The sequence below is a fragment of the Methylopila sp. Yamaguchi genome (genome assembly GCF_002897035.1).
GTDB lineage: Bacteria > Pseudomonadota > Alphaproteobacteria > Rhizobiales > Methylopilaceae > Methylopila.
Genome location: NZ_BAUX01000014.1, coordinates 55,893 through 111,821, shown reverse-complemented (window position 1 = coordinate 111,821; position 55,929 = coordinate 55,893). Strand labels below are relative to the sequence as shown.

The following is a 55,929-nucleotide window of genomic DNA, read 5'->3' as shown; positions in this document are numbered from 1 at the left end:
CCTGCACGATCTTCGCCTTCGACGGATAGAAATTGCGGTAGGGGAAGTCGCTGCCCAGCATCAGCAGCGTGTCGCAGTCCAGCATGGCATGGAAGCCGGACGAGAAGCCGATCAGGCCGGTCATCCCGACGTCGAACGGGTTGTCCCATTCGACGTGCTCCTTGCCCCGCAGCGCATGCACGATCGGCGCGCCAAGGGCGTCCGCGAGCCGGACCACCTCGTCATGGGCGCCTGCGCAGCCCGCGCCGCACAGCAGCGTTACCTTCGCCGAACCGTTGAGGAGCCCGGCCAGCGCGTCGATGTCCGCGGGGTTCGGCAGCAACCGGGGCTCCAATAGGGGCGGCCAGTCCCCGCGCGCGCCGTCCGGCGCCGGCTTCAGGGCGATGTCGCCCGGGATCACCAGCACCGCGACGCCTTTTCGGCCGATCGCCGTGCGCAGCGCCCGATGCAGGATTTCCGGCATCTGACGCGGGTCCTGAACCATCTCGCAGAACACGCTGCATTCGCGGAACAGCTCGGTCGGCCGCGTCTCCTGGAAGTACTCCAGCCCGATCTCGCTTGAGGGGATGTGCGCCGCGATCGCGAGCACGGGCACGTGGTTGCGCTGGCAGTCGTAGAGGCCATTGATCAGGTGGAGGTTGCCCGGGCCGCAGCTGCCGGCGCAGACCGCGAGTTCGCCGGTGACGGCCGCCTCCGCGCCGGCCGCGAAGGCCGCGACCTCCTCGTGGCGGACGTGCATCCACTCGATGGTCTTCAGCCCACGCAGGCTGTCGTTCATGGCGTTAAGGCTGTCGCCCGTCACGCCCCAGATTCGCTTGACGCCCGCGTTGGCGAGCGTTGTGACGAGCAGGTCGGCGATGGTCTGGCTCACGGGCGGCTCCCTCTGGTCTGACGGCTCGCGGGTGAAGGCGCGCCACGTCGCGACGGTTCCCTCAGGGCTGCCTTGCGTGGTCGAGGGAGGAAGCAGCTCTCACGACGCGGCGCCGCGGGGCGCTCGTTCGAAGGACGTGAGCCAGGAACATGAGGCCGCGTCATCCGTTCTCCTCAAAAGGAGACCGCCATGTCTGATCCGAAATACGAACTCTTCGAGGTCGAAGGAGGCCGTTGGTCCTACCGATTCGGCGACGTGCCGTCCGGCGAAGTCTATGCCTCGCGGGAGGCGGCGGGAATCGCGGCCGAGCAGACCGGACACAAGATCGCAGCGGGGCCGACGCCGAAAGACGACAACGCCGCTTCCCCGGACATCGAGACCCTGGATCGCGAACGCTCCGAGCTTTGACGCTGGGGCGGCTGGCGCAGCCGCGCCTCACGATCGCGGCTTGTCTTTATCCGGCGCCAGCGGCGCCCGGCTGATGGTTGCGTTCCATTCGTTGCTCGGGCGCGAGCGCCCATTCCGTGCTTTAGGCAAGGCGCAGCGCGTGGTCGACCATTGGCCGGCCGGCTCCAATCAACGCGCGTGATGCCCGAGGTTCGTCTATCCACTGCGGCGGCCGACATGGCGCTTGCAGTTTCAAAGGGACCGCAGGGTCGGATCCATCGACGGGCTAGAAGACCGATACGAACAAGCGCCAGCGATCGAGCGCTTAGACGCGGATGTTCCGCGCCCTGGCACCTTAAAACGCAAGACTGCCGCCCTGGGGCAGATCCGCGTGACTGCTCACTCTTTGGGAAAATCTGGTGCTGCGAGAGAGGATTGAACTCTCGACCTCTCCCTTACCAAGGGAGTGCTCTACCACTGAGCTACCGCAGCGCCGAGGGCCGGCGAAGCGGCCGGCTTGAAGCGCGCGGAACCTGCCACAAGGGTCGGACCGGCGCAAGCGCAGGACGGCGACTTAAATCGCCGCGTCGGAAAAAAGCCCGCGGGCCGGCCAGGAGGGACGGCCGGCCCGCGGAGATCGGCGTCAGGCGCTCAGGCGCTCTTGAACTTGCGATCGCCTAGCGGCAGGTCGCGGACGCGCTCGCCGGTGGCGGAGAAGATCGCGTTGGCGAGCGCGGGGGCGAGCGGGGGCACGCCGGGCTCGCCGACGCCCGACGGCTTCTGCTCGGACTTCACCATGTGGACCTCGACCTTCGGCATGTCCTCGATCCGCAGCGGCTCGTAGGTGTCGAAGTTGGCCTGCTCGACCTCGCCCTCCTTCAGCGTGATGGCGTTGCGCAGCGCCGCGCCGAGGCCGAAGCCCACGCCGCCCTCGATCTGCGCCCGCACCACGTCGGGGTTGATCACCACGCCGCAGTCCACGGCCGCCACCACCCGGTCGACCTTGATCGAGCCGTCCTTCTGGATCGAGACGTCCACCACCTGGGCGACCATGGTGTTGAAGCTCTCGTGCACCGAGACGCCGCGGCCCTTGCCCTTTTCGAGCTTGGCGCCGGCCGTCCAGCCCGACTTCTCCGCCGCGAGCTTCAGAGCCGCGGTGTGGCGCGGCTTGTCCTTGAGCAGCGCGAGCCGGTACTCGACCGGATCCTTGCCGGCGGCGTAGGCCAGCTCGTCGATCATGGTCTCGACCACGTGCGCGGTGTGGGTGTGGCCGACCGACCGCCACCACAGCACCGGCACGCCGACCTTCAGCGTCGTGAGCTCGACCTTCAGGTTCGGCACGGCGTAGGCGAGGTTCGACGCGCCCTCGACCGAGGTCTCGTCGACGCCGTCCTTCACCGCCATGGCCTCGAGCGCCGTGCCGGAGAAGATCGACTGCCCGGCGACGCGGTGATGCCAGGCGATCGGCATGCCGTCCGCGCCGATCGCGGCGCGCACCTTGTGGGCGTAGAACGGCCGGTAGTAGCCGGCCTTGGTGTCGTCCTCGCGGGTCCAGACGAGCTTGACCGGAGCCGCGCCGTCGATCGCCTTGGCGATCATGACGGCCTCCGTCACGTAGTCCGCGCTCGGCACCGCGCGGCGGCCGAAGCTGCCGCCGGCCCACACCGTCTCGATCGTCACCTGCTCGGGCTTGAGGCCGGTGAGAGCGGCCACCGTCGGCTGGTCGATCGCCTGGAACTGCGCGGCGTAGATCAGATGCGCGCGGTCCTTCTTGAGGTCGACGACGCAGTTCAAGGGCTCCATCGGGGCGTGCGCCAGATAGGGGAAGGCGTAGTCCGCCTCGATCACCTTGGCCGCGCCCTTCAGCGCGCCCTCCGCGTCGCCGGTGTTGGTCGCGGTCGCGACGCCAGGCTTCGACACCGCGTCCTTGGCCATCGCCAGCAGCTCGTCGGAGCCGCGGCTCTCGGCGGCCGAGAAGTCCCATTCGACCTTCAGCGCGTCCCGGCCCTTAAAGGCCGCCCAAGTGGACTTCGCCAGCACCGCGACGCCCGAGGGGATCTGCACGACCCGTTCGACGCCCTTGACCTTCTTGGCCTCGGCGTCGTCGAAGCTCTTCACCTTTCCCCCGAAGCGCGGGGAATGCGCGACGGCGGCCACCAGCATGCCGGGCAGCTTGACGTCCTGGGTGTAGATCGCCGTGCCGTCGGTCTTCGGGTCGTTGTCGATCCGGTGCAGGCCTTCTTTGCCGATCAGCTTGAACTTGGCGACGTCCTTGTAGGGCGTCTCCTGCGCCATGCCGGTCGGAGCCGGGATCTTGGAGGCGGCCTCGGCGAACTCGCCGTAGGTGCCGCGCTTGCCGGAGGGATGGGTGAGCACGCCCTTGTCGACCACGATCTCTCCCTGGGCGACCTGCCACTTGTCGGCGGCGGCCTTCACCAGCACGGCGCGCGCGGTCGCGCCCGCGGTGCGGTACTGCTCCCAGGAGTTCGCCATGGCGGTGGAGCCGCCGGTCCCCTGCGCCTTGAAGGCGAGGTTGGCGTAGAGGTTGCCGTCGGCCGGCGCGAACTCGGTGCGCATCTGGCTCCAGTCGGCGTCCATCTCCTCGGCGATGAGGGTGGCGAGGCCCGTGGTCGGCCCCTGCCCCATGTCGAGATGCTTGACGACGACGGTGATCGCGCCGTCCGGCGCGACCTTCACGAAGGGGTTGAACTGGACGACGCCGCCCGCGGCGCCCTGGGCCGCGGCGGGATCGACCTTGAGGCCGACCATGAGGCCGAGGCCGGCGCCGCCGGCGACCGCGAGGAAGCCGCGACGGCTGAGGTCGACCGACTTGGCGGCGGCGGGGATCTTGGTGTGAGCGGTCATGACGTCAGGCCTCCAACCGCTTGGCGGCGTCGTGGATCGCGGCGCGAACGCGGTGGTAGGTCGCGCAGCGGCAGACGTTGCCGCTCATGGCGGCGTCGATGTCGTCGTCGGTCGGCTTCTTGTTCTCGGTGAGGAGCGCCGCAGCCGACATCATCTGGCCGGACTGACAGTAGCCGCACTGGACCACGTCCAGCGCGCGCCAAGCGGCCTGCACGGCCTTGCCTTCCTTCGAGGCGTCGGCCCCGACGAGGCCCTCGATGGTGACGATCTTGGCGTCGCCGACGTCCCCCGCCATGGTCTGGCAGGAGCGGACGGCCTGACCATCCATGTGCACGGTGCAGGCGCCGCAGAGCGCTTGGCCGCAGCCGAACTTGGTGCCGGTCAACCCGATCTCGTCGCGGAGGACCCAAAGCAGGGGGGTGTCGGCGTCGACGTCGACGGACCGCGCCTCGCCGTTGATGTTGAGCTTGATCATGTTGGACCTCGTCTGGCGGACCCATCGGCCCGCGGGCATCGCCGCGTCCTCTCCGGGACCTGGCGTCGAAGTGAGCGGATGGTACGCTGCCGATTTGAGAGGTTCCAGACTGCCCGCTTGCACGATCCTCCGAGTGTCTTGCACGAAAGGCGTAAGGGCTTTTCCGGTCCCCGACCCATCACCGTCGTGAATGGCCGAACGCACGATCCTTGGCTTTTCCAGCGGGGCGCGTTGCGGCCTAATGCGGCCGCCCGCCGGATGAGGCTGGCGACCGGAGGGTGTTCGGCATGCGCATTCTGATTCTCGGGGCCGGCGGCATCGGCGGCTACTTCGGCGCGCGGCTGGCGGCGGCCGGCGTCGACGTGACCTTTCTGGTGCGCCCCGCCCGCGCCGAGCGGCTGGCGCGCGACGGCCTCGTGGTGACGAGCCCGTACGGCGACGTGACCCAGAGCGTCGTCGCCGTCACCGCAGCCGCCGGGCCCTTCGACGCCGTGCTGCTCTCCTGCAAGGCCTACGATCTCGACAGCGCGATCGAGGCGATCACGCCGGCGGTCGGGCCGGAGACGCTGGTGCTGCCGCTGCTGAACGGCGTCCGCCACCTCGACGCGCTCGACGCGGCGTTCGGCAAAGATCGGGTGCTGGGAGGCGTGGCGCTGATCGGCGTCACAATGACCGCCGACGGCGTGATCAAGCACCTCAACAAGCTGCAGGGCTTCGTGCTCGGCGCCCGCTCTCCCGGACAGCAGGAGCGCGCCGCGGCGCTGCACGCGGAGCTCGAAAAGGGCGGCTTCGCGCCCGAGCTGAGCGCCGACGTGATGCAGCAAATGTGGGAGAAGTTCACGATGCTCGCGACCTTTGCCGGCGTCACCTGCCTGATGCGGGCCCCGATCGGCGCGATCATGCAGGCCGACGACGGCGAGACGCTCGTCCGGGCTCTGTTCGACGAATGCGCGAAGGTCTCTGCAGCGAACGGCTACGACCCGCGCGAGGCGTTCCGGGCGCAGAGCCTCGGCATGCTGACCGCGCCGGGCTCGCCCGCGACCGCCTCTATGTTGCGGGACGTCGAGAGCGGCGGGCGCACGGAGCACGACCACATTCTGGGCGACCTGCGCGACCGGGGCCGGGCGGCGGGCGTCGCCGTGCCCACGCTCGCGATCGCCTACGCCCACATGCAGGCTTACGCCGCGCGGAAGGCGATGGAGTCCGCCTGATCCTCAGGCTGCGACCGCATCCAGCAGTTCGGCCGTGATCCGGCCCTCGTGCTCGAGGGTCGCGGGGCCGGACATCAGGATGTGATCGTCGCTCTCGCGCCAGACGATCCGCAGCGGGCCGCCAGGAAGCGTCACGACGACGTCCCGGCCGGTGCGGCGGGTGCGCGCGGCTGAGACGGCGGCGGCGCAGGCCGCGGTGCCGCAGGCCAGCGTCAGCCCCGCGCCTCGCTCCCAGACCTTCAGCGTGATCGCGCTCTTCGACGTCACCTTGGCGAGCGAGATGTTGGCGCGCTCGGGGAACAGCGGGTGGTTTTCGAGCAGCGGGCCGGACCGGCGCAGATCGACCTTGGAGAGATCGTCGACCCAGAAGATCGCGTGCGGATTGCCGACGTTGGCGACGGAGGGCGAATGCAGCAGCGGGGCGTCGATCGGCCCGAGCTGAAGCTCGATCGCCCGGGTGTCGGCGAACGCTTCGGCCAGCGGGATGTCGGCCCAGCCGAAGCGCGGCGCGCCCATGTCGACGGTGACCTGGTCGGGCTCCTCCCCGGCCGAGCAGAGCAACAGCCCGGCGCCGGTTTCGAGCACGAGGTCGCGGACGCCAGCGTCCCACATGAGCAGCCATGCCACGCAGCGCGTGCCGTTGCCGCAGGCCGAGACCTCGGAGCCGTCAGCGTTGTAGATGCGCATGAAGGCGGCGACGCCGTCTCGCCCGGGATGGAGCGCCATGAGCTGGTCGAACCGGGTCTCGGAGCGCTGCGCGAGCGCCCGCGCCTCGGAAGGCGTCACGGAGCCGCCGTCGCGCAGGTCGACCACCAGGATCTTGTTGCCGAGCCCGTTCATCTTCGCGAACGGGCGACCGATCAGCGAGGTTGCAGTCGTGGCGTCCGGCATGGTCATGGCGCATAGACCCTCTTCGACGGCGGAGACCGTCGGGCGCGCACTATATGGCCTGCGATGCGCCGGGGCGCGAGAGGGCTATTCCACGACAGCGACCGTCGCCTGCGCGAGCGCCGTGGACGTGGGGCCTGCGAACACGTCCGCTCCCCAACTGACGCCAAGCGCCAGCAGCGCGATCGCGCCGATGCGGGACGGCCAGCACGTGAAAACACGGCGGACGGGATTTCGGGTCGTAATGGCGGTCATCAGTCACTCCGACGGGCTTTTAGCCGTGCGTCGCAGGGTGAGCGCTGAGACCTGCGTCGCCTCGGATCGATGAATTCAGAACGCCCGGCCACAGATTGGCCATGGGGCGCGGTCTGAATGCGGTGCGCTACAAATCGGGAAATACTCCCAACGCGCGCCAAACGCCAGACGTCGGCCTGCCGCGCGACGCTCCGCCGCGGTCGCCGGCGTCCGCGGCCCCTCGCGCGCCCCTCGAAGGTTGACGCGCCGCCCCCCAAACCGTATGGAACCGCCTCGTCTTGACCGAGAGACGCTCCGCAAAGCCCCTCGTCCCATGAGTTCCGGGGGTCAACGTCCGCCAGCGCGATGCGCCCGCGGGCGCGATTTGCGTTGGGCGTTTCGCTGGTCGGGGCCGAAGCCACGAGCGAGAGCTTGATGTTCGACACGCTGACCGACCGCCTGAGCGGCATTCTCGACCGCCTGACCCGACGCGGCGCCTTGACCGAGGCGGACGTGGCCGAGGCCATGCGCGAGGTGCGCCGGGCGCTGCTCGAGGCCGACGTCGCGCTCGAGGTCGTGCGCTCCTTCGTGGACCGCGTGAAGGAACGCGCGGTCGGCGTCGACGTCGTCAAGTCGGTCACGCCCGGCCAGATGGTCGTCAAGATCGTCCATGACGAGCTGGTCGCCATGCTCGGCTCGGACGCGCAGGGCATCAGCCTCGCGGCCGCCGCGCCGGTTCCGATCCTGATGGTCGGCCTGCAGGGCTCGGGCAAGACGACCTCGACCGCCAAGATCGCCCGCCGGCTGACCCAGCGCGACAAGCGCAAGGTGCTGATGGCCTCGCTCGACACGCGCCGCCCGGCCGCGATGGAGCAGCTCGCGACGCTCGGCAAGCAGACCGAGGTCGCGACGCTCCCGATCGTTGCCGGCCAGACCGCGGTGCAGATCGCCCGCCGCGCGATGGAGGCCGGCCGTCTGGGCGGCTACGACGTGGTGCTGCTCGACACCGCCGGCCGCACCACCCTCGACGAGGCCCTGATGGCCGAGGTCGTCGAGGTCAAGAAGATCGCCAATCCGCACGAGGTCCTGCTCGTCGTCGACGCCCTCACCGGCCAGGACGCGGTCACGACGGCGCGCGCCTTCGACCAGGCGGTCGGCGTCACCGGCATCGTGCTGACCCGCATCGACGGCGACGGCCGCGGCGGCGCCGCGCTCTCCATGCGCGCGGTCACCGGCAAGCCGATCAAGCTCGTCGGCGTCGGCGAGCGCTTCGACGCGGTGGACGAGTTCGACCCCCAGCGCATCGCGAACCGCATCCTCGGGATGGGCGATGTGGTGGCGCTGGTCGAGAAGGCCGCCGCGAACATCGACGCCGAAAAGGCGGCGAAGACCGCCGAGCGGATGCGCAAGGGTCAGTTCGATCTGAACGACCTGAAGGACCAGCTCCAGCAGATGCAGCGCATGGGCGGCATGTCCGGCGTGATGTCGCTGATGCCGGGCGTCGCCAATCTTAAGAAGCAGATGGCCGGCGCGAACCTCGACGAGGGCATGTTTAAGCGCCAGGCCGCGATCATCGACTCGATGACCAAGGCCGAGCGGAGCAACCCCGACCTGCTGAAGGCCTCGCGCAAGAAGCGTGTGGCGGCGGGCTCCGGCACCAAGGTCGAGGAGATCAACAAGCTCCTCAAGATGCACCGCCAGATGGCGGACATGATGAAGATGATGGGCAAGGCCGGGAAGTCCGGCCGCGGGCCGCTCGCCGGCCTCGGCGCGGCTCTCGGCTTCGGCGGTGGCGCGCCGCAGATTCCGCCGGAGGCGCTCGAGGACCTCAAGAAGGGCAAGATGCCGGAGGGCCTGCCACCGGGCTTCCCCGGCGGCGGTTTTCCCGGCGGCCCCGGCGGGTTGCCGCCCGGCTTTCCGGGGATCGGCGGCCCGAAGCTGCCGGGCCTCGGCGGCTTCCCCGGCCTGGGGAAGAAGAAGTGAATTCAGGCGTCATCCCGGCCGGAGCGGCGAAGCCGCGGCGAGCCGGGATCGTCGACCGGATGGAACGCAGACCCTGAGAACGATCCCGGCTCGGCCTGACGGCCGGCCGGGATGACGACACGACTGGAAGGAAAACAGAAAATGGCCCTGAAGATCCGTCTCGCCCGCGGCGGCGCCAAGAAGCGTCCGTTCTACCGCATCGTGATCGCCGACTCGCGCTACCCGCGCGACGGCCGCTTCATCGAGCGCGTCGGCACCTACAACCCGCTGCTGGCCAAGGACGCCGAGCGGGTCGTGCTCGACGCCGAGAAGGTGAAGGAGTGGCTGGCTAAGGGCGCGACCCCGACCGACCGCGTGCACCGCTTCCTCGACCAGGCCGGCCTGCTGAAGCGCGACGCGCGCAGCAACCTGACCAAGGGCGTTCCGGGCAAGAAGGCCCAGGAGCGCGCCGAGGCCGCCGCCGCGAAGGCGGGCGCCGAAGCCGCCGAGTGATTTCGGCCGCGCAGGGCGTGAGGCCGGGCGAAGCCTGAGGCTTCGATCCGGAAGCGCCGGGCGAAGCGACACTGCGAGGAGCGAGCGCGTCCCGCGCGCTCGCCGTCCTCCTCCGGCTTGGTCGGAGGAACCATGTTCGACGTCGAGCTCGGCGCCTGACATGGATGGTCCGGTCGAGCCGGACCATGACGCCACGTTTGGAAGCGACGCGTCACGCCCCGCTCATGCTTCGGCAGGGCGCAAAGGTGATCCCATGCCATCGTCCCGCATCGTCCAAATCGGCGTGATCGGCGCCGCCCATGGTGTCCGGGGAGAGGTGCGCGTCAAGGCCTTCACGGCGGAGCTGACCGCGCTCAAGCGCTACAAGCCCATCACCGACGACGCCGGGACGCGCGTGTTCGCGGTCTCGACCCTGCGCCCGCTGAAGGACGACATGCTCGTCGTCCGCTTCAAGGGGATCGACAGCCGCGAGCAGGCCGAGAAGCTGAACGGCGTCGGCCTCTACGTCCCCCGCGACGAGTTGCCTCCGGCGGAGGAGGACGAGTTCTACTGGGCCGACCTGATCGGCCTGCGGATGGAGCGGGCGGACGGCGCGCCCATCGGCGAGGTCGTCGCCGTCACCAACTTCGGCGCGGACGACCTGCTGGAGGTCCGCCTCGAGGGCCAGAAGCGCACGGTCTACGTGCCTTTCACGAAGGCGATCGTCCCGGTGGTGGACGTCGCCGGCGGCCGCCTGGTCGCCGATCCGCCGGATGGTCTGCTGGACGAACCCACGGACGGCGAGCCCGCTTGAGGCGGAGGCTCCGGGGCGTCAGAACGTCGTGCGGCTGCGGATCGCGGCGGCAAGGGTGCCGTCGTCGAGATAATCGAGCTCGCCGCCCACTGGCACGCCATGGGCGAGGCGCGTCACCCGCACGCCGGTCTCGGACAGAGCGTCGGTGACGTAGTGCGCCGTGGTCTGCCCCTCGACGGTGGCGTTGACCGCAAGGATCACCTCCGTGACCTCCTCCGCCATCGCCCGCTCGACGAGCGTTCCGATGTTGAGATCTTCAGGTCCGCGTCCATCGAGCGGCGACAGCGTGCCGCCGAGCACGTGGTAGCGCGCGGAGACGGCGCCCGAGCGCTCCAGCGCCCAGAGATCGGACACGTCCTCCACTACTACAATCACCGACGCGTCGCGCTTCGCGTCGCGGCAGATGGCGCAGGGGTCCTGGGTGTCGACGTTGGCGCAGACCGAACAGGTCGCGACCCGCTCGCAGGCCACCCGCATCGCGTCCGACAACGGCTCCAGGAGCCTGTCCTTACGCGTCAGCAGATGCAGCGCCGCCCGCCGCGCCGAGCGCGGCCCAAGGCCCGGCAGCTTCGCCAGCAGCTGGATCAGGCGTTCGATCTCGGGGCCGGCGGCGGAGCGGGACATGCTCAGCAAACCCTTGAGTTTGCGATCGGCTGGACCGCCGATCCAAGCCGCCCGTCAGGATTGCTTTTTATAGCCACCATTCCTCCGGCGCAGAGCACCGCGATCAGTATCGCGGAAGCGGTCAGACCGATGCGCCACGGCCTTTTACGGTGAGGCAACGCCGCGCTCCAGAACGCGACCAAGCCACTGGCCAGAGCCGCCAATAGAAGAAGCGTAAAAAACGGCAGATCCTTCTCGTCAGGATCGCTGCTGGCCGTGGCCGCGATGAAAAGAAATCCGAGCGTGGCGAGTGAAACGACCAACAGGGACGCCGCGAGCGCCAGACTGACGATCGCCAGCCGCACAAACCTGCCGACGTTCGAGATCTGTCGCAACGATCCGCACCGTCAGTTCGCTGCTACGGCGCCAACGCGTTCGAGCGTCATCAGGGGTTCAGAACAGCTTCATGCCCGGAGGGATCGGCAGGCCGGCGGTGAGGCCGGACATCTTCTCCTGCATCGCGGCTTCGGCCTTCGACTTGGCGTCGGCGTGGGCCGCGACGATGAGGTCCTCGAGGATCTCGACGTCCTCGGGCTTGAGCAGCGAGGGGTCGATCTTCAGGCCGCGCAGGTCGCCCTTGGCCGTCAGGGTCAGTTGGACCAGCCCGCCGCCGGCGGCTCCCTCGACCGTCACTCGTTCGAGCTCGGCCTGGGCGTCCTGCATCTTCTGCTGGAGTTCCTTGGCCTTGGCCATCATGCCCATGATGTCGCGCAACGGCTCGTCTCCCGCTTAGAAATCGTCGATGTCGTCGTCCGCCGCAGGTAGGGCGTCGACCGCCGCGGCGTCAAGTTCAGCCGTCTCAGGCTCGGGCTTGCGAGCCCGCACGTCCACGATCACCGCGCCCGGCATACGATCCAGGATGGCGCGGACATGCGGGTGGGCCTGAACGCCCTCCAGCCGGGCGGCGGCCTCCGCCTGCTCGCGCTCATGAATAGTCGGCGCGCCTTCCCCGGCGGCGACCGCCACCATCCAGCGCTGGCCGGTCCATTCCTGCAGCTTCTTTGAAATCGCGCCGGCTAGGTCCGCGGTCGCGTCCGGCGTCGGCTGGAACTCCAGCACGCCGTCCTCGAACCGCACCACCCGCACCTGCCGCAGCAGCGCCGCGTGCAGCTGGATCTCGCGCTCGCGCGCCGCCAGCGCCACGAGGTCCTCGAACCGCGACAGCCGCATGGTCGGCTGAACCTGCGCCTGCTGCGCGCGCGGCGGGGCCTGCGCGGCCTCGGGCGCCATCTCGCGCGCCGCCGCAGCGCCTGAGATCATGCGCGCGGGGGCCATGGCTTCCGGGCCGCGGGAGCCGCCGGACGGCCCCATCGGCGGCCCGCCGCGCGGCGGCGCCGGAGGCTGCGGCGGCGCCGTCCCCGCGCCGTCCAGCATGCGGATCGCCTCGTCCGGCGTCGGCAGGTCGGCCACATGGGCGAGGCGCACCAGCACCATGTCGGCCGCCTGCGCCGGCTTCGGCGCGACTTGCACCTCGGAAATGCCCTTCAGCAGCATCTGCCAAGCGCGCGACAGCACGCGCATCGAGAGCCGCTCGGCGAAGTCGCGGCCACGCAGGCGCTCCGCCTCGCTGAGCGAAGGGTCGTCGGCGGCCTTGGGCGCGAGCTTGATGCGGGTGACGAGATGGACCGTTTCGGCGAGGTCGGTCAGCACCGCGACCGGATCGGCGCCGACGTCGTACTGCCCCCGAAACCCGTCGAGCGCCGCCGCTGTGTCGCCGCGCATGACCGCGTCGAACAGGTCGAGCACCCCGGCCCGGTCCGCCAGGCCCAGCATGCCGCGCACGGCCTCAGCCCGCACGTCGCCCTGGCCGTGGGCGATCGCTTGGTCGAGCAGCGAGAGCGCGTCGCGCACCGAGCCCTCGGCCGCCCGCGACACGACGGCCAGCGCCTCGTCCTCGACGGCGACGTCCTCCTTGTCGCAGATGCGCTTGAGGTGCGCCGACAGTTCGTCCGCCGCCACCCGACGCAGCGAGAACGACTGGCAACGCGACAGCACCGTCACCGGCACCTTGCGGATCTCCGTCGTCGCGAACACGAATTTCACGTGCGGCGGCGGTTCTTCCAGCGTCTTCAGGAAGGCGTTGAAGGCGCTCGTCGAGAGCATGTGCACTTCGTCGATGATGAAGACCTTGTAGCGCGCCATCACCGGCGCGTAGTGCACGGTCTCCAGGATCTGCCGCACGTCGGCGACGCCGGTGTGGCTCGCGGCGTCCATCTCCACCACGTCGACGTGGCGCGACTCCATGATGGCTTCGCAGTGCACGCCGGGGACCGACAGGTCGACCGTCGGCCCGCCGCCGCCTTCCGCGGTCTCGTAGTTCAGCGCCCGGGCGAGGATGCGGGCGGTCGTGGTCTTGCCGACCCCGCGCACGCCCGTGAGGATCCAGGCCTGCGCGATGCGGCCGGACGCGAAGGCGTTGGTGAGCGTGCGGACCATCGGCTCCTGGCCGATCAGGTCCTCGAAGCGCTGGGGACGGTACTTGCGGGCCAGGACGCGGTAAGGGGTCGCGCTCATGCGCCGCCCTCGGCGCGGCGGGCGGCGGAACAGTCGCGGCCTGCCGTCATCGAAGCGCCTCGTCTCTTCTCAAAGGATGAGGGTGGGAGGTCGGACGACGACCCGTATCGGTCTCGTTGGGGCTGCTTCCTTTCGGACCTGACCCGGTTGGCGAGGAACACGCCCATCGCCAACCTCCCATGCGCTATATGCCCGCCGAGACCGCGCCTTGCAAGGGCGCCGCGCGCGAACCGAAGCTCGAGAGCCCGCCATGGCCGACCGCCCCTCTGATCGACACGCCCCGGACTCGCCCGCCGACCTCGGCTACGCCGGCCTCGCGCTTGACCGCTGCGGCGAGGCGCGCGAGGACGCCGGCTTTCTCGCGGCGGCGGAGGCGGACCCCGCCGCCCGCACCGCGCTGTTCATCGGCGCCCGCGCCGTGCTGCGGGCCGCGGGCGGCGGCGCGCTCGACCCGCTCTTCGATCGCGCCCAGGCCGAGGCCCTCGGCCCCGTGGAGCGCAGCGTGTTCCTCGGCCGCGACGCTACGGGGCCGGTGTTCGCCGCCCATCTCGACGACGGCGTGGAGACTGCGATCGGGCGCGCGGACAATCTCGCGCTCGAAGACCTGCGCGCCGTCGCGACCGATGGACGGCTGTCCGGGCCGGCGCTCGCGCTCGCGGGCTACGCCAAGAGCATGCTGCTCTGGCACGAACGTCACGGCTTCTGCGCCAACTGCGGCGCGCGGACCGCGATGCGCGGCGGCGGCTGGAAGCGCGAGTGCCCGGCCTGCGGCGCGCTGCATTTCCCCCGCACCGACCCGGTCGTCATCATGCTGGTGACGCGTGGCGACCGCTGCCTGCTCGGCCGACAGCCGCGGTTCGCGCCCGGCATGTGGTCCTGCCTCGCGGGCTTCGTGGAGCCGGGCGAGACCATCGAGGCGGCGGTGCGCCGCGAGACGCGGGAGGAGGCCGGCGTCACGGTCGGCCGCGTCGCCTACGCGCTGTCGCAGCCATGGCCGTTCCCGTCCCAGCTCATGCTGGGACTCACGGCGGAGGCGCTGACCGAGGAGATCACGCCCGACCTCGAGGAGTTGGAGGACGCGCGCTGGTTCACGCGCGACGACGTCCGGCAGATGCTGGCCGGCAGGCATCCCGCGGGCTGGTTCGCCCCGCCGCCGGCGGCCATCGCCCATCATTTGCTGCGGTTGTTTGCGCAGACGTGACGCGCGAACGAAGAATTCGAGCCTCGACCGAAGGCGTGCGGAGCTGGAATCGGGGCTCGGTCCCATTTTCTTAACCCCGATGCGCCATGTGTGGGACGTACGGAGCCGCGACCCGGTTTCCGACGCCGCACGAGGACGCCGTGGCAGCGATCCAGGACTGGAGACCGACGACGCCGCGACCGACGGAGGGGGACCGCCCCGCCGCCGCGCCCGCAGCGCTGCTCGCTTCGCTGAGACGCGGCGTGGGCCTGATCGCGATCTGCGCCGTGATCGGCGTCGCGCTCGCGCTCGCCTTCGTGCTGCTGTCCTCGCCCCGCTACACCGCCGTCGGCCGCATTCTCGTCGATCCCACCGGCCGCCAGATCCTAGGGGCGGACAACACGCCGTCGGGCGCCGCCGACACGAGCGCGATCGAAGCCGAGAGCCAGACCTACGTGCTGACCTCGCGCGACGTGCTCGACGAGGTCATCGCCCGCGAGAAGCTCGACGAGAACCCGCTGTTCGGCAAACGCCCCCCGGGCCTCGGCCAGAAGCTGCTGTCGCTCGCAGGCGTCAAGCGCGCATCGGACCCGCGTGAGCTCGCCCTGCGCGAGCTGGAGCGCTCGGTCACCGGCGCGCGCGCGCCGGGCTCCTTCATCATCACGGTAACGGCCACCACGAAGGATCCTGCGCTTTCGGAGCGCATCGCGCAGTCGGTGATGGACGTCTACGTCGAAGAGGACGTCAACGCCCGCGTGGCCGTCGCCCGCCGCGCAGGAGGGGAGCTCGAAGGCCGCCTCGGCGAGCTGCGGGCCCGCGTCCGCGACGCCGAGCAACGCTACGAGACGGTGCGCCGCGAGAAGGGCGTCGTCACCAACGACGGCAAGCCGCTCGTGGAGCAACAGCTGACGGAACTCGCCACGCAGCTCTCCACGACCGACTCGCGGGTCAACGAACTCACGGCCGCGCTCGAGCAGATGCGCCGCGTGCAGCGCGGCCAGGCCGACATCGACTCGATCCCGGAATCCATGCGCTCGGGCACGATCGAAACCCTGCGCACGCGCTACGCCGCACAGCGCCAAGCGGACGCCGATCTCGGCCAGCAGCTCGGCGCCCGGCATCCCGACCGCCGCGCCGCGAGCGCCCGCGTCGCCGAGGCCCGCCGCCTGTTCGAGGAGGAGATCGCGACGATCATCCGCGCGACCACCGGCGAGCTGGATCGCGCCAAGGGCTTTCGAACCAGCCTGACGCAGCGGATGACCGCGCTGAAGGCCGAGGTCTCGGAGACCAACGACGCCTCGCTCGAGCTGCGCGACCTGATGCGCGACGTCGAGGCGAGCCGGGGCATCTACGAGGCCGCCCTCGCCCGCTCGCGCGAACTCGACGAGCAGCGCCGCCTGAACGCCTCCAACACCCGCGTCATCAGCCGCGCCGCGCGGCCGATGGAGCCGAGCGGCCCGCCGGCCCCGCTTGTCGTCATCGCCGGCCTGCTGCTCGGCCTCGGCGTCGGCTGCACGCTCGCCTGGCTGCGGGATCAGTTCCGCGCGCGCTCCGCGGCGCCGGAGCTCCCGGCGCGCGTGCGGTGAGCCTCGCGGCCGCCGCGACGCCGGCCGCCGCACCCGCCGAGGAGGCGGGCGCCCGCATCGCCCGGGCGGTCGTGCTCGGCACGCTGCTGTTCAACTTCGCGCTCGCTTTCGTCAACGCGAACCTTGCGCGCACGGGCGCCGGGGCGGTCATCGGCGCCGAGCTGGTGCTGATCGGGGTCGCGCTCGCGCTGATCTGGGACCGGACGCAGGCGTTCTACGCCATCATGGCCGCGCTGCTCGGCTACCTGATCTTCCTGATGACCCTGCGGGCGAACTACGACCCGAAGGTCGTCCGCGACCTTTTGATCCCGCTCGTCTTCTACTTCCTCGGTTCGACGCGCGGCTCCCTCGAGTCCGGCGACAAGGTCGTCACGGCGGCGATCGTCGCCGTCGCGGCCGGCGCCCTGTTCGAATGGGCGTTCCTCGACGTCTACATCCGCATCTTCGACGTGCTGGGCTACTTCGTGGCCAAGGGCACGGTCGACCCTGCCGCCGCCCAGGGCGTCGAGCACGGCCTGTTCATCTCCGGCATGCGGTTCGAGGGCCGCACGCTGCTGCCGTTCCTCGGCGAGCACCGCGTCTCGTCGGTGTTCCTGGAGCCGGTCTCCGTCGGCAACTTCGGAGCGATCGTCTTCGGATGGGTGCTGCTGCGGGACGCCCGGCGACCGTGGGCCCTGATCTGGAAGACCGCGCTGATCTTCGTGTCGCTGGTGCTCGGCGACGCCCGCTTCGGCGTCTACCTCTGCGGCCTGGTGCTCGCGATCTATCTGGTCGCGCCGCTGCTGCGGCCCGGCGCGCTGTTCGTCGCGCCCTTCCTCGCAATCATCGCGATCTTCAGCTACGCCGCGATCAAGGTCGGCGTGCCGTGGGACAACACCACCAGCGGCCGCTTCCTGCTGAGCGGGCAGCTGATGTCCCGGCTCGACCTTGCGGGCGTCTTCGGGATGGGCCCGGCGACCGAGAACTTCGACGACAGCGGCTACGCCTACATCCTCTCGCGCGTCGGCGTGATCGGCGCGGCGGCCCTTTGGGCCGTGCTCGTCTTCGGCGCGCCGGCGGAGCGCATGGACGCTTGGCGCTACAAGGCCTTTGTCTGCCTGTATCTGACGCTGCTAATGGCAATCAGCACTTCCGCCGTGACCATCAAGACCGGCGGCCTGCTCTGGTTCCTGCTCGGCTGTTCGGCCTACGGCGCGACGCCGGCCCCGCGGACGATGTCGGGCGGGCTCGGTGCCCGGTAGCCCCGCGGCGCGAGACGCCTGGCGAGCCGCTCCCCGCCTTTCAGCTGCATCACGGCGAGCATCAGCCGTCCCTTGAACGAGAGACCGCGGGTGAGCCGCCAGATCGGCGCGGACTGCGCGCCGAAATCGGCTTTGTAGGGATGATCGCCGATGGTGAAGTCGAACACCCGTTCGCCGCGGGCGACGCAGTCGGCGATCGCGTCCTCGATCATCAGCAGCCCGACGGAGTAGTTCCGCCAATTTCCGACGTCGAAGCCCGTCAGCAGCAGGTGACAGGCGTCGCCGTGCACCATCGCGAAGCCGCAGGCGATGGTCGCGCCGTCGAGCCGCATCTGGTACGCGCGGACGGTGCCGCTGTCCTTGAGCGAGGCGTAGAACGCGCGAAACGCCTCGCTCTTGAGCGGGTCGGACACGCCGGTCTCCGCGAACCGCGGCTCCCGCAGGAGGCGGATCTGCTCGATCGTCGCCGCGACAAAGCCGGGCTCGGTCTCTCCGACAGTCTCCAGCCGGCCGATCCGGGACAGCTTGCGGCGCTTCTTGTCGAGCGAACGCCGGGTCGTCCCGTTCATTGTCGCGTTGCGCCACTCCGAGAACGGCCCGAACAACGGCACGGGATGGGCGGAGTAGGCCATCTTCACCCGCCGGGCGGCCAAAAGCCGATCGAAGCTCCGCAGCGCGGCGTCAGGCACCTTCGGAATGAACAGCGCGTCCGCGGCCTTCAGCGCTTCGTCGACGTCGCGGCGGAGCGCGGGGTCGAGGCCGGTTTCGAACTCGGGCGCCTGGACGACGCAGCAGTAATCGAGCGAGCCGATGTCCGCATAGGCGATGACCCTGAGCCCGAACCGATACCGTAGAACCAGCGGCGCCAGCGCGACCAGAGCGCCCGTCCCGGCGTCCCGTACGGTCAGGATGAAGGGATCGGCCAGCGGCGCGCGCCGGATGGCGGCGTAGGTTGCGCCAAGCCAGGCCGGCGACTGGAAGCCGGACGCGGCGGAGCGCCGGAACAGCTGGTCGTATTCTTCCGACTGGAAGTCAAAGTCGCGAACGACCTCGACATTCCACCGCGTCCTGGAAGAGATCGTCATGCCGACCCTGTTCGCCTGGCGGCGTCCGCACCGCGCGACGCGTCATCCGGGAGAATGCCATGCCGCGGATCGGCGCGCGACATTAACCACTCATCAATCTTAATGCGGAAAAACCCGGGTTTCGGCGGCTCAGCCCGCGCGCGCGAAGTTCTCGTCGAACGCGTAGCCGGCTCCGCGCACGGTGCGGATCGGGTCCTGCTGGCGGCCGCGGTTGATGGCCTTGCGCAGCCGGCCGACGTGGACATCGACGGTGCGCTCGTCGATATAGACGTCGCGGCCCCAGACGCCGTCGAGCAGCTGCTCGCGCGTGAAGACGCGGCCTGCCGACTGCATCAGGAACTCGAGCAGCCGGAACTCCGTGGGCCCGAGGTGGATTTCGCGGGTCTGCCGGCGGACGCGGTGCGAGCCGCGGTCGAGCTCGATGTCGCCGGCCCTCAGCACGTCGGCGACGTGCTCCGGCTTGGCGCGCCGCAGCAGCGCCCGCACCCGCGCGACGAGCTCCGGCACCGAGAACGGCTTGGTGACGTAGTCGTCCGCCCCGGTCGCGAGGCCGCGGATGCGCTCAGCCTCCTCGCCCCGCGCGGTCAGCATGATGATCGGCAGCCGCTCGGTCTCAGGCCGCGATCGCAGCCGCCGGCAGAGCTCGATGCCCGAAAGGCCCGGCAGCATCCAGTCCAGCAGCACGAGGTCCGGCGCCTGCTCGCGCAGCCGCGTCTCGGCCTCGTCGCCGCGGGCGACCGACTCGACCGCATAGCCTTCGGCTTCGAGGTTGTAGGTGAGGAGCAGCGTCAGCGGCTCCTCGTCCTCGACGATCATCACGCGGGGGGTCATCCGATGCACGCCTTCCTCAGTCCAAGCTGATCGCGGCGCTGGCCAGGTCGCCCTTCGGTCGTTCGTCGGTCACGGCTTCGCCGTGGACGAGATAGTAGACCGTTTCGGCCACGTTGGTGGCGTGGTCGCCGATGCGTTCGATGTTCTTGGCGCAGAACAGCAGATGCGCGCAGAAACCGATGTTGCGCGGATCTTCCATCATGTAGGTGAGCAACTCGCGGAACAGCGAGTTGTAGAGGGCGTCGATGTCGCCGTCGCGCTTCCAAACCTCCATAGCCCGCCGCTCGTCGCGCTGGGTGTAGGCGTCGAGCACCTCCTTCAGCTGCGCGAGCGTGAGGTCGGCGATGTGGGCGACGCCGCCGGCGAGCTTCGGAGGCTGAAATTGGCCTTCGAGGGCGACGACGCGCTTCGCGATGTTCTTGGCGAGATCGCCGATGCGCTCGAGGTCGTTGGCGATGCGCAGGGCCGCTACGACCTCGCGGAGGTCGATCGCCACCGGCGCGCGCTTGGCGATCGTGAGAATGCCGTTCTCCTCGATCTCATGCTGCAGCCGGTCGATCGAGCGGTCCCACTCGATCACGCGCTTGGCGAGCGGGATGTCGCGACGCAGAAGCGCCTCGATCGACTCCCCCACGAGCTTCTCGCAGAGGCCGCCCATCTCGGCGAGCTTGTCGCCAAGCGCCTGCAGGTCGGCGTCGAACGAGCTGACGATGTGGTCGGTCATTGCCATGTCGATGTCCCCTGTCGCCGCCGGATCAGCCGAAGCGGCCGGTGATGTAGTCCTGCGTGCGCTTGTCGTTCGGGCTCGTGAAGATGCGCTCGGTCGGGCCGGTCTCAACGATCACGCCGAGATGGAAGAAGGCGGTGCGCTGGGAGACGCGCGCCGCCTGCTGCATCGAGTGCGTCACGATCACGATCGTGAAGTTCTGCCGCAGCTCGTCGATCAGCTCCTCAATCTTCGCCGTCGCGATCGGGTCGAGCGCCGAGCAGGGCTCGTCCATCAGGATGACCTCGGGGCTCACCGCGATCGCACGGGCGATGCAGAGACGCTGCTGCTGGCCGCCGGACAGGCCCGTTCCGGTGTCCTGCAAGCGGTCCTTGACCTCGTTCCAGAGGCTCGCTTTGCGCAGAGCCTGTTCGACGATTTCGTCCAGCTCCGCCTTGGAGCGGGCGAGGCCGTGGATCCGAGGGCCGTAGGCGATGTTCTCGTAGATCGACTTCGGGAAGGGGTTCGGCTTCTGGAACACCATCCCGACGCGGGCGCGGAGCTGCACCACGTCCAGGCTCGGGTCGTAGATGTCCTGGTCGTCGATCTTTATCGAGCCGACGACGCGGCACGAGGCGATCGTGTCGTTCATTCGGTTGATGCATCGCAGGAACGTGGACTTGCCGCAGCCCGAGGGGCCGATGAAGGCCATCACGGCGCGCTCAGGGATGTCGAGCGAGACGTCCTTCAGCGCGTGCTTCTCCGCGTAGTAGACGTTGACGTCCTTGGCGACGATCTTTGGATCGTTAGCTGGGAGCGTGGCGGAAGCCGTCGGCTTCGGCCGGGCGGCGGTCGCGGTCGCGTCCATGGGTCTTACTCCGTTGGGTCCGGTCACCAGCGGCGCTCGAAGCGCTTGCGGAGGACGATGGCGAGCCCGTTCATGACGAACAGGAAGAACAGAAGCACGAGGATCGCGGCGGAGGTCTTGGCCTGGAAGGCCACCTCCGGCAGGTCGGACCAGAGGTAGATCTGGACCGGCAGCGCCGTCGTCGCCGAGGTGAAGCTCGTCGGAACGTCGACGATGAAGGCCACCATGCCGATGAGGAGCAGCGGCGCGGTCTCGCCCAGGGCGTGGGCCATGCCGATGATGGTGCCGGTCATGATGCCCGGCATCGCGAGCGGCAGCGTGTGGTGGAACACCGCCTGCTGGTGCGAGGCGCCCACGCCGAGCGCGGCCTCGCGGATCGACGGCGGCACAGCCTTCAGCGCCGCGCGGCTCGCGATGATGATCGTCGGCAGCACCAGCAGCGCGAGCACGAAGCCGCCCACGACCGCTGACGACCGCGGCATCCCGAAGAAGTTCAGAAACACGGCGAGGCCGAGGAGGCCGTAGACGATCGAAGGCACGGCCGCGAGATTGTTGATGTTGATCTCGATGATGTCCGTCCACCGGTTTTTCGGGGCGAACTCCTCGAGGTAGATCGCGGCGCCCACGCCGATCGGCAGGCAGATCACGAGCGTCACCGCCATCGTGAAGATGGAGCCGACAAGGGCGCCCAGGATGCCGGCCTGCTCGGCCTCGCGGCTGTCGCCCGAGGTCAGGAAGCCCCAGTTGAAGCCGGTCTCGACGACCCCCTTGGCCCTCAACGTCTCGAGCCAGGCGATCTGCTGGTCGCTGACCCGGCGGGAGTTTCCGGGGTTTCATAGGTCAGCAGCTTCCAGGCGTTCGGCTGCGCCGCGTCCTGGCTCTTGAGCGGCGTCAGCGTCACGCCCTCCACCCGATCCGCGGCGAGGCTCGTGATCTTCACGATGCCGCCGTTGATCGCGAGCAGCCGGCTCGGAAGCTTCTCGTCGAGCTTCTCGGCTCCGCCCGAGTCCTTGAAGCGCGCCTCGAAATCTGCGGCCTCCCCGGCTAGCGTCTCCATCTGCGCCTGAAGGCTCTGCGCGTCGCTGTCGATCTTCGCCAGCACGTTCTGGGCCACCGTGATCCGGGTGGCGTCGCCGCCGCCCTGGGCCTCGCGCAGCGCAAGCTCGGCCGACGGCTTGTCGGCGAGAATGCCCTCCCGCAACGTGCGGATCCGGTCCACCTCGAACCGACGCTTGCGCGCTGTCTCCGACAGCTCGGCCTTGATCTCCGCGAGATCGTCCGCGAAGGCTGGCGTCGAGGTCGTCACCACCACCTCGCCGGAGGTCGCGGACGGAGTCGCGACGGCCTCGCCCGGCTCCTCGACGACGTCGGTCACGACGCCCTTGTAATAGAGGTCAGCGTCGTCGGAGACGAGCGCGCGGGTCTTGACCGTCTTCCCGATCAGCGAGGGGTCGGCCATCACCTGCGCGCGGAGCTCGTCAGCGGCGCCGCTCGAGAGCAGCCCGTTCAGTTCGCGCCGGGGCGCCCGACCGGAGACTTCCGGGAAGAAGCCCTGGTAGACTTCGCGAAGCGGCTTCAGATAGTCGCCGCGCGCCAGCGAGGCCGCTTGCCGGGACCCGTCGGGATCGACGGTCTCGGCCGTGACCGGCGCCTCGATCACGAGGTGGGTGACGGTGAAGGCCGGCAGCGCCTTGGTGACAATGTCGGCCAGCAGCACCACGAGGAACAGGGCGGCGAAGGCGATCGCCCCGATGCCGTAAGCCTTGAAGCGGGCTTCCGCGCGGTAGCGCTTGCGGACCCGGGCGCGGGCTTCGTCCGCGTCCACGCGCTGGCCCAAACCGGAGACGGCGGTCATCTCAGTCATACTGCTCTCGGTATCTCTGGACGATGCGGAGCGCGATGAAGTTCAGCACCAGCGTGAAGAAGAAGAGCACGAAGCCGAGCGCGAAGGCCGAGAGCGTCTTGGCGCTGTCGAACTCCTGGTCGCCGACGAGCAGCGTCTTGATCTGCACCGTGACGGTGGTGACCGCTTCGAGCGGATTGAAGGTCAGGTTGCCCGCGAGGCCGGCGGCCATCACCACGATCATGGTCTCGCCGACCGCGCGCGAGATCGCGAGCATGAAAGCGGAGACGATGCCGGGAAGCGCGGCCGGGAGAACCACCTTCTTGATGGTCTCCGACTTGGTCGCCCCCATGCCGTAGGAGCCGTCGCGCAGCGACTGCGGCACCGCGTTGATCACGTCGTCGGACAGCGACGAGACGAAGGGGATGATCATGACGCCCATGACGAGGCCCGCCGCGAGCGCGCTCTCGGAGGCGACGTTGAGCCCCAAGGCCTCGCCGGTGGAGCGGATGAAGGGCGCGACGGTCAGGGCGGCGAAGAAGCCGAACACCACGGTCGGCACGCCCGCCAGCACCTCGAGCACCGGCTTCACGACGCCGCGGACCCGGGGGCTCGCATACTCAGCCATGTAGATCGCGGAAAACAGGCCGATGGGGCCGGCGACCGACATGGCGATCAGCATGATCAGGGTGGTGCCCGCGAACAGGGGCACGGCGCCGAAGGTGCCGGACGCGCCGACCTGATCGGCGCGGATCGCGGTCTGCGGCGACCACTGGAGGCCGAACAGGAAGTCGTACCAGGGGTACTTGGCGAAGAAGCGCAGCGTCTCGAACAGCACCGAGAACACGATGCCGACGGTGGTGAGCACCGCGACCGCCGAACAGGCGATCAGCAACACCTTCACGAAGCGCTCGACGCCGTTGCGGGCGCGGAACTGCGGCTCGAGCTGACGCGCGCCCCACGCGAAACCGATCAACGCCAGGCCGAGACCGACGATCAGCAGCGCCCACTCGGACAGCCCGCGCCACAGCGCGTAGGTCTCGCCCGCGGCGCGGACGCCCGGCGCGACTTCGTTGGTCTGCACGCCGTCCGCGACCAGGAGGATCTCCCGGAGCCGCGAGGCGTAGGCGAGCCCGTCGGCGGGAGCGAGATCCGCCGGCAACGCCGACATGCCGGCCCACTCCACGACGCGGTGGGCCAAGACGAGCCACAGGATGAACCAGAGCAGCATCGGCGCGATGGCAGACACCGCGAGGTAGGCGCCGTGGTAGCTTGGCAGCGAGTGCATGCGCGACGCGCCGCCGGCCATGGCGAAGGTGACGCCCTTTTGCCGCCCGACGACATAGGCGCCGGCCGCCACGAGGACGAGGCCGAGGAGGTAGATGAGGGTCATCCGACGAAGGCTCCGCCCGTAGGCTCGGAGGGGAAACGGCAGGTCTCAAACGGACGCGACGCCGGATCGTCCGATCCGGCGTCGCGCGAAGCGCAGCGTCAGGAAGCCGGCGCGCCGATGGTCGCGAGCTTCTTCGCGGCGTCCTCGGCGGTCGTGGCCATCTCCTTGGGAAGCGGCACGAGGCCCTTCTCGGTCAGGTAGCCTTCCTCGCCCATCGCCTTGTCGGAGGCATACTCGGCGATGAACTCCTTGAGACCTGGGATCACGCCCACGTGCTGCTTCTTGAAGTAGACGTAGAGCGGGCGCGAGACCTTGTACGTGCCGTCGGCGATCGCCTCGAAGGTCGGAGCCTTGCCCTCGACCGCGGCGCCCTTGATCTGCGAGCCGTTCTCTTCGAGGAACGAGTAGCCGAAGATGCCGACGGCCTTCGGGTTCGCCTCGAGCTTCTGGACGATCAGGTTGTCGTTCTCGCCGGCGTCGATGTAGGCGCCGTCTTCACGGATGGTCTTCCACGAGCGGTCGAACGCCTTGGCGTCGGACTTCTTGAGAGCCGCGAGGCTTTCGACCTTCTCGGCGCCCTTCTCCATCACGAGCTCCAGGAACGCGTCGCGCGTGCCGGAGGTCGGCGGGGGACCGAGGACTTCGATCTTCTCGGCCGGGAGCGACGGGTCGATGTCGTTCCAGGTCTTGTAGGGGTTCGCGACCGGCTTGCCGTCCGGGCCGGGCACTTCCTTGGCGAGCGCCAGGAACAGCTGCTGGCGGGTCACCTTGAAGTCGGGACCCTTCTTCGAGTTGGCGAGCACGATGCCGTCGAAGCCGATCTTAAGCTCGACGATCTCGGTGACGCCGTTCTTCTGGCAGTCCTCGAACTCGGACTTCTTGATCGCCCGCGAGGCGTTCGCCGCGTCGGGATGGCCGGCGCCGACGCCGGCGCAGAACAGCTTCAGGCCACCGCCGGTGCCGGTCGACTCGACCACGGGGGTCTTGAACTGGCCGCCCTTGCCGAACTGCTCGGCGGCTGCGGTCGTGAAGGGATACACCGTCGACGAGCCGACGATGCGGATCTGGTCGCGCGACTGCGCCTGGGCGGCGCCAGCCGCCCCGAAAACGCCCGCGAACGCAAGCGCGAGCGCGCTGGTCATCGTGAAGAGCTTCACGCTGCCTCTCCTCTGTGAGACGCCCTGTCGGACGCCGAAACCGTGTCATGGAGGCGGCCCCGACGCCGAGGCGAGACCGCGCGCCCCGCGTTCGATCGCGGGGTCGAGCAGGACCCTAGCGACGCGGCATATCTCTTCTATGACGGCCGGATGACAGATGGATGACAGCCGTCGCGCCCAGCTTTTCAGCTGGCCTTGGCGAGAGCGGACGGCGCGGGCGCAGGCGCGGCCGCGGGGATCGTCACGGTGAAGGTCGCGCCCGAACCGAGTTCGCTCTCGATGGCAAGCTGGCCGCCGTGCCGCTGGAGCACGTGCTTGACCAACGCCAGACCGAGACCCGTTCCGCCCTTCTCGCGGCTATGGGACACGTCGGGCCGATAGAAGCGCTCGGTGAGACGCGGCAGGTGCTCCGGCGCGATGCCCGGGCCGTAGTCCCGGACCGCCAGCCGTACGCCCTCCCCCACGACCGCGATCGTCACCTCGACGCGCTTCCCCTCGTCGCCGTACTTGATGGCGTTCTCGACGAGGTTCTCGACCACGCGCGTAAGCTCGTCGCGGTCGCCCGTGGCGAGCGCGGGACCGTCCGCACGCAGCGCGACCTCGACGCCGCGCTCCTCGGCCAGCGGGCTCAGCGCGTCGACCACGCTGCGGGCGACGGCCACGACGTCGACGACGTCGCGCGGACGCACATGGGCCTTGAGCTCGATCCGCGACAGCGACAGCAGGTCGTCGATCAGCCGCGACATGCGGTTCGCCTGGGCGCGCATGATGGCGAGGAACTTCTCGCGGGCGACGGCGTCGTTCTTCGCCGGCCCCTGCAGCGTCTCCACAAAACCGAGCAGCGAGGCCAGCGGCGTGCGCAGCTCGTGACTGGCGTTGGCCACGAAGTCCGCGCGCATGCGCTCGGACCGGCGCTGTTCGGTCAGGTCGCGGAAGGCGACGACGATCGCGGAGGGCGCCCCGTCCTCGCCGCCGGCGGACGCGACATGCGCCTCGATCCAGCGCTCGACCGGCACGCGCTCGGCGTAGGCGACCACCTGCGGGCGCCGGGTCTTGGCGGCGGCCTTCACGGCTTCCAGGACCTCGGGCGCGCGCACCGCGAAGGAGATCGGGTCGCCCGCCCGAATCGCGGGCAGCGCGGCCTGGGCGTGAGCGTTGAAGGCCAGCGTGACCCCGCGCCGGTCGAGCACCACCGTCGGATCGGGGAGGCCGGACAGCAGCGTCAGCGACTGGGGGCTGACCGCCTCGGGCGCGGGCGCCACCCGCCGCGCCGGAGCGGCGAAGCTTCGCCGTCGGGGCGCGACCACCGTCACGAGTCCGATAAGGACGAAAGCCAGCGCCGCCTCCAGCGGCCGGACCCGCCCAAGCGCCGCGAAGACGACAAGCATCGCCGCCGTCGCGCCCAAGGTCCAACTCGCGCGCGCGAGCCGGGCGGCGGGGCGATCGGACCGGGCGGACGAAGCGTCGTCGGGAAGCTGCGGCATGGAAGGGCGATCGTGGCCTTGCGGTGCGGCGTACTGGATGAATCGCAATAGGACGCCACCTGCGTGACGGCGCCAAGACATGAGGATGCGACCTATGACGAAGAAACCAAAGGCGGGCGAGACCAAAACGAAGACCGCCGCCGAGGCGCTGCTGGACGAGGTCGTGCCCGAAGGCGCCGGCGAAGCGCCAAAAGTCATGCTCGACGGCGTCGAGGTGGATCTCGACGCCGTCGACCTGCCCCCCGAGGTCGAGACCCGCGCCTTCGGCAGCGGCGGCTTCCCCTACGAGGAGCCCTATTCGCACAAGGCCTACAGCGCGACGCTGCGGCTTCTGCAAATCGAGCTGCTGAAGCTGCAGGCCTGGGCGAAGACCGAGAACGAGCGGATCGTGGTGGTGTTCGAGGGGCGCGACAGCGCGGGAAAGGGCGGCACCATCCACCGCATCTCCCAGCACCTCAATCCGCGCAGCCTCAAGATCGTCGCGCTGAGCAAGCCGACGCCGGTCGAGGCCGGGCAGTGGTACTTCCAGCGCTATCTGGCGGAGATGCCGACCGCGGGCGAGATCGCCCTGTTCGACCGCTCCTGGTACAACCGCGCCGGCGTCGAGCCGGTCATGGGCTTCTGCACGGCGGAGGAGACCGCCCGCTTTCTGGACGAGGCGCCGCGCGTCGAACGCCTGCTGGTGGACGACGGAGTCCGACTGTTCAAATTCTGGCTGACGATCGGCCGCGAGATGCAGATCAAGCGGCTGCACGACCGCCGGCACGATCCGCTGAAGCGCTGGAAACTCTCTCCGATCGACTACGCCGGGCTGAATCTCTGGGACAGCTTCTCCCACGCCGCGGAGCGCATGCTGTCCGCGACCCACACCGACGCGGCTCCCTGGACCGTGGTGCGGGCGAACGACAAGCGGCGTCTGCGGCTGGAATGCATCCGCCACCTGCTGCTGAACGTGCCCTACAAGGGACGGAACCTGCAGGCGATCGGCGGCGCCGACAGCCGCATCGTGATGGACGCCGCGGCGTTCCTGAAGGACGGCGGCGAGCACTAACCCGCCGCTTCAGCCGGGAACGAGCCGCCAGACCGTGCTGCGCTTGACGTCGGCGTCCTCGAGATCGCGGGTCACCGGCACGGTGTATTCCGCGAGCGCTATCAGCCGCGAACGCGGCAGATAGCTCCGGCCGGGATCACCGATCAGCACCGGCGCGCCGAGCGCAAGAAAGCCGTCGAGCCAGGCAAGCAGGCGCTCGCTCAGATCGCGCTCGTAGAACAGATCGCCGACGGTGACGAGATCGACCGCGGGATGTGGGCCGCCAATGAGGTCGTCGCCGGTGACGGAGACCACGACACCGTTGGCCGCGGCGTTGAGGGCGATGGCCGCCAGCGCGAAAGAGTCGACGTCGGCGCCGGTGACCTGCATCGCTCCCGCCTTCATCGCCGCGATCGCCACGAGCCCGGAGCCGCAGCCGACGTCCAGCACGCGCTTGCCCCGCACCGTCTCCGGCGTGTCCAGCAGATAGCGCGCGAGCGCCTGTCCGCCCGCCCAGGCGAAGGCCCAGAACGGCGGCGGCAGGCCGATGGCGGAGAGCTCGTCCTCCGTCTTGGTCCAAAGCGGCACGGCTTCGTCGGCGACGCGAAGCATGATTTCGGGCGCGTGCGGCACGGGCCGGGGCCGCGTGTTGGCGCGGACGAAGGTGGCGGGGTCGCCTCGGACGAGGTCGCTCAGGAGGTCAGTCCGCCCATGCGCCGCACCTCGGCCCACTCGTCGTCCGTCACCGGCTGCACCGAGAGCCGCATGGAGGTGACGAGCGCCATCTTAGCAAGCTTTTCGTTCGCCTTCACGGCGGCCAGCGTAACCGGCTGCGGCATGTCCTCGACCGCGCGAATGTCCACGCACTCCCAGCGCGGATCATCGGTCGAGGAATCGTGGTGCGCTAGCTTCGCGACCTCGACGATCCCAACCACCTCCTTGCCCTCGTTCGAGTGGTAGAAGAAACCGAGGTCGCCGAGCTTCATCGCGCGCATGTTGTTGCGGGCGAGGTAGTTGCGCACGCCGGTCCACTCGGTCCCGTCGCGTCCGGCCGCCTTCTGCTGCTCCCACGACCAGGCGTCGGGCTCGGACTTGAACAGCCAGTAGGCCATGGGTTGCGCGCCTCTTCGCGATTTCGACGATCGTCACAAGGTTCGGCGCTGTCTTCGAGGCCGGCGCCGCCGCCGTCAAGCCTCGGCCCTGAGCGGCCGGGCGAGCAGGCCTTCAATCGCCGCGGCGACGCTCACACGGCGAGCGACGACCTCGGCGACGGCCGCCGAGATCGGCATCTCGACGCCGTGCGCCGCCGCGAGCGCGACCAGCGCCTCGGCGGTCGCGGCGCCCTCCGCCAGCTTGTCCGGCGGCGCCTCGCCGCGGCCGAGCGCCTGACCGAGCGCGAAGTTGCGCGACTTCGGCGATGTCGCGGTCAGCACCAGATCGCCGAGGCCGGAGAGCCCCGCCAGCGTTTCCGCCCGCGCGCCAAGCGCCGCGCCCAGACGCGACAGCTCCGCGAAGCCGCGGGCGATCAGCGCCGCGACGGCGCTCGCGCCGAGGCCGCGGCCCTCTGCGGCTCCGGCTGCGATCGCGAGCACGTTCTTGGCCGCGCCGCCGAGCGCGACCCCGGTCATGTCGGCGGTGTGGTAGGGGCGAAAGCTGCGGGTGGCGAGCTTGACGGCCAACGCCGCCGCGAGCCCCTCGTCGGACGCGGCGAGCGTCACCGCCGTCGGCAGGCCGCGCGCGACGTCGTCGGCGAAGCTCGGGCCCGACAGCAGCGCATGCCCGAGACCTGGAAGCGTCTCCGACAGCACCTGCGGCGGCAGGGCGTGCGCGCCGCGCTCCACGCCTTTGGCGCAGGCGACCACCACCGCGCCGGGCTTCAGCCGAGGCGCGAGATCCCGCGCGACCTCCCGCAGGGTCTGCATCGGCGTGACAAGCAGGATGACGTCCTCGCCGCTCACCGCGTCGAGGTCGGCCGTCGGCGCCACGCCGTGGTGCAGGGCGACGCCCGGCAGCCGGCGGGCGTTGACGCGGGCCGCCGCGACCTCCGCCATCGCCGCCGCGTCCCGTCCGATCAACGGGGTGCGGCCGCCACAGGCCTCGGCCGCGACGTTGGCGAGAGCCGTGCCCCAGGCGCCGGCGCCGACGACGGCGACGCTCACGCCTTGGCTCCGGGCGCCGCCGAAGCGGCGTCCAGCGGCCAGCGCGGACGGGGCGCGAAGTCGAGGCCGTCGACGAGTCCCAAGGCCAGCCGCTCGGCGCCGGCCCAGGCGATCATGGCGCCGTTGTCGCCGCAGAGCGCGAGGGGCGGCGCGACCATGGGCGCGCCCAGATCGCTCGCCACACCCTGCAGCGCCTGCCGGATCGGGCCGTTGGCCGCGACGCCGCCGGCGACCACCAACGCGCTTGGCGCCCCGAAACTCTCGGCGAACGCCCGGGCGCCGGCCCGCGCACGGTTCGCGACCACGTCCACCACCGCGGCCTGAAAGGCGGCGCAGAGATCGTCGACGTCCGTCTCGCTCAGGGGCGCGATGCGCTCCGCCTCGAGCCGAACGGCGGTCTTGAGGCCGGAGAGCGAGAAGTTGGGCTCGACCCGGCCGTGCATGGGCCGCGGGAACGCGAAGCGCGCGGGGTCGCCGTTCGCCGCCCGGCGCTCGACCTGCGGGCCGCCGGGATAGCCGAGGCCCAGCATCTTCGCGACCTTGTCGAAAGCCTCTCCCAGGGCGTCGTCGAGCGTCGTCCCGAGCCGCAGGTAGCGCCCGACGCCGAGCACCGCGAGCAGTTGGGTATGCCCGCCCGAGGCGAGCAGCAGAAGGTAGGGAAAGGCGACGCCGTCGGTAAGCCGCGCGGTGAGCGCGTGGGCCTCCAGATGGTTCACCGCCGAAAACGGCTTGTCCGCCGCGAGCGCCAGCGCCTTGCCCGCCGTCAGGCCGACGATGACGCCGCCCACGAGGCCAGGCCCCGCGGCCGCCGCGAGCCCGTCGAGCTCGTCGAGCGTCACGCCGGCGTCGCTCAGCGCCTTGGCCACCACGCCGTCGAGCGCGTCGATGTGGGCGCGCGCGGCGATCTCCGGAACCACGCCGCCGAAGGCCGCGTGCGCATCGAACTGCGCCCGCACGACGTTGGACAGCACCTCGCCCGGCCCCTCGCCTCTCCGCCGCACGACGGCGGCGGCGGTCTCGTCGCAGGTGGTCTCGATGCCGAGGACGAGCATGGGGATCAAGCGGTCTCCGAAGGGGGAGCGCCAGACATAACGGGCGAGAGGGCGTTGCGCCATGGGGGAGGAGAGCGAGCTTCGCGCCCCGATCGCCGCTCAGCCCTCGCCGGCCTCCAGCACCGCCCGCAGCCGAGGACGGTTCATCGCCAGCCATTGCAGCGCGATCAGCAGATAGGCGTTGCTCGCGACCGGGCTTTCGATCGCCTTGATCGCGGCGTCGATCGGGATCGTGAACGGCTGGGTCAGCTCCCGCTCGTCGGCGGCGCCGGCGTGCTCTGGCAGCGCGCTTGCGTCGACCGAGGCGAGGAACAGCGTGGCGTGCTCGTCGACGATGCCCGGCGTCGGCAGGAAGGCCAGCAGCGGCTTCGACAGCGCGAGCGCGGCGAGGCCAGTCTCCTCCGTGAGCTCGCGCCGCGCGGCGAAGGCGGCGTCCTCGCCTGGCTCCATGCGGCCAGCGACGATCTCCACGAGGTCGCCCCGGCCTGTCGCGAGCGCCGCCGGCGCCCGGAACTGGCGGATGAGCACGATCTCGTCGCGGACGAGGTCCACCGCGATCACGCCTACGCACGGTCCTGCGCGCAAGACCTCGCGTTCCTGCACGATGACGCCGCGGCCGGGCGCTTCGGGCAGAGTGGCGCGCCACAGCTCCAGCTTTCGGTAGCCGTCGTGCAGCAGCGTCGGCCCTTCGAACGCCACGTCGGCGATCCGGGCGGCCAGAATGTCGTCGTCGGTCAAGTTGTCGCTCATTGGGCCACGGCTTCGGGTTCGCGGGCCTCAAGGTCGAAGGCGGCGGCCAGCAGAGCGCGGGTGTAGTCGGTCTTCGGCTGTGCGAAAACTTCCGCCGCCGGCCCATGCTCCACCACTTTGCCGTTCCGCATGACGACGAGGTCGTTCGCGAGCGCGCGCACCACCTTCAGGTCGTGGCTGATGAACAGGAAGGAGAGTTTCCGCTTGGCTTGCACCGCGCGCAGCAGGTCGACGATCTGCGCCTGCACCGACATGTCGAGCGCGGAGGTCGGCTCGTCCAGCACGATGAAGGCGGGCTCGAGCGCAAGCGCGCGGGCGATGGCGATGCGCTGGCGCTGGCCGCCGGAGAACTCGTGCGGGTAGCGGTCTAGCGCGTCCGCTCCCAACCCGACGTCCGCCAGCGCCTTGGTGGCCGCCTCGCGACGCGCCGCAGGCTTCAGCCGCGGCCCCTGCACGTCGAGGCCCTCGGTGACGATGTCGACCACCGTCATGCGCGGGCTGAGCGAGCCGTAGGGGTCCTGGAACACGATCTGCATGTCGGCGCGGAGCGGCCGCATCGCCGCCGCGGTGAAGCCCTCGATCGCCTGGCCGAGATAGGCGATGCGCCCTTCGCTCGCGATCAGCTTCAGGATCGCGAGGCCGAGCGTCGTCTTGCCCGACCCGCTCTCGCCGACGACGCCCAGCGTCTGGCCCTCCCGGACGGTGACGGAGACGCCGTCGACCGCCTTCACATGGCCCACCGTCTTGCGCAGCAGCCCTCGCTTGATCGGGAACCAGACCTTCAGGTCCGCGACCTCGACGATGGCGCGCGCCGCCGGGTCGAGCGGCGGCGGCGCGCCCTTGGGTTCAGCCGCCAGCAGCTCGCGGGTGTAGGCGTGCCGGGGCGCGGCGAACACCTGGGCGGTCCCGCCCTGCTCCACGATCTTGCCCGCGGTCATGACGCAGACCCGGTCCGCGATGCGGCGAACGATGCCGAGGTCGTGGGTGATGAACAGCATGGCCATCCCGAGGCGGCCCTGCAGCTCCTTGAGCAGCGCGAGGATCTGCGCCTGCACCGTAACGTCGAGCGCTGTGGTGGGCTCGTCGGCGATCAGCAGGTCCGGCTCGTTCGCGAGCGCCATCGCGATCATCACGCGCTGGCGCTGGCCGCCCGAGAGCTGGTGAGGGTAGGCGTCCAGCCGCTCGGCCGCGTTCGGGATGCCGACCTGACGGAGCAGTTCGAGCGTCCGCTCCCGGCACTTCGCGGCCGACCAGCCGCGGTGGACCTTCAGCACCTCGCCCACCTGCCGCTCGATGGTGTGCAGGGGGTTGAGCGAGGTCATCGGCTCCTGGAACACCATGGTGATGTCCGCGCCCCGCACCTTGCGCAACTCCCGTTCGGAGGCCTTCAGCAGGTCGCGGCCCTTGAACAGGACCTCCCCGGAGGGGTGCCCCGCGGCGGGGTAGGCCAGCAACCGCACGATGGAGAGCGCCGTGACCGATTTTCCCGACCCGCTCTCGCCGACGATCGCCAGCGTCTCGCCCTTTGCAAGGTCGAACGAAACCCCGTCGACTGCAAGCGTCCGCCCGCCCTCTCGGGCGAAGTCGACGGCGAGGTCGCGGACGGAGAGCAACGGAGCGTCGGTCATGGGCGCGTCACGGCCTTCTCGAACAGGGCGGTCAGCTCGGATTCGATAAGCGAGCATGTGGGCAGGTAAGCGCTCGCGGCCCGCAGCAGGCCGCCGTCCTGAGTTATGATGACGTCGCAGCGCGCCGACAGGCAGGTCGCGAGATGGATCGCGTCCGGCAGTCGGAGGCTCCTGTGCTCGGCGCGCAGTTCCGCAGCCCGCAGAAGCAGTTCGGCCGACACGGGAACGGCGTCGATGGTTCCGGCTTTTCGAAAGAGGGCCTCGTAGGTCGACCGCCACACGCGCGCCATCGGATCGGACGGGTCCGCCTGGGCGCGCCGCAAGGGGACGACGAGAACCTCCGCCAAAGTCAGCTCGCTCGACACGGGCGCGGCGTGACGTGTCGCCAACAGACTTCTGACGCCCATCGCGACAGGGTCATCGGCCTCCACCGCCCTGATCAACGCGTTCGCATCGAGATAGGCCCGCAGCGCCAAGCCTCAGCGGTCCCACTCGTCCCGCAGCTCGCGAACGCGAGCGACGGCCTCGTCGGTCGTCACGGGTTTGAACCCCGGAGACCGATGGAGCTCCTCGATCAGCGCTTCGATCTCCGCCCAGCTTTTGCGTTCGTCGCTGTCGATCGCCCGCTCCACCGTCACCCGCACGCGGGTCGCGTCGCCGAGCTCCGCCCGAAGGTCCTCGGGCAGCCGGTCGACGGGATAGTCCTCGCGGATGATCTTTTCGCGCTCGTCCATGGCGCGGATCCTACACCCGTCTCATCGGAACGTCTTCCGCGGGTCGAAGGCGTCGCGCACGGCTTCGCCGACGAAGATCAGCAGCGACAGCATCAGCGCGATCACCACAAAGCCCGAGATGCCGAGCCACGGGGCCTGCAGGTTCGATTTGCCTTGCGCCAGCAGCTCGCCGAGCGACGGCGAGCCGGGCGGCAGGCCGAAGCCGAGGAAGTCCAGCGCGGTGAGCGTCGTGATCGAGCCCGACAGGATGAAGGGCATGAAGGTCAGCGTCGCCACCATCGCGTTCGGCAGCAGATGGCGGAACATGATGGCGCGGTTTGAGACGCCGAGCGCCCGGGCCGCGCGGACGTACTCGAAGTTGCGGCCGCGCAGGAACTCGGCCCGCACCACGCCGACGAGCGCGGTCCACGAGAACAGCAGCAGGATGCCGAGCAGCACCCAGACGTTGGGGGCCAATACCGACGACAGGATGATCAGCAGGTAAAGCGTCGGCACCGAGGTCCAGATCTCGATGAAGCGCTGGAAGAACAGGTCGATCCAGCCGCCGAAATAGCCCTGCACCGCGCCCGCCAGCACACCGATGATTGACGAGAGCACGGCGAGGGCGAGGCCGAACAGCACCGACAGGCGAAAGCCGTAGATCAGCCGTGCCAGCACGTCGCGGCCCTGGTCGTCGGTGCCGAGCCAGTTCCATTCAAGGTCGGCGCAGGTCCGGGCCTTGGGCGCGCTTCCGCCTTGCGTCGGCGCCGCGTCGCCCTCGGGGGTCCGGCCGACGGAAGCCTTGGAGCATTGCTCGTCGGTCAGCATCCATGTCGGGGCCGAAGGCGCGGGCGTCGGCAGGTTGAGGTTGATGGTGCGGTAGGAGTAGCGGATCGGCGGCCAGATCATGTAGCCGCCGCTGTCCTTGATCAGCTTCTGCAGATAGGGGTCGCGGTAGTCCGCCTCGGTTTCGAACTCGCCGCCATAGGCGGTCTCGGCGTAGGTGACGAGCGCCGGCACGAAGAACGCGCCGTCGTGCTTCACCAGGAACGGCTTGTCGTTCGCGATGAACTCCGCGAACAGCGTGACGATGAACAGCGCCAGGAACAGCACGAGCGACCAGTAGCCCCGGCGGTTCGCCTTGAAGTTGGCGAGCCGGCGGCGGTTGATCGGCGACAGCCGCCCGCGGGCGACGGCGGGCATCGGCGGCGCGCCGGGCGACGGCGGGGGAGCGACGATCGCGGCGTCGGTCATGTCCTCACGCCTCCCGCGTCTCGAAGTCGATGCGCGGGTCGACCCACATGTAGCTGAGGTCGGAGATCAGCGAAACCACGAGGCCGAGCAGCGAGAAGATGTAGAGGCTGGCGAAGACCACGGCGTAGTCGCGGTTGACGATCGACTCGAAGCCGAGCAGCCCGAGGCCGTCGAGCGAGAAGATGGTCTCGATCAGGAGGGCGCCGGTGAAGAACGCCCCGATGAAGGCGCCGGGGAAGCCGGCGATCAGCAGCAGCATCGCGTTTCGGAACACGTGCCCGTAAAGCACCTGGTTCTCGCTCAGGCCCTTCATCCGAGCGGTCTGGACGTACTGCTTGCGGATCTCGTCCAGGAACGAGTTCTTGGTCAGCAGCGTGGTGGTGGCGAAGGCGGAGATGCCGAGCGCGATCAGCGGCAGCGTCAGGTGCCAGAAGTAGTCGACGATCTTGCCCCAGAGCGACAGCTGGTCCCAGTTGTCGGAGGTGAGGCCGCGCAAGGGGAACCAGTCCAGGAAGGTTCCGCCGGCGAACAGCACCACCAGCAGGATCGCGAACAGGAAGCCTGGGATGGCGTAGCCGATCACGATCACGGTCGAGGTCCAGACGTCAAAGCGCGAGCCGTCGCGCACCGCCTTGGCGACCCCGAGCGGAACCGAGATCAGGTAAGAGATCAGCGTCATCCACAGGCCGAGCGAAATCGACACCGGCATTTTCTCGAGGATGAGGTCGACCACGTCGATGTCGCGGAAATAGCTGCGGCCGAAATCGAAGCGGGCGTAGTCCCAGACCATCTTCAGGAAGCGCTCGTGCGCCGGCCGATCGAAGCCGAACTGCTTCTCCAGTTGCTTGATGAAGGCCGGATCGAGCCCCTGCGCGCCGCGGTACTTCGACGTCACGGGGTCGCTGGAGACCGAGCGCTGGGTCGGCGAGAGGTCGTTGCCTGAGCCGCCCGAGAATCGATCGGTCGCGTTGGTCCCCTGCCCCGTGACCTCCGCGATCACCCGCTCCACCGGCCCGCCCGGCGCAAACTGGATGATGACGAAGGAGACCAGCATGATCCCGAGGATCGTGGGCACGATGAGCAGCAGGCGGCGTGCGACGTAGGCGAGCATGCGGCGTCAGGCCCTCGTCGCGGAAGACGAACAGACAAGGTCAGGCCCACGACGTCGGTCGCGCATCCGCGACGTCGGCGCCGGGCGCGGTCCGAAGTGGTGCAGGCTCTGTCCCAGGGGCCATGACGCTTCAAGGGTCCAAGCGCTCACGCCTTCACCCCAGCCTTGGCCGCCTTGTCCGCGTCCCACCACCAGGTCTCCATCGTCCCGCGCGTGAACCGCGGCTTCTCCGGCGGACGGCCGTAGGCGTCCCAGTAGGCGAGCGTGTGTGTGTCCTTGTACCAGGCCGGAACCCACAGGCGCAGCGCGCGCAGCACGCGGTCGAGCGCGCGGGCGGCGACATGAAGCTCGTCCCGGCTCTTGGCCGCGATCATGGCCTCGATCAGCGCGTCGACGGCGGGGTTCGCGACGCCCGAAAGGTTCTGGGAGCCTGGCAGGTTGGCGGACTCGGAGGCGTAGACCTGCCGCAGGCCCTCGCCCGGCGTCGGGTCCATGCTCATGCGGCGACTGACGACGTCGAAGTCGAAGCTGTTGGTGCGCTGTTGATACTGCGCGGGGTCCACCTGCCGGATCGTCCCTTCAATTCCAAGGACCTTCAGGTTCTTGATAAAGGAATTGAGGTGCGGCTCGAACGAGGGTTCGAACTCCAGGAACTCGATGGTCAGCGCCTCTCCGCTCGCGTTGACGGCGCGACCCTCCTTGATGGCCCACCCGGCCTCACGCAGCAGCCGCGCCCCCTCGCGCAGCCGCGTGCGGTCCTGGCCCGAGCCGTCGGACACCGGCGGGACGATCGGCTCTCCGAACGCCTCGTCCGGGATCTTGCCCCGGAACGGCTCGAGCAGCGCGAGCTCCGCCCCTTCCGCCGGCCCCGTCGCCATCATCTCCGGCGCGCCCTGGAAGACCGAGACGGTGCGCTTGTAGGCCCCGAACATCAGGTTCGCGTTCATCCACTCGAAGTCGAAGGCGAGCGCGATGGCGGCGCGGGTGCGCGGGTCCTGGAACTTCGTCCGGCGCAGGTTCATCCACAGGCCCTGCGCGCCGGAAGGCGTCAGGTCCGGCAGCGTCTCGCGCTTCACTTTGCCCTCGCGCACGGCCGGGAAGTCGTAGCCGGTCGCCCAGACGCGGGAGGTGAACTCCTCGCGGAACAGGTAGGCCTTGCCTTTGAACGCCTCGAACGCGACCGCGCGGTCGCGGAAGAACTCATAGCGCAGCGCGTCGAAGTTCCATTGGCCGGCGTTGACGGCGAGGTCCTTCGCCCACCAGTCGGTCACGCGCTCGAAGGTGATGGCGCGGCCGGGCTCGACGCGACCGACCTTGTAGGGGCCTGAGCCCAGCGGCGCCTCCATGCCGGCGGCCTCGAAATCGCGGGTCGCGTACCACGCCTTGGAGAAGATCGGCAGGCCAGCAAGCGTCAGCGGCAAGTCACGGGTGCGCCTCGGCGAAAGGCGCAGGACCACCGCGTCCTCGGCCTCGACCTCGACGGCGTCAAGGTCGCGGATCGCCTGCGCGATCAGAGGGTGGCCCTTGGCCTTCAGCGTCTCGAAGGACCACTTCACGTCCTCGGCGGTGAGGCGCGAGCCGTCGTGGAAGCGCGCCGCGGGGTTCAGGCGGAAGCGGAAGGCGAGGCCGTCCCCGGAGACCGCGACCGACGTCGCGACGAGCCCGTAGAGCGCGTCCGGTTCGTCGAAGGCGCGCGCCATCAGCGTGTCGAAGGTGAGCTGCATCCCCTGCGCGCCGTCTCCCTTCAGGATGAAAGCGTTCAGAGTGTTGAAGGTGGTGAAGCTCTGGTTCAGCGCGGTGGTCGAGGGCGTCTGCGAGAACGAGCCGCCCTTGGGCGCGTCCGCGCGCACGTAGTCGAAGGCTTTGAAGCCGGGTCCGTACTTCAGGTCGCCGAACGCGGAGAGTCCATGACGCTCCGGGCCGAAGGCCTTGGGATCGCCCTCGACCGCCGCGGCGGCAGCAGGCGCCCCCTCCGTTTCGGCGCGGGCGGCGCACGGAAACAGCCCGAACGCCGCGGCCGCGCCGGCGTAGGCGAGCGTCGCGCGACGGGTAAGGCCGTCGCTCACGATCGGCCCCCCGTGGCCTTCGCCTTCTCCGCGTCCCACCACCACACGGTGGGGAACAGCGCGCCGCGCGGCGGCAGATTGTCGGGCCGCGCGAAGCGGTTCCAGCGGGCGGTTCGGTCCTCCAGGCTCGTGAACTGCGGCACGACGTAGTTGTGCGCCAGCAGCACGCGGTCGAGAGCCTTGGCGGCGGCGGTCAGCTCTTCCCGATCCTTGGCGAAGATGATCTTGTCGATCAGCGCGTCGATCCCGGCGTCTTTGATCCCGACGAAGTTCTGCGAGCCCGGCCGGTCGGCGGCCGCCGAGCCCCATTGGTCGCGCTGCTCGTTGCCCGGCGACAGCGACTGGCCCCAGCCGACCGTCACCATATCGAAGTCGAAGGCGCGGATGCGGTTGATGTACTGGCTGTCGTCCAGCAGCCGCTGGCGCACCTCCACGCCCAGCCGCTCTAGCGCCGGCGCGTAGAAGCTTAGGATCCGCTCCGAGCTCGGGTCGCGATAGATGAACTCGACCGTCATGCGTTCGCCGGTCTTGGCGTTCACGAGCTTGCGGTCCTTCACCTCCCAGCCCGCCTCCCGCAGCAGACGCAGCGCCTCGCGCAGGTTGGCGCGGCTCGCGTCCGGCGATCCTCCGACCGGATTGACGTAGGGCGTGGTGAAGACCTCCGGTGGCACCTTGTCCTTCAGGCTCTCCAGGATCGCGCGCTCCTTGCCCTCAGGCAGACCTTTCGAGGCGAGCTCCGTGCCGTAGAAGTAGCTGTCGATCCGGACATACTGTCCGAACATGATCGTCTTGTTGATCTCTTCGAAGTCGAAGGCGAGGTTGAACGCCCGGCGCACCCGCGGGTCCTTGAACTTGTCGCGGCGGATGTTGAAGGCGTAGCCCTGCATCCGCCCGGACTGGCTGTCCTTGAAGGTCTCGAGGGTCACGCGCTTTTCAGCCACGGCAGGAAACTGATAGGCGGTGGCCCAGTTCTTGGCGCTGTTCTCCTCGCGCCAGTCGTACTGGTCGCCCTTGAACGCCTCCACGAGCACCGTGGAGTCGCGGAAATAATCGAACCGCAGCTCGTCGAAGTTGTTCACGCCCTTGCGGACGTTGAGATCCTTCGCCCAGTAGTCGGCGACGCGCTCGTACGAGATCCAGCGGCCCGGAGCGAAGTCCTTCACGCGGTAAGGGCCGGAGCCGACCGGTTTTTCGAGCGTGCCGTCCTCGATGTTCCGCTTCCGGCCTTGGGCGTCGGTTCCTTCCCACCAGGCCTTCGGAAGCACCTGCAGCTGGCCCATGATCTGCGGCAGCTCGCGGTTGCCGGGACCCGAGAAGGTGAAGGTGACCTCGCGTTCGCCCGTTTTCTCTCCCTTCGTCACGTCCTGATAATAGAAGCCCATCATTGGGTTGATGCGCTTCAGCGTCTCGAACGACCAGATCACGTCCTCGACGGTGACGGGGGAGCCGTCGTGGAACTTCGCCTCGGGCCGCAGCCGGAAGGTGACGGACGACCAGTCCGCGGGATGCCGAACGCTCTCGGCGATAAGCCCGTACTCCGTCGCCGGCTCGTCCAGCGCGTCTGTCATCAGCGTGTCGTAGAGCAGCGCCGCGCCGGCCGCCGGATTCCCCTTGCGAATGAAGGGATTGAGGCTGTCGAACGTGCCCTGCGTGGCGAGCCGAGCGACGCCGCCCTTGGGCGCGTCCGGGTTGACGTAGTCGAAATGTGGGAAGCCCGCCGGGTACTTCACGTCGCCGAACAGCGACAGCCCGTGCTTCCAGACGTCCGCCGCGGGAGCCGCCGGCGTCGTCGGGGGCTGCGTCGCGTCCTGGGACTGAGCGGCGGAGCCGAGCGCGAGGCTCGCGACGAGAAGGACGGCGGACAGGCGGAACGTCATCGGCGGGCGTGATCCTCTGCAACGCGTCGCGGGGCGCGCGCCCGCGGATTATGTCGCGAGAGGAGGCGGCTTAAAGGCGAGCGTCAAGGCCGCGCGCGATCATGAGGACGTGACGGAGGCCCGCGGACATGAAAAAGGCCGGGCGCGAGCCCGGCCTTTTCGAGAGGCGTCAGCCCCAGAGGGTCACTTCGGCTGCTCAGCCGGAGGGGTTGAGCCCGGCTGGCCGGGCGCGGGGCCTCCCTGCGGCGCCGGAGCGGCTTCGGCCGGAGCCGCGGGCTTGGCGTCGCCCCCGCCCGCCGCGCCAAGATCGACCGGCGCGTCGGAATTCTTGTTGAGGTAGGCGATCAGAGCCGCGCGCTCCTCGGGGCTCTTGATGCCCGCAAAGGCCATCGACGTGCCCGGAACGTAGGCCTTCGGATTTTCGAGCCAGTGGCTCAAGTTTTCGACGTCCCACACCTTGTCCGACGTCGCCTTCATCGCGGCGGAGTAGCCGAAGCCCTCCATGTGCGCGTGCTTCAGCCCGACGATGCCGTAAAGGTTCGGGCCGGCCTTGGCCGGGCCGCCCTTGTCGAAGGAGTGACAGGCGCCGCACTTCTTCGCGACCTGCTCGCCCTTCTTCACGTCGGCCGCCGCGACCAGCGCCTTGAAGTCGCCGCCGCCGGCCGGCGCCGCCGCGCCCTTGTCGCCGCCCGCGGCCGCGGGCTTTTCGCCTTCCGCGGGCGCCGCCGGAAGCGGCTGCGGGCTGTCAGAATTCTTGTTGAGGTAGGCGAGCAGGTTCGCCCGTTCCTCTGGGCTCTTGATGCCCGCGAAGGCCATCGAGGTGCCGGGAATGTAGCCCTTCGGGTTCTCGACCCAGTGGTCGAGGTTCGCAAAGTCCCAGGTCTTGTCGGTCGTGGCCTTCATCGCCGCGGAGTAGCCGAAGCCCTGCATGTGGGCATGCTTCAAGCCCACAATGCCGTAAAGGTTCGGACCAGCCTTGGCCGGGCCGCCCTTCTCGAACGAGTGGCAGGCGCCGCACTTCTTCGCGGCGGCTTCGCCCTTGGCCGGATCGGCCTTCGCGAGCCTGGCCTCAATCGGAGCCGCGGCCGCAGCCCCGCCGCCGCCGCCACCGGATTCGTCCAGCGCCGCCACTTCGTAGCCCGGCTTCTCGGGTTCGTGCTGGCCAAAGACAAGGCCCGCCACCGCGTTGAGCGTCAGCGTCACGGTCAAGGCGCCGAGCACGGCGCCGGCGATCTTGTTCAGCTCGAACGAGTCCATCTTTCCTCCGCGATCGGCGGCGGCTTCGCTCCGCGCCGTTTTTTGGCCATTTCCAGAAACCTGCGTCAACGCGCGGAGAAACCACGCCGTTCAGCATGTCGAGGCGGGAGGACGCTACCCGCTTTTGCGGAACCGCTGCAACTCGGCTATCACGCCGCCGCCATCATTATTCGCGGCCCGCAAGGGCCTTTAGCGGCCATTCCGCCGTCCGAGCGCCGAACATTTTCCGATGCCGACCCTTCGAAACCACCCGCGTCCGCTGGTCCTCGTCCCGGCCCGCCTCGCCGCCACCCGCCTGCCCAACAAGCCGCTCGCCGACATCCACGGCGAACCCATGATTCTCCACGTGTGGCGACGCGCGGTGGAGGCCGGCGTCGGCCCCGTCGTGGTGGCCACCGACTCCGAGGAGGTGCGCGACGTGATCGTGGCCGCGGGCGGCCAGGCGGCGATGACCCGGGCCGACCACGCCTCCGGTTCGGACCGTATTCACGAGGCCTTGGGGGTGGTCGATCCGGACCGGGATTTCGACGTAATCGTGAACGTGCAGGGCGACCTGCCGACGCTCGATCCCGCGGTCGTGCGCGCCAGCCTGCTGCCGCTGCAGGACCCCGAGGTCGACATTACGACCCTCGTGGCGGAGATCGTGCGCGACGAGGAAAAGAACGCGCCGAGCGTGGTGAAGATGGTGGGCGCGGAGATCGCGCCCGGTCGCTTCCGCTGCCTCTACTTCACCCGCGCCACCGCGCCGACCGGTCCCGGGCCGCTCTACCACCACATCGGCCTCTACGCGTACCGCAGGACGGCGCTGGAACGCTTCGTGAAGCTGCCCCCCTCGCCGCTGGAGACGCGGGAGAAGCTGGAGCAGCTCCGCGCGCTCGAGGCCGGCATGCGCATCGACGCGGTCAAGGTCGACACCGTGCCGCTCGGCGTCGACACGTCGGAGGATCTCGAGCGCGCCCGCACGCTGCTGATCCACGCCGCGGAGGGCGTTCCGTCGTGACCCCCAATCCCGTCATCGCCCGCGAAGGCCGCATCGCCTACCAAGGCGAGCCGGGCGCCAACTCGCACATGGCGGCGGCCGAGGCTTATCCGGAGATGGACGCTCTGCCCTGCCGCACCTTCGAGGACGCGCTCGCCGCGATCGCCTCGGGCGAGGCGGCGCTCGGCATGATCCCGATCGAGAACTCCGCCAACGGTCGGGTGACCGACATCCATCACCTGATGCCGAACGCGGGTCTGCACATCGTCGGCGAGTTTTTCATGCCGATCCACCACCAGTTGGTGGGCGTGCGCGGCGCGACGCTCGGCACGCTGAAGAGCGTCCAGAGCCACGTCCAGGCGCTCGGCCAGTGCCGGAAACTGATCCGCTCGCTGAAGCTCGAAGCGGTGGTCGGCGCGGACACGGCGGGCTCCGCCCGGGAGATCGCCGAGGCCGGGGATCCCACTCGGGCGGCGCTCTCCTCGCGGCTTGCGGCCGAGATCTACGATCTCGACGTGCTGGCCGAGGACGTGGAGGACGAGGCCAACAACACGACGCGCTTCGTCGTGCTCGCGCCGGAGGCGCAGCCCGCGCCGCGGGGCGGCGACCTCACCGTCACGACCTTCGTGTTCCGCGTGCGCAACATTCCGGCCGCGCTCTATAAGGCGCTCGGCGGCTTCGCGACCAACGGCGTCAACATGACGAAGCTCGAGAGCTATCAGCTCGACGGCGCCTTCACGGCCACCCAGTTCTACGCCGACGTCGAGGGCCATCCCGACGATCCAGCGCTCGCCCGGGCTCTGGAGGAGCTCGCCTTCTTCTCGACCGAGCTGAAGATCCTCGGCGTCTACCCCGCGCACGAGTTCCGGATCGCCAAGCGCGCTGCGGAGTAGCAGGTCACGCCCGCCTTCGGCGAGGGAGCGCTCTAGGGGGCCGTCAGCCGTAGCGCATTGAGGAAGCGCGGGTCGTAACCGCCCTGCCCGTCGTCTAGGCCGTAGGGGCCGCGGCTCGGCACCCACAGCGTCCACCCCCAGCCCCGCGTTTCGACGGCGCGGGTCACGGCCTCGAGCCAGGCGGCCCGCGACGCGACATCGTCGGGGAGGCCGTCCGCTTTTGCGGCGCCGAACTCCGTCAACACGATGCGCTCGGCCGGAATGTTGCGCGCTCGCCGCCAGCGTTCCAACGCGTCGAACTGCATGCGCACCTTCGTCGCGTCCCACTTCTCGACGAAGTAGTAGCGGATCGCCGCCTGGGCCTCGAGGGTAAGCGCGGTCCGGCCGGCGCCGCGTTCGACCGCTCGGGCGAGCAGGACGTCGAGCCGCTCGGGAGCGGCCGGAAACGGCAGCCCGGCGATCAGCGGCATGATCGGCAGAGTCCAGCCGCTGCCCTGGTGCGTAAACAGGAACGGCTCGTAGAAGTGCACGCTGACGAGAGTCTTGGGGTCGGCGAGCAGCGCGTCGCTCACGCCGCCCAATCCCTCGATCTTGGACCAGCATCCGCCGGTGACGAACAGCAACAGGTCAGGGGCCTCCGTCCGGATCCGCGCGACGAGGCGCTCCTGGTAGGCGGTCCAGTCGACCTTGCCTTCGGCCGCGCAGGCCTGCTGCGGCTCGTTCATCGCCTCGATCGCGATCTGCCCCCGCCGGTTCCTGAGGATCCGGGCGACGCGGCCGACGATCTCCGTGTAGCGCTTGAACCGCGGGCCTTCGAGCCCGTCGAGCTGGTCTTCCGGGATCTGGCCGTTCAGGCCCGGCGCGGTCAGCGTGACGATGACGCCGAGCTTCTCCCGCCGGAAACGATCGACCAGCGCGAGGAAGGGATCGCGGAAGGTCGTCCAGCGGGCCGAGGCGGGATCGTCGAGGAAAGGACCAAGGTCGATCGTGAGCCGGACGTGGTCGAAGCCCATCGCGGCGAAGGTCGAGGTCCGGTAGGCGGTCGCGCCGCCATCGGGGTCCGGGTAAGGCTCGGCGGCGTAAGCCCCGTCCACCACTCGCGGGAACAGATAGATGTCGGGAAGCCCGGCTCCCTTGGCGAACAAGGGCTCGGCCCGCGCCGGGACCGCCGCCAGCGCGAGCACGGCGACGACGAGTGCGAGGACGCGGATCACCATGGCGGCGCCGGGAGATCCCGCCCGTCCAGAAGCTCCATGTACTGGGCGCTCATGCGCTCCCGGGCGTAGCGTCGAGAGACTTCGTCGGCGAAGGCGGCGCGGCGGTCGGCCGAGGGCGAGTCGTCCAGGGCGCGGGCCAGCGCCAGACGCCAGGCGGCGACGTCATGCGGCGGCGCAAAGGCCACCGGCGGCGCGGGCTCCTTCGAGGCCAGGACTTCGCGCAGCACCGGAATGTCGGAGGCGACGATCGGCGCGCCCGACATCGCCGCCTCGACGGCCGCGAGCCCGAAGGTCTCCCAGACCGAGGGGAAGGCGAAGAGGTCGGTCGCCGCGTAGAGATCGGCCACATCCGCCGGGGCGACTCCGCCGAGGAGGCGCAGGCGGTCGGCGACGCCATAGCGTTGGGCGAGCGCCGTCAGCATCTCAGCGTCTCCGCCGTGGCCGGCGATCGCAAGCGTCGCGCCCGGAACCGCCGGCAGCGCTTCGATCAGCACCGATTGGTTCTTTTGCGCGGTCATCCGTCCGACGTTCAGAATAAGCGGCGCTCCTTCGGGAAGGCCGAAGCGGCGGCGGGCCGCCTCGCGGCCGGAGAGAGCCCGCGGCGCGTCGAGCCCGTGCTCGATCAGCCGCATGTCCCTGCGGTATCCCGCGGGGTAGCTTTTGAACTCTTGCAGCGTGAACGCCGTGTTCGCCACGTTGACCGAATAGCGGCCCGCCGTCCCGACCAAGCGGTCCGCCAGACGCACCAGAGCTTGTGTCTCGCCGGGCGTGCAGGTCTGGTGAACGATGCGAAGCTTCCGACCGAACAGCCCCGCAAGGATGCATGCCGTCGCCTGATAGGTGAAGATGGCGTCGTGGTCGTCGCGGGCAAGCCGGCGCGCCATCGCGATTGCGGCCTTGATCTTTTCGGCCTTGCCAAGATCCGGTCGGTCGAACAGCAGCACAGTGTCGACCGTGACGCCGCGCCGGCCGAGATCCTCCGCGATCATGTCGGCCAGCGTCTTCACGCCGCCGAGCTCGTCGGTGTGGAGGATCTGCAGAACTCTCATGCGGCGGAACCTCGTGGCGGGCGGCGGACCGTCGAACCTCTTCCTAACGTTCGCACGTTAAGGTCGCCCTGCCGCGACGGCCAGAAAGGCGTTTCGTGAAGGATTCGAACCTCGTCCTCTATTTCGGCTCGCGCGTCGTCTCCGCCGCCGGCAACCTCGTGTCCGTCGCGCTGTTCACCCGGCTCGTCAGCCCGGCGGAGTACGGCGTCTACGTGCTGACGTTCGCCTGGGCGATCATCGTCTACGGCTTCGCGACGCAGTGGATGAAGTTCGCGTATTTCGGCGTCTACCGCGCCGCGCAGGCGGAGACGATCGTGGCCTCCTACGCCCGGCTTGTGGGCGCGGCCACCCTCCTCGTCGCCCTCGGTCTCGGCCTCGCGGCGGCCTTGGGCGGCATGACGCCTGAGTTCGCCGCCGCGCTGTTCGGCCTGTTCTTCGGCATGACCGTGTACGAGGCGTTGGTTGAAGTCGCCCGCACGCGGCTGGCGGCGCGGGCCGTCGCTCTGTCCATGATCTTCCGCGCTGTGTTCTCGCTCGTGCTCGGCTCCGTCGCGCTGACGCTCGAGCCGACCGCGATTTCGCTTTCGATCGCGATCGCGTTCGCGCACCTGATCGCCGCCGTTCCGAGCGCCCTTGCGGTCAAGCATTTCGTCGGAGCGCCCGCCGCCCGGGACGCCGCGGCGACTCTCGCGCGCTACGGCTGGCCGCTCATCCTCTCGTTCGGCGTGATGGCGGTCGGCCAGACCGTCGACCGGCTGATGATCTCCTATTTCGCCGGCGACGCGACGCTCGGCCCCTACGGCGTCATCGCCGACCTCATGCGGCAGAGTTTCATGGTGGTCGGCGAATCCATCGCGCTCGCGCTCATCACCGTCGGCAAACAACTCGCGGACGAAGGCCATGAGGCCGAGTCGGACGCGGTCATGCGCCGCGCCTTCCAGGCCTGCCTCGCCGCCGCGACCTTTGGGGCCGCCTTCTTCGTGGTCTTCGGCCATGACCTTGCGCGCCTCGCCCTCGGCGAGCCCTTCGCCCAACGCGGCTACGAGATCATCCCGTACTTCGCCGTCGCCTTCTGCTTCATGACGCTGAAGAACTTCTACTTCTCGCAGGTCATCTTCTTCGCGAAAGCAGCCCTGCTCGAGTTCATCATCGCCGCCGTGTTCGTCGCGACCTCGGCGGCGATCGCCCTGGCGCTCGTGCCGTCGCAGGGCGCGATCGGCGGCGCCATCGCCCTGATGATCGCGCATGGGGTCGCGACGCTCGCCGCGGCGCTCCTCGGTCGTCGCCTGCGGAAGCTGCCCGTGGACCTCACCGCGCTCGCCGTGATGCCGGCGGCGGCGCTTGGCGTCACGCTCGCGGCGCTCGCGATCGACGGCTGGAGCCTGCAGCCGGTCGCGGCGCTCGCCGCGAAGACCGCGCTGTTCGCCGCGGCGGTCGGCGCGATCGCCCTGCGGTTCGACCTCTTCAGCCTCGCCCGCGGCCGAGCCGCGCGCGGATCACCCGCATGACGAACAGCGGGTTGCCGAGCACGTAGCGCTTGAACAGCCGGCGGGGCTCGAGCATCAGCCGCCACAGCCATTCGAACCGGTACTTCCGAACGAAGGCCGGCGCGCGGCGCTTGCCGTGCGACATGAAGTCGAACAGCGCCCCGGCGCAGATCGCGGCCTTGCAGCCCATCGCCTCGAGATGCGCGGCGGTCCAGATCTCCTGCCGCGGCGCTCCCATGCAGACGATGACCAGGTCCGCGCCGGACGCGCGCACCTCGGCCGCCACCTCATCGCCCCGCTCGTCCGGAAAGTAACCGCCGCGGGCGCCGACGTAGTCGTGTCTCGGCGCGATCTTCCGGAATGCGATCTGCGCAAGTTCCGCCACCGCGGGACGGGCGCCCAGCAGGAACACCTTCAGCCGGTGCTCCGTCTCCGCCAGGAACCGCGGCGTCATATCGGTTCCGTTGAGATTCTCAGGAAACGGTTCGCCGTGGATCCATTTCGCCGCCAGGTCGACGCCGACGCCGTCGTTGAGCAGCAGGCTGCGATCGAGCGCGGCCGTCAGGCCCGGATTCCGCGACGCGATGTTCGAGATGTGGGCGTTGAGAAAGCAGATCAACGCCGGCTCGGGAGCGGCGACCGCGCGATCCATAGCCGCGACCGCTTCGGCGCGCGTCGCGGCCAGCACTTTCAGCCCCAAGATATCGATTTTTTTTGCCATACGGAGCGTGCGGTGCGGAAACGGCGGGCGGGTGTCTGTACAGTGTCATCGTCGCTGGCTTGCAGCCGACCGTCACTCCAAAAGGCGTCGAATCGACATGTTTCTAGGGACCGACGACCAAAGCGTATACCGCAACCGTTTTCGTATGAAGCGGTTCGGGCAACTTGTAGTGATAATCGACGAGATAATAAAGCAAAAAGGTCGCTGCAATATTATCGACGTCGGCGGTCGATTTGATCATTGGAACGCTTTGTCGGATATTTGGGGAGGAAGACCTCTCCATGTAACACTGGTGAACCTGGAAGCGGAAAGCGTGACGGACCCGCATTTCACCAGCCTCGCGGGCGACGCCTGCAACCTGAAGGAGCACGCGGACAACAGCTTCGATCTCGCCTACTCGAATTCGGTGATCGAGCACGTCGGGCAGTGGTCGAACCAGAAGCGCATGGCGGCTGAGACGCGACGCGTGGCGCCGCGGCATTTTATCCAGACGCCGAACTACTGGTTCCCGCTGGAGCCGCATTTCCGCACGCCGTTCATCCACTGGCTGCCGCGGCCGTGGCGCGCCCTGATCGTGCAGGCCAAGGCCTGCGGCTTCTACCCGAAGGCCGCGAACGCCGACGAAGCCAACGCCATCCTGCAGGACGCGATCCTGCTGAACGCGCCGTCCATGGCCGCGCTGTTCCCGGACTCGACCATCGTGAAGGAACGGGTCGCGGGTCTGACGAAGTCGCTGATCGCGGTGCGCTGAGGGCTTACGCGCGGAACCAGCGCCGCGCGACCGCCCTGGCGCGGTCCGCCGCCGCGACGCCGAGGCGCCACGCCCGGCTCCCATGCAGCCAGGCGAGCGCGCGGTCGCGGACGTCGGCGACGAAGATGTAGCCGGTTGCGAACCATGGGATCGTCATCAGCTTCGGCTTGCCGAGATGCAGGACCCGCTCGGAGGTGAGGATGCTGAGCAGGTGACAGGCCGCCAGGGCCGCGCCGCCCTCCCAGGGGTGGCCGACCGCCATCCAGTAGAGCGACAGCGCCTTCAGCGGTTCGATCAGCAGGAACGGCACGGCGAGTAGCGCCAGCACGACGTAGGGCGGCGCTTCCGCGATCGCCCGCCCCAGGCGCTGGAGAAGCGCGAGCCGCCCAAGCCCGCGGAGGACCGGCCGCACCAGCGGGCCGAGCAGCCGGTCGAGCGCGCGGTAGGTCAGCACGGCGACGGCGATCGGCGCGGAGACCGCGGAGCGCGCCCATCTGCTTGCCCGGTTCGGGGGCACGATCAGTTTCCCCCCGCCGCGAACACAGCCCAGATCCACGAGGCCAGCAGGCTGTTCACGACGCGGCGCCCCCGGGACCGGCGAGCAACGCCAGGAAGGCGCGCTCCGCCTGCGTCTCATAACGCTCGACGCGGCGAAGCGCGAAGAACGAGCGGCTGGGCAGCGGATAAGGCACGGCGACGAGCGCGCCGGACGCCAGCGACGGGGCGGCCACCAACGTCGACAGCACGGTCGCGCCTGCGCCGGCCTCGACCGCGGCGCGGCAGGCCTCGTTGGAGGGGAGCTCAAGCGCGATCTCCCGGTCGCCAAGCGAAAGTCCGGCGGAAGCGAGCGCCTGCTCGAGGATCGCGCGCGTGCCGGAGCCCGGTTCGCGCAGCACCCAGCGCGCGGCGGCGAGATCGGCGCGGCCGACGCGCCTTCCGTCGCTCCAGGGATGCGCGCGGCCGACCACCAGGGCGAGGTCGTCCTTCGCCACCGGCGCGATCGACAGGGTGCGGTCGTCAACCGCTCCCTCGACCACGCCGACGTCGGCGGCGCCGTCGCGCACCAGGGCGGCGATCGTCTCGGTGTTGCCGATGGCGAGCGTCAGCGCGACGCCGGGATAGGCGGTCCGGAAGCGTTGCATCAGGGGCGGCAGCCAGTAACTCGCCACCGTCTGGCTCGCCCCCAGCGCGAGCCGACCGCGCTTGAGGCCCGCAAGATCGGCCAGCACTGTTTCGGCGGCCGCCGCCCGGGCGAGCACCGCCCTCGCCTCCGCCAGGAACAGGCGGCCGGCTTCGGTGAGGGCGATGCGCCGGCCGACCCGGTCGAACAGCTTGGCGCCGTACCGCGTCTCGAGCGCCGACACCGCCGCGCTCGCCGCCGACTGGGTGAGGTGGAGCGCCTCCGCGGCCTTCGTGACGTGCTCGCGTTCGGCGACGGCGACGAAGATCCGAAGCTGCTCCAGCGTCATGCGCGTCCGGGGGGTTCAGGTCGTCAGCTTGACCAACGCCAGGCTGAAGCTCGCGATGAAGAGGAACGAGGCGAGCCCCAAAAGCAAGGGCCGCAGTCCCTGCTCGCGCAGTTTGACCAGGTCGGTCTCGAGCCCCATGGCGGCGAGCGCGACCGCAAGCAGCGCCGGCGTCGCTTCGATGGCGAAGGTCTTGGGGACGGCGGGAAGAGCGACGAGGCTGTTGAGCGCGACCAGCGCGACGAAGCCGAGCACGAACCACGGGAACGGCGCGCGCGCCCCGGGGTCGCCGCTGCGCGCCATGTAGACCCCCAGCGCCGCCACGACGGGCGCCAGCATCATCACGCGGGCGAGCTTCGCCACCACGCCGAACTCGCCGGCTTCCGAGCCCTGCTGGAAGGCGGCGGCAACGACCTGCGCGATCTCATGGATCGAGGTGCCGGACCACAGTCCGTAGGCATGGGCGTCGAGGCCGAGGGGGCTCGCAAGATGGGGATAGGCGAACATGGCGATCGAGCCGAACACCGTCACGCAGGCGACAGCGTAGGCGACGTCCTCGTCACGTCCGCGCACGGCCGTGTTTGCGGCCAGAATGGCCGACGCTCCGCAGATCGAGGTTCCCGCGGCGATCAGTTGCGTGAGCCGGGCGTCGACGCCGAGCATCCGGCCGAGCGCGATGGTGGCGAGAAAGGTCGCCCCGAGCGAGGCGGCGATGATCGCGACGCCGCCGGCGCCGACCTCGGCCACCTGGCCGACGGTGAGCTGCAGGCCGAGCAGCACGATCGCGAAGCGCAACACGCGACGCATCGCAAAGACGACCCCAGGGCGGAGGTCGGGCAAAGGCCCCAGTGCGGCGCGGACCACGACCCCGAGGCCGAGGGCGAGGATCATCGGGCTGAACGACCCGAGCCCCGGCGCGAGCCTCACGCCATAGGCGGCGGCGGCGACCAGCCCCGCGAGCGCCAAGCCCGGCGCGAGAGTCGCAACCGGCGAACGCCCATGTGGAACAGCGACACTGACGTGGGCCAAAGCGATCTCCCTGCGCGGACGCAGGACGATCTCACTCCGCTTTCAATCAATCCAACGCATTGGTTGCGTCAGAACGTTCGGTCAAAGCGATCAAATCCGCTTAATGCTGGTGACAGGATCGCCTCCCGCCGCAATGCGCGCGATGGCGGCCTGCAGCGGCTCCAGAGTCACCGCCATCGCGTGGCCGTTGGCGTGCACGATCGTGTCCTTGTCCCGGACCAACGCGACGTGGCCTTTCCAGAACAGGAGGTCATTGCGGCGGACGTCGCTCAACGCCACCGCCTCGCCTAACGCGCCCTCCTGCATGTCGGCGTCGCGCGGCGCCGCGATCCCGCAGGCGGCGAGCGAGATTTGCACGAGGCCCGAGCAGTCGAGCCCGAGGCTGGTGCGGCCGCCCCAGAGGTAGGGGGCGCCGACGAAGCGCTCCGCAACGGCGGCGGGATCGCTCTCGAAGACGTCGACCGGCGCAAGATGGGCTGCGATGGCGTAGGCGCCGGTGTCGAGCACCGCGAAGCGGCCGTCGAGGTCGGCGACGCTCACCTTGGCGCCCATGGAGAGCGCATCGGCGGGCGGCGTCTTGATCGAGGGTTCGGGGAACAACAGCGTCCGAAGGGCGGCCACGCGGTGGGTGGCGCCAGGACCGAGATCCGCCGACAGCGCGGCGGCGGGCATGTAGCCGACATACCCGTCGAGCGCGAGCTGCACCCAGGCCCAGCCCTCGAGCTCGTCGTAGACCACCACCTCCTCGCCGAACAGCGCCTCGGTCTCGAGGCTCGCGAGCGGGTTGGGCGCGCGGCGGAGGCCGGCATGGCCGACGGCGACGCGCCGGCGGTCGCCCTCCACGAAGCGGAGCGCCTCCACGCGGCCCTTGAGATGGGCGGCGGCGACGTCGGGACGGGCGGGGGTCAGGCGGCGGTCGAGGGGCGTCTTCATCGCCGCCACTCTATCTAAAAAAGCGCGAACGAAACGTCGCCGTTTCGGCGGAGCCGTCAGCCATTGAAGAGGTAGGGGGCCGCGACGAATCCGAGCACGACGAGGACGAGGGAGATCCAGAACACCTGGGTCAGCCGGGTGTCCATCAGCCGTTTCGCCTGCGGGCCGAACCGGTAGAGCAGCGCGCAGGGAAGCGCGAAGCGCACGCCGCGGGCGACGACGCTGGCCGCCACGAAGGTGACGAAGTCGAGCTGGGTCAGCCCGCTCGCGATGGTGATGACCTTGTAGGGAATCGGCGTGATGCCGCCGCCGATCAGCACCATCAGCCAGCCGTACTCGTTGTACGTGCCCGCGACCTCCTCGAAGTCGCCGGACATGCCGTAGAAGCGCAGCAGCGGCTCGCCGATCGCCTCGAACAGGAAGAAGCCGATGGCGTAGCCGAGGACTCCGCCGAGCACGGAGGAGACGGTGCAGATGAGGGCGTAGCGGAACGCCTTGGCCCGCTCGGCCAGGATCATCGGCAGCAGCATCACCTCCGGCAGGGCCGGAACGAACGAGCTTTCGACGAAACACAGCCCCGCCAGCGCGCGCTCGGCGTGCCGGTGCCGGGCCATCCTCAGCGACCAGTCGTAGACCCTCTGGAGCATCGTCCCCCGCGCCCTGTATTGCGCGAGGGTTATGGCCGATGCGGACGGCGCCCGTCCGCTCCGAAACGCCGCTCCAACGCCTTCGTGAACTCAGCGGCGGTAGCGCTCCGCGATCAGCGCCGCGAGCGCCCGCGCGCCCTGCGCCTCGCCGCCTTCGGGACGGCCGGGCTTCGCCGAGGGGGTCCAGGCGAACACGTCGAGATGGGCCCAGGTCTTCGCCTGGCCGACAAAGCGGCGCAGGAACAGCGCGGCGGTGATCGAGCCCGCGAAGGGGCCGCCGGAGATGTGGTTCACGTCGGCGACCTTGGAGGCCAGCAGGTCGTCGTAGGGGTTCCAAAGCGGCATGCGCCAGAGCGGGTCGTGCTCGGCCTGCGCGTGCCGCAGCAGGTCGGCGGCGAAGGCGTCGTCGTCGCTGTAAAGCGGCGGCAGGTCGGGCCCCAGCGCGACGCGGGCGGCTCCGGTGAGGGTCGCGGCGTCGACGATCAGCTCCGGCGCCTCCTCGTCGGCCAGCGCCAGCGCGTCCGCCAGCACGAGGCGGCCTTCCGCGTCGGTGTTGCCGATCTCGACCATCGGTCCCTTGCGGCTCGGGATCACGTCGCCGGGCCGGAAAGCGTCGCCGGAGATCGCATTCTCCACCGCGCCGACGATCAGCCTGAGCCGAACGGGGATCTTGGCGCCCATGACCATGTCGGCGGCGGCGATCATGACGGCCGAGCCGCCCATGTCCTTCTTCATCAGCAGCATGGAGGCGTCGGGCTTGATGTTGAGGCCGCCGGTGTCGAACACCACCCCCTTGCCGACAAGGGTCACCTTCGGCGCGTCCTCAGGGCCCCACACGAGGTCGACGATCCGGGGCGCGCGGTGGGCGGCGGCGGCCCGGCCGACCGCGTGAACGAGCGGAAAGTTTTGGGCCAGCAGATCGTCGCCGACGATCGAGGTCACCGTCGCGCCGTGGCGCTCGCCAAGCGCCCTGATCGCGGCTTCGAGTTCGACGGGGCCGAGGTCGTTGGCCGGCGTGTTGATGAGGTCGCGGGCGGTCTCGACCGCCCGGACCGTCCGCTCCAGCGCCGCGACGTCGACGCCATCGGGGGCGACGAGGCGGATGTCCTTCGCGGCCGGCTTGCCATAGCGGGTGAAGCGGTAGAGGCCGAGGGCGAGGCCGAGCGCCCCCAGCCGCGCGTTCTGACCGGCGTCCTCGAAGCGGTAGGTCCCGGCGGGCAGGACGCTGGCGAGCTTGCCGGCGAGGAAGGGGTTCTTCTCGCGCGCGCTCGCGCTTTCCGTGATGAGCGCCACGCCCGCCAGCCCGCCGTCGGAGGCCGGGACTGCGAGCGTCGCTCCGGCCGTGGTCTCGAAGCCGGTCGCTCTCGCCCATCCGCGCGCCGCCTCCGGGAGGACGCCGCCTGCGGGAACGAACCAGATCGGCGTGGCGCTGTCGGCGGCTGGGACGAAGATCGACGGCATGGGGGACCTCCAAACACGGATCGTTCAAACGCGGGCGACGTCATCGCACATTTCGGACGACGAGGGCGCCACCGGCCGCGCGAGCCTTGCCCCGGCCGGCCGGACGCGCCAAACCCTTTTTCCGCAAGCGAGGCATACCAGCGAGGCGCTCAACCGATGACCGATCTTCCGACCGAGATGGCCTACGTCCGGGCAGACGGGGCCGGAGAGCCCGACGTGCTCCGCCTCGCGCGGGGCCCGCTGCCGGAGCCGGGCGAGGGCGAGGTGCTGGTCGAAGTCGCCGCGGCGGGCGTGAACCGGCCGGACGTGATGCAGCGCAAGGGCATGTATCCGCCTCCCCCCGGCGCGCCCGAGACACTGGGGCTCGAGATCGCCGGCCGGATCGTCAAGCTCGGCGCTGGCGTGACCAACTGGGCGGTCGGCGACGCCGTCTGCGCCCTGATCGCAGGCGGCGGCTACGCCGAATACGCCGTCGCCCAAGCGGCGACCTGCCTCGCTGCCCCCAAGGGCCTGTCGCTCGTGGAGGCCGCCGCCGTCCCCGAGACCTTCTTCACGGTCTGGACCAACGTGTTCGAGCAGGCCGGGCTCAAATCCGGCCAGCGCTTCCTGGTCCATGGCGGCACGAGCGGGATCGGCACGACGGCGATCCAGCTCGCCAAGGCCCGCGGAGCGACGCCCTACGCCACCGCCGGCGGGGCCGATAAGGTCGCCTTCTGCGAAAAGCTCGGCGCGGCGAAAGCGATCGACTACCGCACGGAAGACTTCGTTGAGGTGCTGAAGGCCGAGACCGGCGGCAAGGGCGTCGACGTGATCCTGGACATGGTCGGCGGCGACTACACCGCCCGGAACCTGAAGTCGCTCGCCTTCGGTGGCACCCTGGTGCAGATCGCCTTCATGCAGAGGCCGAAGGTGCAGATCGACCTGACGCCCATCATGCTGAAGCGCCTCACCCTCACCGGCTCGACCCTCCGCGCCCGGCCGGTCGCCCAGAAGGCCGCCATCGCCGAGGCGTTGCAGCGCGAGGTCTGGCCGCTGATCGAGAGCGGCGCGGTGAAGCCGGTGATCCATGCGACCTTCCCGCTGGCGGAGGCCGCCGAGGCCCACCGCTTGATGGAGGGCAGCTCGCACATGGGCAAGATCATCCTGACGACCGGCAAGGGCTGAAGCTTTCGCCCGCTTTCCGCGCCGGCGGCCCTTACCGCCGGCGCCCCACCGGCGCCGTTACGACGGCCAAGGGCGCGTCTCGACGCCTCCTCGGCGCGCCGATCCTGTCCAAAAGACTCGCCTTTCCGCGCGTTCGCCTTAGCTCCTCCCCGCAAGAGCCGACGCATGCCCAGGTCCGCCGTCCATCCCGACGGGCCGCGGAGGCGCGTCCGGCGTTCCATCTTGAGGCGACAGGCGACATGTGCGGAATCTGCGGCGAGTTCACGTTCCTCGGTCAGCCGGCATCGGTCGAAGCCGTGGCGGCGATGGCCGGCTGCATGGTGTCCCGCGGGCCGGACGGCGAGGGAATCGTCGCCCGCGGCCGCGTCGCCTTCGGCCACCGTCGGCTGAAGATCATCGATCTCAGCGAGAAGGCTGAGCAGCCGATGGTCGATCCCGACCTCGGGCTGACCATCGTCTTCAATGGCTGCATCTACAATCACAAG

At 69.6% G+C, this 55,929-nt stretch carries 54 protein-coding genes, 1 tRNA gene, 1 other RNA gene and 1 pseudogene (2 of these 57 running past the window's edge); 15 read left to right on the top strand and 42 right to left on the bottom strand.

Annotated elements, in window-relative coordinates; genetic code table 11:
- A protein-coding gene (poxB, locus tag METY_RS16040) for a ubiquinone-dependent pyruvate dehydrogenase (protein WP_103122391.1) crosses the window boundary here: on the bottom strand, positions 1–871 show its 5' portion. Its footprint begins 854 nt before the window's first position; only the first 871 of its 1,725 coding nucleotides appear in the window; its start codon is at positions 869–871; its stop codon lies beyond the left edge, outside the window.
- Between the two features lie 189 nt (positions 872–1,060).
- Here poxB and METY_RS16035 point away from each other — a divergent pair, with 189 nt between their 5' ends.
- Positions 1,061–1,279, top strand: coding sequence for a hypothetical protein (locus METY_RS16035; RefSeq protein ID WP_103122390.1), 219 nt, complete (start codon positions 1,061–1,063; stop codon positions 1,277–1,279).
- Positions 1,280–1,675: 396 nt separating this feature from the next.
- Here METY_RS16035 and METY_RS16030 read toward each other — a convergent pair.
- The 3 genes from METY_RS16030 to METY_RS16020 all read right to left on the bottom strand — a co-directional run bounded on the left by METY_RS16030 (position 1,676) and on the right by METY_RS16020 (position 4,598).
- Positions 1,676–1,750: transfer RNA gene (locus METY_RS16030), tRNA-Thr, on the bottom strand.
- A gap of 159 nt (positions 1,751–1,909) precedes the next feature.
- Positions 1,910–4,123: a xanthine dehydrogenase family protein molybdopterin-binding subunit gene (locus tag METY_RS16025; protein WP_103122389.1), complete on the bottom strand. Its 2,214-nt coding sequence runs from the start codon at positions 4,121–4,123 to the stop codon at positions 1,910–1,912.
- A gap of 4 nt (positions 4,124–4,127) precedes the next feature.
- Entirely contained in the window at positions 4,128–4,598 is a 471-nt protein-coding gene (locus METY_RS16020) for a (2Fe-2S)-binding protein (protein WP_103122414.1), read from the bottom strand.
- Positions 4,599–4,885: 287 nt separating this feature from the next.
- Here METY_RS16020 and panE point away from each other — a divergent pair, with 287 nt between their 5' ends.
- On the top strand, positions 4,886–5,809 hold the full coding sequence (panE, locus tag METY_RS16015) for a 2-dehydropantoate 2-reductase (RefSeq protein WP_200819706.1): 924 nt from the start codon (positions 4,886–4,888) through the stop codon (positions 5,807–5,809).
- Between the two features lie 3 nt (positions 5,810–5,812).
- On the opposite strand, the gene dapF is transcribed toward panE, so the two are convergent.
- A complete protein-coding gene (gene dapF / locus METY_RS16010; RefSeq protein WP_244593692.1) occupies positions 5,813–6,706 on the bottom strand; it encodes a diaminopimelate epimerase in 894 nt (297 codons plus the stop codon).
- Between the two features lie 78 nt (positions 6,707–6,784).
- Complete coding sequence (locus tag METY_RS21120) at positions 6,785–6,952, bottom strand: hypothetical protein (RefSeq protein WP_160147372.1); 168 nt, start codon at positions 6,950–6,952, stop codon at positions 6,785–6,787.
- Positions 6,953–7,366: 414 nt separating this feature from the next.
- Here METY_RS21120 and ffh point away from each other — a divergent pair, with 414 nt between their 5' ends.
- The 3 genes from ffh to rimM all read left to right on the top strand — a co-directional run bounded on the left by ffh (position 7,367) and on the right by rimM (position 10,199).
- Positions 7,367–8,914 carry a signal recognition particle protein gene (gene ffh / locus METY_RS16005; RefSeq protein ID WP_103122412.1) on the top strand — a complete coding sequence of 516 codons (1,548 nt, stop codon included), beginning with the start codon at positions 7,367–7,369 and terminating at the stop codon, positions 8,912–8,914.
- Between the two features lie 141 nt (positions 8,915–9,055).
- Complete coding sequence (rpsP, locus tag METY_RS16000; protein ID WP_103122387.1) at positions 9,056–9,406, top strand: 30S ribosomal protein S16; 351 nt, start codon at positions 9,056–9,058, stop codon at positions 9,404–9,406.
- Between the two features lie 253 nt (positions 9,407–9,659).
- On the top strand, positions 9,660–10,199 hold the full coding sequence (gene rimM / locus METY_RS15995) for a ribosome maturation factor RimM (RefSeq protein ID WP_103122386.1): 540 nt from the start codon (positions 9,660–9,662) through the stop codon (positions 10,197–10,199).
- Positions 10,200–10,217: 18 nt separating this feature from the next.
- Here the strand turns inward: rimM and recR are convergent, their stop codons facing one another.
- The 5 genes from recR to ffs all read right to left on the bottom strand — a co-directional run bounded on the left by recR (position 10,218) and on the right by ffs (position 13,555).
- Entirely contained in the window at positions 10,218–10,823 is a 606-nt protein-coding gene (gene recR, locus METY_RS15990; protein WP_103122385.1) for a recombination mediator RecR, read from the bottom strand.
- A gap of 2 nt (positions 10,824–10,825) precedes the next feature.
- Positions 10,826–11,197 (bottom strand): hypothetical protein, encoded by a 372-nt coding sequence (locus METY_RS15985; protein WP_103122384.1) that lies wholly within the window; start codon positions 11,195–11,197, stop codon positions 10,826–10,828.
- 58 nt (positions 11,198–11,255) lie between these two features.
- Positions 11,256–11,576, bottom strand: coding sequence for a YbaB/EbfC family nucleoid-associated protein (locus METY_RS15980; RefSeq protein ID WP_103122383.1), 321 nt, complete (start codon positions 11,574–11,576; stop codon positions 11,256–11,258).
- 15 nt (positions 11,577–11,591) lie between these two features.
- Positions 11,592–13,376 carry a DNA polymerase III subunit gamma/tau gene (locus tag METY_RS15975; protein ID WP_103122382.1) on the bottom strand — a complete coding sequence of 595 codons (1,785 nt, stop codon included), beginning with the start codon at positions 13,374–13,376 and terminating at the stop codon, positions 11,592–11,594.
- An 81-nt stretch (positions 13,377–13,457) separates the two neighbouring features.
- An RNA gene (gene ffs / locus METY_RS15970) (signal recognition particle sRNA small type) lies at positions 13,458–13,555 on the bottom strand.
- A gap of 71 nt (positions 13,556–13,626) precedes the next feature.
- Between ffs and nudC the strand changes: the two genes are divergently transcribed.
- The 3 genes from nudC to METY_RS15955 all read left to right on the top strand — a co-directional run bounded on the left by nudC (position 13,627) and on the right by METY_RS15955 (position 17,383).
- Complete coding sequence (nudC, locus tag METY_RS15965) at positions 13,627–14,577, top strand: NAD(+) diphosphatase (RefSeq protein WP_103122381.1); 951 nt, start codon at positions 13,627–13,629, stop codon at positions 14,575–14,577.
- Positions 14,578–14,717: 140 nt separating this feature from the next.
- On the top strand, positions 14,718–16,142 hold the full coding sequence (locus METY_RS15960) for a GumC family protein (RefSeq protein ID WP_160147371.1): 1,425 nt from the start codon (positions 14,718–14,720) through the stop codon (positions 16,140–16,142).
- A complete protein-coding gene (locus METY_RS15955; RefSeq protein WP_103122379.1) occupies positions 16,139–17,383 on the top strand; it encodes a surface polysaccharide polymerase in 1,245 nt (414 codons plus the stop codon). Before METY_RS15960 ends, METY_RS15955 begins: the two co-directional genes overlap by 4 nt.
- Here METY_RS15955 and METY_RS15950 read toward each other — a convergent pair.
- The 9 genes and pseudogenes from METY_RS15950 to METY_RS15915 form a co-directional block, all read right to left on the bottom strand.
- Positions 17,329–18,468: a GNAT family N-acetyltransferase gene (locus tag METY_RS15950; protein ID WP_103122378.1), complete on the bottom strand. Its 1,140-nt coding sequence runs from the start codon at positions 18,466–18,468 to the stop codon at positions 17,329–17,331. The genes METY_RS15955 and METY_RS15950 overlap by 55 nt on opposite strands.
- 129 nt (positions 18,469–18,597) lie before the next feature.
- On the bottom strand, positions 18,598–19,299 hold the full coding sequence (phoB, locus tag METY_RS15945) for a phosphate regulon transcriptional regulator PhoB (protein ID WP_103122377.1): 702 nt from the start codon (positions 19,297–19,299) through the stop codon (positions 18,598–18,600).
- A 16-nt stretch (positions 19,300–19,315) separates the two neighbouring features.
- Positions 19,316–20,023 (bottom strand): phosphate signaling complex protein PhoU, encoded by a 708-nt coding sequence (gene phoU / locus METY_RS15940; RefSeq protein ID WP_103122376.1) that lies wholly within the window; start codon positions 20,021–20,023, stop codon positions 19,316–19,318.
- A 31-nt stretch (positions 20,024–20,054) separates the two neighbouring features.
- Positions 20,055–20,873 (bottom strand): phosphate ABC transporter ATP-binding protein PstB, encoded by an 819-nt coding sequence (gene pstB, locus METY_RS15935; protein ID WP_103122375.1) that lies wholly within the window; start codon positions 20,871–20,873, stop codon positions 20,055–20,057.
- Positions 20,874–20,896: 23 nt separating this feature from the next.
- Positions 20,897–21,691, bottom strand: a pseudogene (pstA, locus tag METY_RS21465) (phosphate ABC transporter permease PstA); the annotation flags it as partial.
- On the bottom strand, positions 21,649–22,728 hold the full coding sequence (locus tag METY_RS21460; RefSeq protein ID WP_244593694.1) for a DUF3333 domain-containing protein: 1,080 nt from the start codon (positions 22,726–22,728) through the stop codon (positions 21,649–21,651). The pseudogene pstA and the gene METY_RS21460, both read right to left, overlap by 43 nt.
- A gap of 1 nt (position 22,729) precedes the next feature.
- Positions 22,730–24,109 (bottom strand): phosphate ABC transporter permease subunit PstC, encoded by a 1,380-nt coding sequence (gene pstC, locus METY_RS15925; protein ID WP_103122374.1) that lies wholly within the window; start codon positions 24,107–24,109, stop codon positions 22,730–22,732.
- Between the two features lie 98 nt (positions 24,110–24,207).
- A complete protein-coding gene (locus tag METY_RS15920; RefSeq protein ID WP_444849096.1) occupies positions 24,208–25,251 on the bottom strand; it encodes a PstS family phosphate ABC transporter substrate-binding protein in 1,044 nt (347 codons plus the stop codon).
- Between the two features lie 200 nt (positions 25,252–25,451).
- Positions 25,452–26,750: an ATP-binding protein gene (locus METY_RS15915; protein WP_103122372.1), complete on the bottom strand. Its 1,299-nt coding sequence runs from the start codon at positions 26,748–26,750 to the stop codon at positions 25,452–25,454.
- A gap of 94 nt (positions 26,751–26,844) precedes the next feature.
- Here METY_RS15915 and ppk2 point away from each other — a divergent pair, with 94 nt between their 5' ends.
- Entirely contained in the window at positions 26,845–27,801 is a 957-nt protein-coding gene (gene ppk2, locus METY_RS15910) for a polyphosphate kinase 2 (protein WP_103122371.1), read from the top strand.
- A 9-nt stretch (positions 27,802–27,810) separates the two neighbouring features.
- Here the strand turns inward: ppk2 and METY_RS15905 are convergent, their stop codons facing one another.
- The 13 genes from METY_RS15905 to METY_RS15845 all read right to left on the bottom strand — a co-directional run bounded on the left by METY_RS15905 (position 27,811) and on the right by METY_RS15845 (position 41,647).
- Positions 27,811–28,512, bottom strand: coding sequence for a class I SAM-dependent methyltransferase (locus tag METY_RS15905; protein ID WP_103122370.1), 702 nt, complete (start codon positions 28,510–28,512; stop codon positions 27,811–27,813).
- Complete coding sequence (locus METY_RS15900) at positions 28,473–28,892, bottom strand: EVE domain-containing protein (RefSeq protein ID WP_103122369.1); 420 nt, start codon at positions 28,890–28,892, stop codon at positions 28,473–28,475. Before METY_RS15900 ends, METY_RS15905 begins: the two co-directional genes overlap by 40 nt.
- Positions 28,893–28,967: 75 nt before the next feature.
- Positions 28,968–29,939 (bottom strand): NAD(P)H-dependent glycerol-3-phosphate dehydrogenase, encoded by a 972-nt coding sequence (locus METY_RS15895; RefSeq protein WP_103122368.1) that lies wholly within the window; start codon positions 29,937–29,939, stop codon positions 28,968–28,970.
- Complete coding sequence (gene tsaD / locus METY_RS15890; protein WP_103122367.1) at positions 29,936–30,991, bottom strand: tRNA (adenosine(37)-N6)-threonylcarbamoyltransferase complex transferase subunit TsaD; 1,056 nt, start codon at positions 30,989–30,991, stop codon at positions 29,936–29,938. The genes METY_RS15895 and tsaD overlap by 4 nt, the downstream gene beginning before the upstream one ends.
- 99 nt (positions 30,992–31,090) lie before the next feature.
- A complete protein-coding gene (locus METY_RS15885) occupies positions 31,091–31,741 on the bottom strand; it encodes an NUDIX domain-containing protein (protein WP_103122366.1) in 651 nt (216 codons plus the stop codon).
- A complete protein-coding gene (locus tag METY_RS15880; protein WP_103122365.1) occupies positions 31,738–33,369 on the bottom strand; it encodes an ABC transporter ATP-binding protein in 1,632 nt (543 codons plus the stop codon). The genes METY_RS15885 and METY_RS15880 overlap by 4 nt, the downstream gene beginning before the upstream one ends.
- Entirely contained in the window at positions 33,366–33,845 is a 480-nt protein-coding gene (locus METY_RS15875; RefSeq protein ID WP_103122364.1) for a type II toxin-antitoxin system VapC family toxin, read from the bottom strand. The genes METY_RS15880 and METY_RS15875 overlap by 4 nt, the downstream gene beginning before the upstream one ends.
- 3 nt (positions 33,846–33,848) lie before the next feature.
- Positions 33,849–34,103: a hypothetical protein gene (locus tag METY_RS15870; protein WP_103122363.1), complete on the bottom strand. Its 255-nt coding sequence runs from the start codon at positions 34,101–34,103 to the stop codon at positions 33,849–33,851.
- A gap of 21 nt (positions 34,104–34,124) precedes the next feature.
- Complete coding sequence (locus METY_RS15865) at positions 34,125–35,336, bottom strand: ABC transporter permease (RefSeq protein WP_103122362.1); 1,212 nt, start codon at positions 35,334–35,336, stop codon at positions 34,125–34,127.
- Positions 35,337–35,340: 4 nt separating this feature from the next.
- Positions 35,341–36,447, bottom strand: a complete 1,107-nt coding sequence (locus METY_RS15860; protein ID WP_103122361.1) for a microcin C ABC transporter permease YejB — start codon at positions 36,445–36,447, stop codon at positions 35,341–35,343.
- Positions 36,448–36,593: 146 nt separating this feature from the next.
- Positions 36,594–38,513, bottom strand: a complete 1,920-nt coding sequence (locus tag METY_RS15855; protein ID WP_103122360.1) for an extracellular solute-binding protein — start codon at positions 38,511–38,513, stop codon at positions 36,594–36,596.
- Positions 38,510–40,390 (bottom strand): extracellular solute-binding protein, encoded by a 1,881-nt coding sequence (locus METY_RS15850; RefSeq protein ID WP_103122359.1) that lies wholly within the window; start codon positions 40,388–40,390, stop codon positions 38,510–38,512. The genes METY_RS15855 and METY_RS15850 overlap by 4 nt, the downstream gene beginning before the upstream one ends.
- A 183-nt stretch (positions 40,391–40,573) precedes the next feature.
- A complete protein-coding gene (locus tag METY_RS15845; protein WP_103122358.1) occupies positions 40,574–41,647 on the bottom strand; it encodes a c-type cytochrome in 1,074 nt (357 codons plus the stop codon).
- 229 nt (positions 41,648–41,876) lie between these two features.
- Between METY_RS15845 and METY_RS15840 the strand changes: the two genes are divergently transcribed.
- Both METY_RS15840 and METY_RS15835 read left to right on the top strand, forming a co-directional pair.
- A complete protein-coding gene (locus METY_RS15840; protein WP_103122357.1) occupies positions 41,877–42,647 on the top strand; it encodes a 3-deoxy-manno-octulosonate cytidylyltransferase in 771 nt (256 codons plus the stop codon).
- Positions 42,644–43,519, top strand: a complete 876-nt coding sequence (locus METY_RS15835) for a prephenate dehydratase (protein ID WP_103122356.1) — start codon at positions 42,644–42,646, stop codon at positions 43,517–43,519. The genes METY_RS15840 and METY_RS15835 overlap by 4 nt, the downstream gene beginning before the upstream one ends.
- Before the next feature lie 32 nt (positions 43,520–43,551).
- On the opposite strand, the gene METY_RS15830 is transcribed toward METY_RS15835, so the two are convergent.
- Complete coding sequence (locus METY_RS15830; RefSeq protein WP_103122355.1) at positions 43,552–44,736, bottom strand: glycoside hydrolase family 5 protein; 1,185 nt, start codon at positions 44,734–44,736, stop codon at positions 43,552–43,554.
- Positions 44,730–45,785, bottom strand: a complete 1,056-nt coding sequence (locus METY_RS15825; RefSeq protein WP_103122354.1) for a glycosyltransferase family 4 protein — start codon at positions 45,783–45,785, stop codon at positions 44,730–44,732. Before METY_RS15825 ends, METY_RS15830 begins: the two co-directional genes overlap by 7 nt.
- A gap of 95 nt (positions 45,786–45,880) precedes the next feature.
- Here METY_RS15825 and METY_RS15820 point away from each other — a divergent pair, with 95 nt between their 5' ends.
- Positions 45,881–47,293, top strand: coding sequence for a lipopolysaccharide biosynthesis protein (locus tag METY_RS15820; RefSeq protein ID WP_103122353.1), 1,413 nt, complete (start codon positions 45,881–45,883; stop codon positions 47,291–47,293).
- Here the strand turns inward: METY_RS15820 and METY_RS15815 are convergent.
- Entirely contained in the window at positions 47,250–47,972 is a 723-nt protein-coding gene (locus tag METY_RS15815; protein WP_160147370.1) for a WecB/TagA/CpsF family glycosyltransferase, read from the bottom strand. The two genes, METY_RS15820 and METY_RS15815, sit on opposite strands and share 44 nt — an antisense overlap.
- A 334-nt stretch (positions 47,973–48,306) precedes the next feature.
- On the opposite strand from METY_RS15815, the gene METY_RS15810 reads away from it, so the two are divergent.
- Positions 48,307–48,744, top strand: a complete 438-nt coding sequence (locus METY_RS15810; protein WP_244593691.1) for a class I SAM-dependent methyltransferase — start codon at positions 48,307–48,309, stop codon at positions 48,742–48,744.
- A 4-nt stretch (positions 48,745–48,748) separates the two neighbouring features.
- Here METY_RS15810 and METY_RS15805 read toward each other — a convergent pair whose 3' ends face one another.
- The 6 genes from METY_RS15805 to METY_RS15780 all read right to left on the bottom strand — a co-directional run bounded on the left by METY_RS15805 (position 48,749) and on the right by METY_RS15780 (position 54,280).
- Positions 48,749–49,261: a hypothetical protein gene (locus METY_RS15805; RefSeq protein WP_103122351.1), complete on the bottom strand. Its 513-nt coding sequence runs from the start codon at positions 49,259–49,261 to the stop codon at positions 48,749–48,751.
- A 55-nt stretch (positions 49,262–49,316) separates the two neighbouring features.
- On the bottom strand, positions 49,317–50,213 hold the full coding sequence (locus METY_RS15800) for a LysR family transcriptional regulator (RefSeq protein WP_103122350.1): 897 nt from the start codon (positions 50,211–50,213) through the stop codon (positions 49,317–49,319).
- Between the two features lie 15 nt (positions 50,214–50,228).
- Positions 50,229–51,239 (bottom strand): YeiH family protein, encoded by a 1,011-nt coding sequence (locus METY_RS15795; protein ID WP_103122349.1) that lies wholly within the window; start codon positions 51,237–51,239, stop codon positions 50,229–50,231.
- Positions 51,240–51,329: 90 nt separating this feature from the next.
- The gene (locus tag METY_RS15790; protein ID WP_103122348.1) at positions 51,330–52,172 is read right to left on the bottom strand and encodes a C40 family peptidase; all 843 of its coding nucleotides are present in this window, start codon (positions 52,170–52,172) and stop codon (positions 51,330–51,332) included.
- 56 nt (positions 52,173–52,228) lie between these two features.
- Positions 52,229–52,819 carry a YqaA family protein gene (locus METY_RS15785; RefSeq protein WP_103122347.1) on the bottom strand — a complete coding sequence of 197 codons (591 nt, stop codon included), beginning with the start codon at positions 52,817–52,819 and terminating at the stop codon, positions 52,229–52,231.
- A gap of 90 nt (positions 52,820–52,909) precedes the next feature.
- Positions 52,910–54,280, bottom strand: coding sequence for a leucyl aminopeptidase family protein (locus METY_RS15780; RefSeq protein ID WP_103122346.1), 1,371 nt, complete (start codon positions 54,278–54,280; stop codon positions 52,910–52,912).
- Positions 54,281–54,436: 156 nt separating this feature from the next.
- Between METY_RS15780 and METY_RS15775 the strand changes: the two genes are divergently transcribed.
- Positions 54,437–55,444 carry an NAD(P)H-quinone oxidoreductase gene (locus METY_RS15775; RefSeq protein WP_103122345.1) on the top strand — a complete coding sequence of 336 codons (1,008 nt, stop codon included), beginning with the start codon at positions 54,437–54,439 and terminating at the stop codon, positions 55,442–55,444.
- A 239-nt stretch (positions 55,445–55,683) separates the two neighbouring features.
- Positions 55,684–55,929 carry the 5' portion of an N-acetylglutaminylglutamine amidotransferase gene (locus METY_RS15770; protein ID WP_103122344.1) on the top strand. Its footprint extends 1,527 nt past the window's final position, so the window shows 246 of its 1,773 coding nt (coding positions 1–246); its start codon is at positions 55,684–55,686; its stop codon lies off the right edge, out of view.

Bases quoted from the DNA above. Each gene is read 5' to 3' on its own strand.
- METY_RS16035 (WP_103122390.1), top strand. From the start codon at position 1,061: ATGTCTGATCCGAAATACGAACTCTTCGAGGTCGAAGGAGGCCGTTGG.
- METY_RS16025 (WP_103122389.1), bottom strand. From the start codon at position 4,123: ATGACCGCTCACACCAAGATCCCCGCCGCCGCCAAGTCGGTCGACCTC.
- METY_RS16020 (WP_103122414.1), bottom strand. From the start codon at position 4,598: ATGATCAAGCTCAACATCAACGGCGAGGCGCGGTCCGTCGACGTCGAC.
- panE (WP_200819706.1), top strand. From the start codon at position 4,886: ATGCGCATTCTGATTCTCGGGGCCGGCGGCATCGGCGGCTACTTCGGC.
- dapF (WP_244593692.1), bottom strand. From the start codon at position 6,706: ATGACCATGCCGGACGCCACGACTGCAACCTCGCTGATCGGTCGCCCG.
- METY_RS21120 (WP_160147372.1), bottom strand. From the start codon at position 6,952: ATGACCGCCATTACGACCCGAAATCCCGTCCGCCGTGTTTTCACGTGC.
- ffh (WP_103122412.1), top strand. From the start codon at position 7,367: ATGTTCGACACGCTGACCGACCGCCTGAGCGGCATTCTCGACCGCCTG.
- rpsP (WP_103122387.1), top strand. From the start codon at position 9,056: ATGGCCCTGAAGATCCGTCTCGCCCGCGGCGGCGCCAAGAAGCGTCCG.
- rimM (WP_103122386.1), top strand. From the start codon at position 9,660: ATGCCATCGTCCCGCATCGTCCAAATCGGCGTGATCGGCGCCGCCCAT.
- recR (WP_103122385.1), bottom strand. From the start codon at position 10,823: ATGTCCCGCTCCGCCGCCGGCCCCGAGATCGAACGCCTGATCCAGCTG.
- METY_RS15975 (WP_103122382.1), bottom strand. From the start codon at position 13,376: ATGAGCGCGACCCCTTACCGCGTCCTGGCCCGCAAGTACCGTCCCCAG.
- nudC (WP_103122381.1), top strand. From the start codon at position 13,627: ATGGCCGACCGCCCCTCTGATCGACACGCCCCGGACTCGCCCGCCGAC.
- METY_RS15950 (WP_103122378.1), bottom strand. From the start codon at position 18,468: ATGACGATCTCTTCCAGGACGCGGTGGAATGTCGAGGTCGTTCGCGAC.
- phoB (WP_103122377.1), bottom strand. From the start codon at position 19,299: ATGACCCCCCGCGTGATGATCGTCGAGGACGAGGAGCCGCTGACGCTG.
- phoU (WP_103122376.1), bottom strand. From the start codon at position 20,023: ATGACCGACCACATCGTCAGCTCGTTCGACGCCGACCTGCAGGCGCTT.
- pstB (WP_103122375.1), bottom strand. From the start codon at position 20,873: ATGGACGCGACCGCGACCGCCGCCCGGCCGAAGCCGACGGCTTCCGCC.
- METY_RS21460 (WP_244593694.1), bottom strand. From the start codon at position 22,728: ATGACCGCCGTCTCCGGTTTGGGCCAGCGCGTGGACGCGGACGAAGCC.
- pstC (WP_103122374.1), bottom strand. From the start codon at position 24,109: ATGACCCTCATCTACCTCCTCGGCCTCGTCCTCGTGGCGGCCGGCGCC.
- METY_RS15920 (WP_444849096.1), bottom strand. From the start codon at position 25,251: ATGACCAGCGCGCTCGCGCTTGCGTTCGCGGGCGTTTTCGGGGCGGCT.
- METY_RS15915 (WP_103122372.1), bottom strand. From the start codon at position 26,750: ATGCCGCAGCTTCCCGACGACGCTTCGTCCGCCCGGTCCGATCGCCCC.
- ppk2 (WP_103122371.1), top strand. From the start codon at position 26,845: ATGACGAAGAAACCAAAGGCGGGCGAGACCAAAACGAAGACCGCCGCC.
- METY_RS15900 (WP_103122369.1), bottom strand. From the start codon at position 28,892: ATGGCCTACTGGCTGTTCAAGTCCGAGCCCGACGCCTGGTCGTGGGAG.
- tsaD (WP_103122367.1), bottom strand. From the start codon at position 30,991: ATGCTCGTCCTCGGCATCGAGACCACCTGCGACGAGACCGCCGCCGCC.
- METY_RS15885 (WP_103122366.1), bottom strand. From the start codon at position 31,741: ATGAGCGACAACTTGACCGACGACGACATTCTGGCCGCCCGGATCGCC.
- METY_RS15880 (WP_103122365.1), bottom strand. From the start codon at position 33,369: ATGACCGACGCTCCGTTGCTCTCCGTCCGCGACCTCGCCGTCGACTTC.
- METY_RS15870 (WP_103122363.1), bottom strand. From the start codon at position 34,103: ATGGACGAGCGCGAAAAGATCATCCGCGAGGACTATCCCGTCGACCGG.
- METY_RS15865 (WP_103122362.1), bottom strand. From the start codon at position 35,336: ATGACCGACGCCGCGATCGTCGCTCCCCCGCCGTCGCCCGGCGCGCCG.
- METY_RS15860 (WP_103122361.1), bottom strand. From the start codon at position 36,447: ATGCTCGCCTACGTCGCACGCCGCCTGCTGCTCATCGTGCCCACGATC.
- METY_RS15850 (WP_103122359.1), bottom strand. From the start codon at position 40,390: ATGACGTTCCGCCTGTCCGCCGTCCTTCTCGTCGCGAGCCTCGCGCTC.
- METY_RS15845 (WP_103122358.1), bottom strand. From the start codon at position 41,647: ATGGACTCGTTCGAGCTGAACAAGATCGCCGGCGCCGTGCTCGGCGCC.
- METY_RS15840 (WP_103122357.1), top strand. From the start codon at position 41,877: ATGCCGACCCTTCGAAACCACCCGCGTCCGCTGGTCCTCGTCCCGGCC.
- METY_RS15830 (WP_103122355.1), bottom strand. From the start codon at position 44,736: ATGGTGATCCGCGTCCTCGCACTCGTCGTCGCCGTGCTCGCGCTGGCG.
- METY_RS15825 (WP_103122354.1), bottom strand. From the start codon at position 45,785: ATGAGAGTTCTGCAGATCCTCCACACCGACGAGCTCGGCGGCGTGAAG.
- METY_RS15800 (WP_103122350.1), bottom strand. From the start codon at position 50,213: ATGACGCTGGAGCAGCTTCGGATCTTCGTCGCCGTCGCCGAACGCGAG.
- METY_RS15790 (WP_103122348.1), bottom strand. From the start codon at position 52,172: ATGAAGACGCCCCTCGACCGCCGCCTGACCCCCGCCCGTCCCGACGTC.
- METY_RS15785 (WP_103122347.1), bottom strand. From the start codon at position 52,819: ATGCTCCAGAGGGTCTACGACTGGTCGCTGAGGATGGCCCGGCACCGG.
- METY_RS15780 (WP_103122346.1), bottom strand. From the start codon at position 54,280: ATGCCGTCGATCTTCGTCCCAGCCGCCGACAGCGCCACGCCGATCTGG.
- METY_RS15775 (WP_103122345.1), top strand. From the start codon at position 54,437: ATGACCGATCTTCCGACCGAGATGGCCTACGTCCGGGCAGACGGGGCC.